The sequence below is a fragment of the Profundibacterium mesophilum KAUST100406-0324 genome (genome assembly GCF_009835145.1).
Classification (GTDB): domain Bacteria; phylum Pseudomonadota; class Alphaproteobacteria; order Rhodobacterales; family Rhodobacteraceae; genus Profundibacterium; species Profundibacterium mesophilum.
Window position 1 is genome coordinate 1 of record NZ_APKE01000022.1, and the last position, 55,380, is coordinate 55,380.

The window sequence follows — 55,380 nt, forward strand, 5'->3', positions numbered from 1 at the left end:
GTGATGGCTTGCTCATGCGGACCGTCTAACCGCATGGATTCACAATGTGAATCCTCGACAATCAGAGTTCTGCAACAACGCCCCGCCGGGCCGACGCGCGCCTGCCCGCTGGCATCGGCGGGCCGGTCCCTACTCCTGATTCAGACCCTGCGCCAGAAGCCGCAGGGTCAGAGGAAGACGATGAAGGATAGGGGGCGCTCACTGCGAGGATTCTCGCTGCGCCCCTTGCCGTTCCACCGGGTGAGTCGCGGGGGCGCACTCTTGCCACCGTTTTTCCACCCATTTTCCACTTCGACTTGTGCTAAAACCCAGAAAATCGGCCCATTTGGGGTGATACAACACCCCACCCGAAGCGCCAGAAGCGCGGGCGACATATCGCCCAAACACTTTGATTTTAAGGGGAAATCCCCTTGAGGGAATTTGGTAGCGGAGGAGGGACTTGAACCCCCGACACGCGGATTATGATTCCGCTGCTCTAACCAACTGAGCTACTCCGCCAGGATGTGGCGCTGGGTAAGTCAGGCCGGGCGGGGCGTCAAGATGAAAAGTCGTCGAATATCGCGCGCCGGCGGCAATGAACGTGCGGACCGCGCGGCCGGGATGTCAGTCATGCGCGCGAAGCACCTGCGCGGGGCGGGCCGCGAGCGGGCGCCATGCGAAGGCCAGACCTGCCAGGAGGGTCAGTGCGACCCCGCCCCCGATTACCGCGAGCGCCGCCCAAGGGGCAAAGACGAAGCGCGTCTCCATCACGTAATGGCTGACCGCCCAGCCGGCCCCTGCCCCCGCCAGGGCCGCCACCACACCGGCCGCAGCGCCGAGGATCGCCCAGCGCAGCGCCAGGCTGGCGAGGATCGCACCGCGCGCCGCGCCGACGGTGCGCAGGATCGCCGCCTCGTAGACCCGCGCGCGGGTGCCCGCCGCCGCTGTGCCAAGAAGCACCACGCCGCCGGTGACGAGCGTGGCGAGCGCACCGTAGGTGATCGCCGCCGCGACCCCGGCCAGCACATCGCCGACCCGCTCGATCGCGTCGCGCACGCTGATCGCGGTGATGTTCGGGAACGCCTCGCCGACGCTGGAGAGAATCCGCGCCTCGGCCTGCGGGTCGGCATAGACGGTCGCGATCGAGGAATGCGGCGCCCCGGCCAGCGCGGAGGGATTCATCACCATGACGAACCCGATCCCCGCATTCGAGAAGTCGACCTCGCGCAGCGATGTGATCCGCGCCTCGATATCGCGCCCGAGGACGTTCACCGTCAGAAGATCACCGAGCCCGATCCCCATCTCCGCGGCCTCCTCGGCGGCAAAGCTGACCTGCGCCTCCGCGCCCGCCTCGCTCTCGTCCCACCACGTTCCGGCGGTGATGCGCGTCCCCTCGGGCGGCTCGGCGGCATAGCTGATCCCCCGGTCCCCGCGCAGCACCCAGTGATCCCCGGCCACCTCGGCCGCCGGCCGCCCGTTGATGTCCGTCAGGATACCGCGCAGCATCGGCGCCGTTTCAACGCGGCTGACGCCGGGCTCGGCCTCCAGCATCGCGCCGAAGGCGGCCGTCTGCGCCGGCTGGATGTCGATCATGAAGTAGCTTGGCGCGACCTTGGGCAATTCGCGTGCGATGGCCCCGCGCAGGTTGGCGTCGATCTGTCCCACCGCGGCGAGCACCGTGAGGCCCAGCCCGAGCGACAGGATGACCGAGCCGGCCTCGCCGCCCGGACCGCCGATTGCGCCAAGGGCGAGGCGCAGCGCCGGACGCCCGCGCACCGCCCCCGAGCGGGAGGCCCGCCGCGCGGCCCGGCGCATGAGCGCGGCAAGCCCCAGAAGCGCGGCGAAGGTCAGCCCGAGACCGAGCGCGGCGTAGAGGGTCAACTGCGCCATTCCCGACAAGGCCGCCGCCAGCCCCACCAGCACCGCGACGAGGCTGGCCACGAGCGCCACATCGCCGATACGCGGCCGGGTGCGGCCCGGCGCGTCCATGCCGCGAAAGAGCGCCGCCGCCCGCAGATCACGCGCCTGCGCCAGTGGCCACAGGGTGAAGATCGCCGCGGCAAGAAGGCCATAGACCGCCGCTGCGACGAGCGGGCCGGGATGCAGCGCGATCACCGCCGGCACGGGAAGGCGCGCCTCGATCAGCGGCGCGAGCAGGAGCGGCACGCCGCCGCCCAGCACCACCCCGATAACCGCGCCCAGAAGGCTCAGCGCCCCGATCTGCATCGCGTAGACAAGGAAGATCACCCGGCCGCTCGCCCCCAATGTCTTGAGAACCGCGATAACTTCGGTCTTTTCCTCCAGATGAGCCCTGACGGCGGCGCCGACCCCCACGCCGCCCACCGCGAGCCCCGCGAGGCCGACGAGCACGAGGAACGCCGAGAGCCGCTCGATGAAACGGGCCGCGCCCGGCGCGCCGTTGCGCCTGTCGCGCCAGCGATAGCCGCCATCCTCGATGAAAGCGGCGGCCTCGGCCTTCGCCGCGTCGAGATCGGCCTGCGGCGGAAGACGCAGGCGATATTCGGTATCGAAGAGCGTTCCGGGCGCGAGCAGGCCGCTCCCCTCGAGCGCGCTGCTGCGCACCATCGTGCGCGGGCCGATCTCGAAGCCGCTGATCGCGTTGTCGGGCTCTGCCTCGATCAGCGCCATCAGCACGAACTCCCTCTCACCCAGCGCGAAGACATCGCCCGGCGCGATCGACAGGCGCGCGGCCAGCTCTGGCGCCATCGCCGCGCCCCTGTGCCGGCCATCGCCATCGAGCGCGGCATCCAGCGACATCGCGGGATCGAGGCGCATCTCGCCATAGAGCGGATAGGCATCGTCCACCCCCTTGATCTCGGTCAGCGCGCGCCTGGCCTGCGGGCCGGTGCCGACCACCGCCATCGACCGGAAATCGACGATCTCGGAAACCGTGCCAAGCTGCGCCAGTCCGCGGCGCTCCCGGGGTGTGGCAAAGCGGTAGGTCAGCTCGATCTCGGCGTCACCACCCAAGAGCGCCGCCCCCTCGCGCGCCAATCCCGCCTCGATGCTCTCGCGCACCGATCCGACGGCGGCGATCGCCGCGATGCCGAGCGCGAGGCAGGCGAGAAAGACGCGAAAACCCGCCAGACCGCCCCGCAGCTCGCGGGCGGCGATGCGGGCGGCGATGCGAAGGGCGCCGCCGCTCATTCGGCGGCCCGCGCCGCATCGCCCTGCGCGATGCGTCCATCCTCGAGCCGCAGCACCCGGTCGCAGCGCGCCGCAAGGTCCGGCGCATGGGTTACCATCACGAGCGTGGCGCCGTGCCGGTCGCGCAGCGTGAAGAGCAGGTCCATGATCGCCGCCCCGCTCGCCGCGTCGAGATTCCCGGTCGGCTCGTCGGCAAGCAGGATCGCCGGGCGCGGCGCCGCGGCGCGGGCCAGCGCGACACGCTGCTGCTCGCCGCCCGAAAGCTGCGCGGGGTAATGTGCGGCGCGGTGCGAAAGCCCCACGGCCTCGAGTTCCTCGGCGGCGCGTGCGAACGCGTCACGCGCCCCGGCCAGTTCGAGCGGGGTTGCGACATTTTCGAGCGCCGTCATCGTCGGGATCAGGTGGAAGGACTGGAACACCACCCCCATATTGGTGCGGCGGAGCCGGGCCAACGCATCCTCGTTCAGCGCCGTCAGGTCATGACCCAGCGCCAGGACCTCGCCGGAGCTTGCACGCTCGAGCCCGCCCATGATCATGAGGAGTGACGATTTGCCCGATCCAGACGGACCCACGAGCCCCAGCGTTTCGCCGCGCGCGACCGACATGTCGATGCCGCGCAGGATCTCCACCGGACCGGCATTGCCCTGCAAGGACAGCCGCACATCGCGCAGGGTGAGTATCGGATCGCTCATGGCCGGGCCTCCTGTCGCCTCTGCCGTTCGATATGGCGCATCCGGGCCGGTGCGCAACCTCGTGCGTGCGGCCGTGGCGGCCGCCGCGCTTCTCGGGGCGCCGGCCATTGCGGCGGCGCAGACGCCGGTGATCGCCGCACTTGGCGACAGCCTGACACAGGGATACGGGCTGGCGCCCGGCGAGGGGCTGGTGCCGCAACTGCGCGAATGGCTCGCCGCGCGGGGCGCCGATGTCGAAATCGTGAATGCCGGCGTCTCCGGCGATACCAGCGCGGGGGGGCTGTCGCGCCTCGACTGGACCCTGACCCCCGAGGTCGGCGGGCTGATCGTGGCGCTTGGCGGCAACGATCTGCTGCGCGGTCTCGACCCGGCCGTCACGCGCGGCAATCTCGACCAGTTGCTCGAGCGTGCCAGCGCGCGCGAAGTGCCGATCCTGCTGGCGGGAATGACGGCGCCGGGGAATTTCGGCGCGCGCTACAAGGCCGATTTCGACGCGATCTACCCCGATCTGGCAGAGCGCCACGGCACGCTCCTTCTCGACGATCTCCTTGCGCCGCTGACCTCGATCGCCGATCGGCGCGAGGCCCTGCGCCGCTACATGCAGCCCGACGGCGTGCATCCCAATGCACAAGGCGTCGCCCGCATCGTGGAAGCGCTCGGCCCCGCGGTGCTCGAGTTGATCGCCCGCATGGAGGCGGCTGGGCAGTCCCCGGAGGCGCAGAAGCCCGGAGAGAACGCCACCGCCGCGCCGCGCTGATCCCACCCCGGGGGACGAGAAGGCCGGCGCATGCGCGCTGGCCTTTCCCGCACGCCTGGGAAATGCTGGCCGCGACAGGCAGGGAGGCCGGCATGGATATCATCGAGGCATTGGCGGATGCGGTCGGGGCGCGGCATGTCCTGACCGGAGCGGATTGCGCGCCCTACGCGTCGGACTGGACCGGCGCCTACCACGCGGAGCCGCTCGCAGTGATACGTCCGGCAAACACCGCCGAGGTCAGCGCCGTGATGCGTATCGCCGCCGCCGCGGGACAGGCGGTCGTGCCGATCGCCGGCAATACCGGCCTGATGGGCGGGGCGATCGCGCCGGGGCAGCTTCTGCTGTCTGTCGAGCGCCTCAACGCGATCCGCGAGATCAAGCCGGGCCCCCGCCTCGCGGTGGTCGAGGCCGGCGTCATCCTCGGCCAGTTGCACGCGGCGGCCGAGGCCGAGGACCTGGTCTTTCCGCTGACCTTCGGCGCGCGCGGATCGGCACGGATCGGCGGCGCGCTCTCGACCAATGCGGGCGGCTCGAACGTCCTGCGCTACGGCAATACGCGCCAATTGTGCCTCGGGATCGAGGTCGTGCTGCCCTCCGGCGAGGTGCTCGATCTGATGAGCGAGCTGCACAAGGACAATTCGGGCTTTGACCTGCGCGACCTCTTCATCGGGGCCGAAGGCACGCTCGGGATCATCACCGCAGCCGTGCTCAAGCTCTCCCCTCGCCCCGCCGCCTATGTCACCGCGATGATCGCCCCGCGCGGTCTCGGCGATGCGCTCGATCTGCTCAACGGCCTGCAGGCCGAGACCGGCGGCGCGGTCGAGGCCTTCGAATACATGCCCGCCCATTACATCGACACGCACCTGGCCCATGTGCCCGGCGCCCGTCCGCCTTTCGAGGCCCGCCACGAGGTCAACATCCTGCTGGAGATCGGCGTCACCGCGCGCAGCGATGCAGAGCCCCTGCCCGATGGGACGGTGCCTGCCATGGCCCGGCTCGAGCAGACGCTGGGCGAGATGATCGAGAGCGGCGCCGTGCTCGATGCCGTCATCGCCCGCTCCGAGGCGCAGCGGCGCGAGATGTGGGCGCGCCGCGAGATGGCCGGGGAGCTGTGCTACACCCGCCGTCCCGCGATCCTGACGGATGTCTCCGTTCCCCTCGACGCGGTCGAGCGCTTCCTCGTCCGTGCGGGGCAGCAGATCGTCGCGCTCGATCCCGATGCCGCGCCCTTCGTCGTCTCGCACTTGGGCGATGGCAACGTCCATTACGCGATCTGGCCGGGACGCGGCGACCCTGACCACCTCGAGGCGCTGATCGAGCGGATCGAGACGGTGGTGCAGGATCTGGGCGGCAGCTTCTCCGCCGAACACGGTATCGGCCTTGGCAAACGCGGCTCGATGGCGCGGCGCAAGAACCCGGTCGCGCTCGGGCTCATGCGCCAGATCAAGGCCGCGATCGATCCGCAGGGCATCATGAATCCCGGCAAGGTCCTGCCCTGATGTTCGCACCGCTCAGGATCATCGCCGGCGATCCGGTGCTGCGTCTCGGCGCGTTCTCGATCATCCTGCTCGGGGTTTTCATCTCCTCGATCGGGCCCTACCAGTCGCTGATCGGGATCGAGGTCTTCGGGCTGAGCGACGGGGCCTACGCGCTCGTCTTCGTCACCGGATCGAGCCTGTCGCTGCTGGTCTCGCTCGCCGTCGGGATCATCACCGATCGCACCGCCCGGCGCCGCCGCGCGGTGGTCTTCGCCGCGAGTGCCGCGATGAGCGGGGCGCTGGTGATGCTGTCCCTGCGCAGCCTGCCGGCCTTCCTGCTGGCGCATATGCTGATCTTTCCGCTCGGCAGCACCCTTTTCGGGCAGATCTTCACCATGACGCGGCTCGCTGCCAGCGTGCATCCCGAAGCCGCGCGGGCGGGGGTGCAGAGCGCGGTGCGGGCGCTTTTCGCCCTGCCCTTCCTGCTGGTCCTGCCGCTCTGGGCGCTGGCCTTCGCCGCCGGCGCGCCGCTCCTGTCGGTCTATGCCGCGAGCGCCGCCGCCGCGGCCGGCATCCTCGCGATCTTCCTGTGGCGCTGGCCCCGCGACGGCACCGCCAACTGGCCCGACATCGCCAGCGGTCTCGCCCCCGGCAAGGCGCTTGGCGAACTGGCCGCGCCCCCGGTGCTCGCGCGTGCGCTGCTCCTGGCGGTCGTGCATGGCGGCATCGCGCTCTACCTGGTGCTGACGGGGCTCATCCTGTCGGGCGTTCCGGGGCGCGATGCCGGCGACGTGGCGCTTTTCGTGGCCCTCGTGGCGGGCTGCGAGATGCCGGTGATGCTGATCGCGCCGCGCCTCTTGCCACGCTTCGGGATCAACGGCGTGATCCTCGGGGCGGTTTGCCTCTACGCCCTCTTCCTCCTGGCCTTTCCGCTCCTGGCGGCCGGCCCGTTTGTCTGGGCGCTGATCGTGCCCGCCGCCTGCGGGGCGGGCGTGATGCTGTCGATGCCGATCCTCTACATCCAGGACATGATGGCGGCCCGGCCCGGCGCCGGCGGCGCGCTCGTCTCGCTGGTGGGTCTTGGCGGCCAGGTCGCGAGCGCCGGGGTCTTTGCGCTTGGCAGCGCCATCGGGGGCTATGGCGCCGCCTCCGCCCTGGGCGCGATGACGGTCGCCTCGGCGGGCGCGCTGCTCTTCTGGATCGACCGGCGGGCGCGGTCCGGGGCGCGGGCGAAGGCCTGAGCCGGGGCGCGCGTCACTTCCAGTCGAAGAAACCCTCGCCCGCCCGCGCCAGCAGCCCCTCGGCCATCACCCGGCCCATCTCGGCGCCGTCCTCGGGCGCGCCCTCGCTGCGATCGGACAGGCATTCGGACCCGTCGGTGCGCAGGATCTCCCCGCGCAGCACCATGCGCCCGTCCGCGACGCTCGCAAGGCCCGCGATCGGGGTCTCGCAGGAGCCGTCGAGCGCGGCGAGAAAGGCCCTCTCGGCCGCCAGCAGCACCCCGGTCGCATCATCATGGATCGCCTCGAGCATCTCGCCCGCGCGCATGTCATCAGCGCGGCGCTCGATCCCGATCGCGCCCTGCGCCACCGCAGGCAGCATCTCGGTATCGGGGATCGCCCGGCGCGGCACCTCGTCGGCCCCGAGCCGGTTGAGCCCGGCCATCGCGAGGAAGGTCGCCTGCGCCACCCCGTCCTCGAGCTTGCGCAGCCGGGTCTGCACGTTGCCGCGGAACTCGACGACCTTGAGATCGGGCCGGCGGTGGAGGAGCTGCGACTTGCGCCGCAGGCTGGACGTTCCCACCACCGTGCCCTCGGGCAACTCGGCAAGGGAGCCGCCGGTCAGCGAGATGAACGCATCACGCGGGTCCTCGCGCGGCAGGTAGGTGTCGAGCACGAGCCCGCCGGGCTGCGCCACCGGCATGTCCTTCATCGAGTGGACGGCGATGTCGATCTCGCCGGCCAGCATCGCCTCCTCGATCTCGCGGGTGAAAAGCCCCTTGCCGCCGATCTCCTTGAGCGGGCGGTCGATGATCCTGTCGCCGGTCGTCTTGATGACGACGATGGTGAAGGCCTCGGAGGGGAGGCGGAAGGCATCGGCGAGGCGCTTGCGCGTCTCCGTCGCCTGCGCGAGGGCCAGGGGCGATCCGCGTGTGCCGATCTTGAGCGGGGCGTCGGGTGTGGGAAGCTCGAATGTCATGCCCATGGCTTACTGCCGCACCCCGAAACCCGCAACGACAATCCGGGTTGACATTGCACCCCCAGACCGGGACCACAGCCGGACGCGCTGAAGAGAGGAACGACTGCACATGGCTCAGAAACTTCTGCTCAGGGCGCTCGCCGGCGAGACGCTGCCGACACCGCCGGCATGGATGATGCGCCAGGCCGGGCGCTACCTGCCGGAATACAAGGCGACGCGGGCGCAGGCGGGCGATTTCCTGTCGCTGTGCTACACGCCAGAGCTTGCCGCCGAGGTGACGTTGCAGCCCCTGCGGCGCTTCGGCTTCGACGCCGCGATCCTCTTCGCCGACATCCTGCTCGTTCCCCAGGCGCTCGGCGCCGATCTGTGGTTCGTCACCGGCGAGGGGCCGCGCCTGTCGACCATCACCGACACGGCCGGGGTGGCGGCGCTGAAACCGGTCGAGGATATCCACGAGACCCTCTCGCCGATCTACGAAACGGTGCGCATCCTGTCGCGCGAGCTGCCGGCCGACGTGGCCCTGATCGGTTTCGCGGGGGCCCCTTGGACAGTCGCGACCTACATGATCGCGGGGCGCGGCACGCCCGACCAGGGACCGGCACACGCGTTCAAGGACGAAAACCGCCCGGCCTTCGAGGCCCTTCTCGACCGCATCACGGATGCGACGATCGAATATCTCAGCGCACAGATCGAGGCCGGCGCCGAGGTGGTCAAGCTTTTCGACAGCTGGGCAGGCTCGCTGAAGGGCGAGGATTTCGACCGCTATTCCCTGGCCCCCGCGGCGCGCATCATCTCGGAGCTCAAGGCACGGCATCCCGGCATCCCGGTCATCGCCTTCCCGCGAGAGGCCAAGGAGCGCTATGTCGGCTTCGCGGCGGCGACGGGCGCCGATTGCGTGGGGCTCGACCAGTCGGTCGATCCGGCCTGGGCGGCCGCCGAGGTGCAAAGCGCAGGATGCGTGCAGGGCAACCTCGCCCCCGGTCACATGGTGACGGGCGGCCAGGCGCTGATCGACGAGGTGCGCCGGATCCGCGATGCGTTCTCGGGCGGGCCGCATGTCTTCAACCTGGGCCACGGGATCACGCCGGATGCCGATCCCGACAATGTCGCGTTGATGCTCGAGACGCTGCGCGAGACGCGCTGAGCGCGACGGATGCAAGAAGCCCCGACCGCTTCCCCCGCGCGGGAACGGCCGGGCCCGCGAACCCGGTCAGACCCACTTGGCCAAGGGTGGCAGGCTCATCAGGACGGCATTGGCGTCATGTCCGGTCTCGAGGCCGAATTTCGTGCCCCTGTCATAGACGAGGTTGTACTCGGCATAGAGGCCGCGATGGACCAGCTGCGCCTCCCGGTCGGCCGGGCTCCAGTCCTGGTGGCGGCGCTTCTGGGCGAGAGGCAGCCATGCGGGCAGGAAAGCCTCGCCGATCGACCGGGTCAGGGCGAAATCGGCCTCCCAATCCCCCGTGCAGTGATCGTCCATGAAGATCCCCCCCACACCGCGGGCGCGGTGGCGATGCGGGATGTAGAAATACTCGTCCGCCCACGCCTTGAGCCTGGGATAGAGCGCGCGGCCATGCGGATCGAGATGCGCCTTCTGCTGCGCATGGAAATGCTCGGTGTCCTCCGGATACTCGATCGCCGGGTTGAGATCGGAGCCGCCGCCGAACCACCAGGCATGCGGCGTCCAGAACATCCGCGTGTTCATGTGCACGGCGGGGGCGTGCGGGTTCTGCATATGCGCGACGAGGCTGATGCCGCTGGCCCAGAAGCGCGGATCCTCCGCCATGCCCGGCAGGCCCTTGCGCGCCGCCATCGCGGCCTGCGCGCGCGCGCCGAGCGTGCCGTGAACGGTGGAGATGTTGACCCCGACCTTCTCGAAGACCCGTCCGCCGCGCATCACGCTCATCAGCCCGCCGCCGGCATCCGATCCGTCCTCGGCATGGCGTCTGGTCGGGGTCAGTTCGAACCGCCCGGCAGGCTCCGCAGTCTCGTGCTCCTGCTCCAGCGCCTCGAACGCGTCCACGATCCGGTCGCGCAGGGTGCGGAACCAGTCGGCCGCGGCGGCCTTGCGATCGGCGAAATCATCGCTCATCGACATCTCCCTTGCCGTTCAATGCGCCGCGCTCTCGACCACGTCGACCAGCGTGCGCCCGCCATCGATGGTCAGGATCTGACCCGTCATGAAGCCGGACCCGTCGGCAGCAAGGAATTGCGCGGTCGCCGCGACCTCGCCGGCGCTCGCGATGCGGGCGAGGGGCGTGTTCTCGATGATCTCCTCGCGCAGGCCCGACTGCTCCTTGATCGCGCCGCGCAGGCTGCCGCTCATCACCGAGCCGCAGGCGATCGCGTTGACGCGGATGCGGTGCGGCGCAAGGGCGACAGCCATGGAACGCGTCGCCTGGTCGAGCGCGGCCGAGCTGACCGAGAAGCCCAGAAGCTCGGGCGAGGTGCGCCGCGCGGCGATCGAGCTGAGATTGATGATGGTGCCCACGGGGCCGCTTTTCTGGCCGTCATTCTCGGCTTGCCGGATCATCCTCTTGGCGACCTGCTGCGACAGGCGCACCGAGGTCATCAGGTTCTGCGAAAGAAGCGTGGTGATCGAATCGTCCTCGGCATCGAGCGGGTCGGACAGGATCATGTGCTGCGTGGCATTGACCAGGATATCGATCCGGTCGAAGGCGTCGATCGTCGCCGAGAGCAGGTTGGCGATGGTCAGCTTCTCGCGCAGATCGCCGCCGAAGGAGCGCACGCTGCCCTCGTCCTCGCCCAGCACACCCAGCTCCTGAGCGAGACGGTCCTCGTCGATATCGGCCATCATGACATTGGCGCCCTGGTCGATGAAATGCCGCGCGATGGCCAATCCCACGCCGGTGGCGGCTCCCGTGACGATGGCGGTCTTTCCGGTGATCGCGAAGGACATGAGCAGGTTCCCCGACAGCGCCTAGCGGCGCGTCCGGCGCGGCTTCTGGGCGTGATACAGCTTGAAAGCCGGCGCGCCGGGCAACTCGGTCACCCGCGCAAAGCTCTCGTTCAGAACGCTTTCATAAGGCAGATGCCGGTTGGCGACCAGCCAGAGCCCCCCGGAGGGCGTCAGGCACGCCGCCGCTGCGGCTATGAAGGCACGCCCGAGACCCGGATCGGCGTCGCGCCCGGTATGGAAGGGCGGGTTCGCCACGACGTGATCGGCGGGACGCGCGGGCCGGAAGCCCCGCGCATCGGCCCAGTGGAAGACGGCACGCGGATCGTCGATGTTGCGGCGCGCGCAATCGAGGCTGAGCGCGTCGGCCTCGACCAGCTCGACCGCGCCGACCTCCTCGCGCTCCAGGACCTTGGACGACAGGTATCCCCAGCCCGCGCCGAGATCGATCACCCGGCCCTTCAGGGTCTGCGGCAGGGCATCGGCCAGAAGCGCCGAGCCGGCATCCACGTCATCCGCGGAAAAGCTTCCCGGCGCGGTCCAGAACCCCGCCGCGTTACGCGACGGCGTCTCGATCCAGTCGCTGAAATCGCCCTCGAGCACCTCGAAGAGCTTGCCATGCGCCTTCGAGATCACCGCGCCGGTCCGCGCCCTCTTGCGGATCTCTCGCAGCAGGCTGTCGGCCCCGTCGGTCTTCTGCCCGTCGATCCAGACCGCGCCCTCGCTGGCGGCGGCGGCGCGGGCGATCCGGTCGCGCGCCTGCGCCTTGGCGCGGGGCAGCACCACCAGCGCGGCGGGGGCGGCGCCTTCGGGGGTGGTGGTCACCGAATGCCCCGCCCGCTCGAGCGCCTCGACATCCGGGCGAAACCCCTGGACCACGCGCTGCGCGCCGCCAAGCGCGCTCAGATCGTCATGACCCCGGGCGCCGAAAACCAGCATCTCGCCGGGCAGGAGGCCGTCAGCGGCCGCGATTGAAAGTCTCGATGAAAGCATGGGGACAGCGCGGAGCGCCTATTCCTTTTCCATAGTGCATTGCAGCGGATGCTGATGGCGGCGGGCGAAATCCATGACCTGCCCCACCTTGGTCTCCGCCACCTCGAAGGAAAAGACGCCGACCACGGCCAGGCCCCTCTTGTGGACCGTGAGCATGATCTCGAATGACTGGGCATGGGTCAGGCCGAAGAACCGCTCGAGCACATGCACCACGAACTCCATGGGCGTGTAGTCGTCATTGAGCAGCATCACCTTGTAGAGCGGCGGGCGCTGGGTCTTGCTCCGGGTCTCCAGAACGACCCCGAGATCCCCGTCGCCCCCATCATCGGGGTTTTTCTTGTCTGACATCGCGAATGGATCGGCAATCAAGCGGCTTCTCCGAGAAAACGGGTGTGGCGGTGGGTGAAGGGACTATATAAGCGCGCCTGCCTCTGAGAAAAGGGGCAATGACCGCCGCCCGCCACCGCGCGGCGCCGCGTGCCCGTCCCCGGCATCCGCGCGCCCCGGACCGGCCAAAGCGCCGGGGCCCTTTTCCCGGACCGGCGAAACCGAACAGAGGACAAGAGCCGCACCATGCCCATGCTGAAGACGATCGGCTTCGATGCCGACGACACGCTCTGGCACAACGAACAGTTCTTCAGATCGACGCAGGACCGCTTCGCCGCCCTGCTTGCCGATCACGCCGAGGAGACCCACCTGCGCGCCGCGCTCCTGGAAGCCGAGCGGCGCAACCTCGGGCGCTACGGATTCGGGATCAAGGGATTCGTCCTGTCGATGATCGAGACGGCGATCGAGGTGACGCAAGACCGGGTCCCGGCGCGCATCATCAGGCAGATCATCGAGGACGGACAGGAGATGCTGGCCCATCCGATCGAGTTGCTGCCCGCCGCGCGCGAGACGGTCGAAACCCTCTCCGCGAGCCACAGGATCGTGCTGATCACCAAGGGCGACCTGCTCGACCAGGAGCGCAAACTCGCGCAATCGGGCCTGGGCGATCTCTTTGACGGGGTCGAGATCGTCTCCGACAAGACCCCCGCCGCCTATGCCCGCATCTTCTCCGACCACGCCACCCCGCCCGGCGCGGCGCTCATGGTTGGCAACTCGATGAAATCGGACGTGATCCCCCCGATCGAGGCGGGCGGCTGGGGCGTTTTCGTGCCGCATGGCATCGCCTGGGCGCTCGAACATGCCGAACCGCCGCAGAATCACCCGCGCTACCATGAGATCGCAAGCCTGGTCGAGTTGCCGGAACTGGTCGGCCGGATCGAGCGCCACCCCCTGCCCTGACCGCGCCGAGCAGGGCCGGCGGCACTTGCTGGCAAGGGCTGTCGTAGCCGCCAGATACATGAACGCCGCCTGCAATCTCTTTGCAACGAGGCTATTTTCCGGAATGTCGCAATGTGCTAACGTTACGTCGTGATGTAGATCGGGCACAAAGATCCGGACATATCCGAGGCAGACAGAGGCAGACAGAGGCAGTGCAATTGTGAAAAACTGGGTTTCGGAGGGCGTCCGTCTGGGCGTGGCATTCCTGTTCCTCGTCCTGATCGGACTGGACGGGATCGAATCGAAGGCGGGAGCGGCACCTTATGCCGCGATGGTCATCGACGCGCGCAGCGGCGAGGTCTTGCATGCGCGCAACGCCGACACCCGCCTGCACCCCGCTTCGCTGACCAAGATGATGACGCTCTATGTCGTCTTCGAAGCAGTCAAGCGCGGCGAGATCTCCCTCGACGACATGGTGACGATCTCGGCAAATGCCGCGAAGGAGCCTCCCTCCAAGCTGGGGCTGCGCTCGGGCCAGCGGATCGCCCTGCGCTACCTGATCCGTGCCGCCGCCGTGAAATCGGCCAATGACGCGGCCACAGCGCTCGGCGAGGCGATCGAAGGCTCCGAAGCGGCCTTCACGCGCCGCATGAACCGCACCGCCAAGGCGCTCGGCATGACGCGCAGCACCTTCCTCAACGCCCACGGGCTGACCGCGACGGGACACCTGTCGACCGCACGGGACATGACCACGCTCGGCCGGCGCCTCTTCTATGACCATCCCGAATACTACAACCTCTTTTCGCGCCGCAGCACCGATGCCGGAGTTCGCCACGTCAACAACACAAACCGCCGCCTTCTTGGCGCCTACAAGGGCGCGGACGGGATCAAGACGGGCTATACCCGCGCCGCCGGTTTCAACCTCGTCGCCTCCGCCGAGCGCGGCAACGAGCGGGTGATCGCGACCGTCTTCGGTGGCCCCTCCTCGGCCGCGCGCAACGCCAAGGTCGCCGAGCTTCTGGACATGGGCTTCAAGCGCGCGCCGAGCCGCGTTGCCGTCGTCGCGCCCCCCGCGCCCAACTACGCCGCCAACCCCTCCGCGGGACCGCTCGTCGTGGCCCGCTCGCTGCGGCCCCGCGGTCGTCCCGCGCCCGCCGCGCCCGTGATCGCGATCGCCGCGGCGCCGGTGCCCGCGCCGCCCCCCGTCCCGGCCGCCGCCGTGCCGCGCACCGCGCGCGAGGCCGTCAGCCGAGCCGACACCGACCTCGCGGCCGTGGCCGCCCCCGCGCCGCGCCCAGAAACCCTTGCCGAGGAAGGGCGCCAGGTCGTCACCCGCGTCTCAACCGCCGGTGGACGGCATTGGGGCATCAATCTCGGCCGCTATCCCTCGCGCCACCAGGCCGAGAGCGTGCTGTTGAAGACGGCCTTGGTGGAACTCGGGACCCTCGACACGGCGCTGCGCAAGGTGGTGGCCACGATCGGGGGATATGACGCGAATTTCGTCGGTCTGAGTGCCGAGACCGCCGATCTCGCCTGCCGCAAGCTGGCCGCGCGCAATGTCGAATGCGCCAAGCTCGGGCCGAGCTGAGCGCCCTGCGGCGTGGCGCGCCCCTGTTGCGAGGGGGCGCGCTCCCCGCAACCGGCCGGCCGCGCGCTCGGGACCGGCCCCTCTTCCAGACCCGCACAGGCCCCTGCCCTAGCCGAACGCGCCATCCATAGCATCCGACCCCTGAAAGCCCCGCCGTAGATATACCGGCGGGGTCTTTGTTTGCGCTCCCGCTCTCGGCGGATCCGGTTCCGACCCGCCCGGCGCGGGTCAGACCGCCTGCCCGGCCCCTTCCGGATCGGCGGAGCGCGCCTCCAGGTCGAAGGCGGCGGCGAGCAGGGCACGGGTATAGGGGGTCTGCGGCGCATCGAAGACCTGCTCGGCGGGGCCGGCCTCGATCACGTCACCGCGCTTCATCACCATCACCTTGTGCGACAGGGCACGCACCACCTTCAGATCGTGGCTGATGAAGATATAGGCCAGCTGGTACTTGGCCTGCAGGTTGCGCAGCAACTCGACGATCTGCACCTGCACGGTCATGTCGAGGGCGCTTGTCGGCTCGTCGAGCACCACGAGGCGCGGGCGCAGGATCATCGCGCGCGCGATGGCGATACGCTGGCGCTGCCCGCCCGAGAATTCGTGCGGATAACGATGCATCGTCGCCGGATCGAGCCCGACCTCGCGCATCATCATCGCCACCTCCTCCCGCCGGCGCCCTGCATCGAGATCGCGGCGGTGGATGGTCAGGCCCTCGGCGATGATCTCCTCGACCGTCATGCGCGGGCTGAGCGAGCCGAAAGGGTCCTGGAACACGATCTGCATGTCGGCGCGCAGGGGGCGCATCTGCCTGCCCGACAATCCCTGCAAGTTCCGCCCGCCGAAATGGATCGGCCCCTCGGAGGAGATCAGGCGCATGATCGCAAGGGCCAGCGTCGTCTTGCCGGACCCCGATTCGCCCACCACCCCCACCGTCTCGCCGGCGCGCACCTCGAGGCTCGCCGCGTTGACCGCCTTCACATGGCCCACCGTCCGCTTGAGCAGTCCGGCCTGGATCGGGAACCAGATGCGCAGCGCCTCGGTTCGCGCCACCGTCTGCGCCTCCTGCGGCACCGGTTGCGGCAGGCCGGTGCTCTCGGCGCCGAGCAGCATCCGGGTGTAGGGATGACGGGGGTTGCCAAAGATCTCGGCCACGGGGCCGGTCTCCACGATCTCGCCATCCTTCATGACGCAGACCCTGTCGGCGAACTTGCGCACGATGGTCAGGTCATGGGTGATGAAGAGCATCGACATGCCGGCCGATTGCTTGAGCGCGTGCAAAAGCTCGAGGATCTGCGCCTGGATCGTGACATCGAGCGCGGTGGTGGGCTCGTCCGCGATGAGCAGTTCGGGTCCGTTGGCAAGCGCCATCGCGATCATGACCCTCTGCCGCTGACCGCCCGAAAGCTGGTGCGGATAGGCGCCGAGGCGCGATTCGGGATCGTTGATCCCGACCTGCTCCAACAGCTCGAGGATGCGCGCTCGCGCGCCCTGCCCGCTCAGGCCCTGGTGCAGTGCGAGACTTTCGGCAAGCTGCTTCTCAATCGTGTGCAGGGGGTTCAGCGAGGTCATCGGCTCCTGGAAGATGAAGCTGATGTCATTGCCGCGCACCCGCCGCAGCTCCCCTTCGGGGGCGCCGATCATCTCGCGCCCCTCGTAGCGGATCGAGCCGCTGCTGCGCGCGCTGTCGGGCAGCAGGTTCACGCTGCTCAGCGCGGTCACGGACTTGCCGGAGCCGCTTTCCCCGACAAGGGCAACCGTCTCGCCCTTTTTCACGTGGAACGTCACCCCGCGCACCGCGTGGCTCTCGGCACCGTCCTGGCGGAACCGCACGTTCAGATCGCGCACATCGAGGATCGTCTCGGCCCCGGCGCCGTGTTCAGCCGCGCTCATGCCCCCGCTCCCGGACCGCCCGAGAAGGTCTTGCGCGGATCGAACGCGTCGCGGATCCCCTCGAAGATGAAGACCAGCAGCGAGAGCATCAGGGCGAAGGTGACGAAGGCCGTGAAGGCAAGCCAGGGCGCCTGCAGGTTCTGCTTGGCCTGCAATGTCAGCTCGCCGAGGCTCGGCGAGGAGGAGGGAAGGCCGAAGCCGAGGAAATCGAGGCTGGCCAGCGTCGAGATCGTGCCGGTGATGATGAAGGGCAGCATCGTGACCGTGGCGACCATCGCGTTGGGCAGCATGTGGCGGAACATGATGGTCCAGCTCGACACGCCGAGCGCCCGCGCCGCGCGCACGTATTCGAAATTGCGCGCGCGCAGGAACTCGGCCCGCACGATGCCGACAAGGGCGGGCCAGCCGAAGAGCACGGTGACGAAGACCAGCAGCCAGAAACTTCGCCCCAGGATCGCGAAGAGGATGATGATGATGTAGAGCGAGGGCGTGGAGATCCAGATCTCGATCACCCTCTGGAAAATGAGGTCGGTCCAGCCGCCGAAAAAGCCCTGCACCGCGCCGGCGATGATGCCGATGATCGAGGTCAGCACCGTCACGATCAGGGTGAAGAGGATCGACAGGCGGAAGCCGTAGATCACCCGCGCCGCCACGTCGCGCGCCGTGTCGTCGGTGCCCAGCAGGTGAGACCCGTCCGGCGCCGACGGGGCCGCGCCGCCGATATCGTTGATCGTGTCGAAGCTGTAGGGGATCGGCGGCCAGAGCAGCCAGCCGGGCTCGACCGGCTCGCCGCCGACAGTGCCGCCCATCGCGTCGGTGATGGTCTGCTCGGGATCGTCGAAGCATTCCTCGCGCCCGCCCGAGCGGATCAGGCATTTCACCTCGATATCGGAATAGACCGCCTCGGTCCTGAAATCACCGCCGAAGGCGGTCTCGGGGTAGAAGTTGAAGATCGGGGTGAAATACTCGCCCCGGTAATTGACGAGGATCGGCTTGTCATTGGCGATGAACTCGGCAAAGAGCGACAACCCGAAAAGCAGCGTGAAGATGATCAGCGACCAGAAGGCGCGCCCGTTGCGCCGGAAGTTGCGCCAGCGCCGCTGGTTGAGCGGCGACAGGCGCGGGCGCCGGCCAGCGGGCGCGACGGGCGGGGGCGCATCATGCCCCGCCGCGGGCAACGGCGCGGGTGCGGCGATGCCCGGCTGTGTCGGCTCCGCCGGATCGTTCGGCAGCTCGCGCGGATCGCTCATCTCAGGCCTCTCGGGATTCGAAATCGATCCGCGGATCGACGAAGACATACATCAGGTCCGACAGGATGCCGACCACGAGGCCGATCAGGCCGAAGAAGAACAGCGTGCCGAAGATCACCGGGTAGTCGCGCGCCACCGCCGCCTCGAAGCCCAGCCGTCCGAGGCCGTCCAGCGAGAAGATCGTCTCGATGATCAGGCTCCCGCCGAAGAAGACACCGATGAAGACCGACGGGAAGCCGGCGATGACGATCAGCATCGCGTTGCGGAAGACATGCCCATAGAGCACGCGGCTCTCCTTGAGCCCCTTGGCGCGTGCGGTGACGACATACTGCTTCTTGATCTCGTCGAGAAAGCTGTTCTTGGTCAGCAGGGTCAGGGTTGCGAAGGCCGAGATGGTCGAGGCGGTGACCGGCAGGGCGATATGCCAGAAATAGTCGCCGATCTTGCCCAGAAGGCTCATGCTCTCCCAGTTGTCGGAGGTCAGGCCGCGCAGGGGGAAAACCTGGAAATACGAGCCGCCCGCGAAGAGCACCAGCAGCAGGATCGCGAAGAGAAAGCCCGGGATCGCGTAGGCCACGATGATCAGGGCGCTCGTCCAGGTGTCGAAGGTCGAGCCGTCGCGCACCGCCTTGCGGATCCCCAGCGGGATCGAGACGAGATAGGCGATCACCGTGGACCACAGCCCCAGCGTGATCGAGACCGGCATCTTCTCGAGCACGAGGTCGATGACGCTGATCGAACGGAAGTAGCTCTCGCCGAAATCGAAGCGCATGTAGTTCCATATCATCGACAGGAACCGCTCGAGCGGGGGCTTGTCGAAACCGAACTCGGCCTCGAGCTGGGCGATGAATTCGGGCGGCAGGCCGCGGCTGCCGACATAGTTGTCGTCCGATCCCGCGCCGAGCGTCTCCGAGCCGCCGCCCGAGATGCCCTCGAACACGTCGCCCTCGCCCTCGAGCTGGGCGATGATCTGCTCGATCGGCCCGCCCGGTACGAACTGGGTGAGCACGAAGTTCACGATCATGATCCCGAGCAGGGTCGGGATGATCAGCAGCAGCCGTCTGAGGATATAGGCACCCATCGGATCAGAGCGCGCCCTTGGCCTTCAGCGCCTCGAAGGCCTCCTGGTCGGCCCACCAGAAATCGAGCTGTCCCAGGGCATAGAGCGGCAGCGGTTCAGGATAGCGCAGGTAGTCGTAATAGGCGACCGTATGGGCATCCTTGAACCATTGCGGCACCCAGAAGCGCAGGTCGCGCATCACCCGGTCGAGCGCCTTGACCGCGACATGCAGCTCGGCGCGGCTCTCGGCGGCCATGACCGCGCCGATCAGCCGGTCGACGGCCGGATCGCTCAGGCCCATCGCGTTGAAGACATCCTCGACCCCTTCGGTGCCGAAATACTGCATCAAGCCCGAGCCCGGCTCGTAGCCGACGGGGAACTGGTCGACGACCATGTCGAACTCGAAGCTGCGGGTCAGGTCGGTATATTGCGCCGGATCGACCCGGTTCAGCTTCGCCTCGATGCCCAGCGCCTGCAGGTTCGACACGAAGGGGTTGTGCACCCGGTCGAAGGTGGGGCTGTCCTCGAGGATCTCGACCCGGAGCGTCTGCCCGTCCTTGCGCCGCTTGCCGTCATCGCCGACGATCCACCCGGCCTCCTCGAGCAGGTTGCTCGCCTTGCGCAGGTTGCCCCGGTCGAGCTGGCGCGCGCCGCTCTCGGGCGCGCCGGCTGGCGGCTCGCTCAGCAGCGCCTCGTCGATCAGGCCCTCTTCGGCGAGCGGCTTGAGCAGGGCCACCTCCTCGGGGCTCGGCGGGCCTTCGGCCTCCAGCTCCGAGTTCTCCCAGAAACTGTCGATCCGATCATAGGTGCCGTAGAAGAGCGTCTCGTTCGACCATTCGAAATTGAACATGAGGCCGATCGCCTCGCGCACGCGCGGGTCCTGAAACTTCTCGCGCCGCAGGTTGAAGACATAGGATTGACCGGTCGCGATGGTTCCGTCGGGCAGCTCGGCAAGCGTCACCGCACCGCTCTCGACGCCCGGGAAGTCATAGGCCGTGGCCCAGTTCTTCGAGCTGTTCTCGTTGCGGAAGGTGTAGGCCCCGGACTTGAACCCTTCGAGCGCGGCACTGCTGTCGCCGAAATACTCGATGCGGATGCGGTCGAAATTGTTGCGCCCCACGTTGATCGGCAGATCGCTTCCCCAGTAGTCGGGATTGCGGCGATAGACGATCTGGCTGTTGATGTCGTAACTGTCCAGAACGTAGGGACCGGAGCCGATCCCCGGCTCGAGACGGCTCTCGTCGAGGCTGGCGCCGCTGCTTTCGTACCAGGCCTTCGACATGACCGGCAGGCCGCCGACCGTCTGCACCCTGTCGCGGATCGGGGTATCGGGCTTGAAGACGTATTTCACGCGCCTGTCATCGAGCACCTCGACGCTCTCGACGTAATTGCCCAGCACGGTGCGGAAGGACAGCAGGCCTTCACTGGCGAAAAGATCATGGGTGAACTTGACATCCTCGGCCGTCAGGGGCGTTCCGTCCGAGAAAGCCGTCCCCTCGCGCAGGGTGAAGATCGCCCAGGCGCGGTCCTGCGGGTATTCCACCGTCTCGCAAAGCAGGCAGTAGAGCGCGCCGATCTCGTCGGCGGTGCCGGTCATCATGTCCTCGTAGCCGATATTGGCCAGCAGGCCCGCGCGGCCCTTGCGCGTGAAGGGGTTGAAGCTGTCGAAGGTGCCCTCCCAGGACATCGAGAACTCGCCCCCCTTCGGCGCATCGGGATTGACGTAGTCGAGATGCGCGAAACCTGGCCCGTATTTCAGCTCGCCGAAGGTCGAGATGCCATGCGAGACGGTCGTCCCGGCAGTGTCCTGCGCGGCATCCGGGGCCGTGTTCCGGCCCGTGTCCTGGGCCGTGTCTTGCGCCGTGCTCCGGGCTGTTTCCTGGGCCGAGGCCGGCGCGACAGGCGCGCGGTCGAAGGCGAGCGGGACGGCCAGAAGGCTCGCTCCGCCGATGGCGGCCTTGCGCAGCGCGGCGCCCAATGCGGTCCGGCGAAGAGGGTATTGGGTCATGACGATCCTCCGGGAATGTCGGCCTGGTCTTGGCGATCACGCTACGGGGGCCGGAGCGGAAGATTCAAGTTGAAACTCCGTGATCATCCCCGCCCGGAAGGGCCATCCCGAACGCAAGATGCCGGCCCGAAGGGGCCGGCACCGTGGAGCGGAAGGGTGCCGGCCACGCGAAGGCGGCCGGCGCGGAAGCCGCGGATCAGCCGCCGACGGTTTGCAGATAGGCGATCAGGTTGGCGCGGTCCTCGACATCGCGCAGGCCCGAGAAGCCCATCTTGGTGCCGGGGGCGTAGCCCTTGGGGTTCTCGAGAAAGCCGTTCAGCTCCTCGACACCCCAGACCTCGGCCACGGCCTTCAGCGCGCCCGAATAGTTGTAGCCCGCGACGCTGCCGACCGCGCGTTCGACCACGCCGTAGAGATGCGGGCCCACGCCGTTGGCCCCGTCCTCGAGCTCGTGGCACGCCTTGCACTTGCCGAAGACCCGCTCGCCGGAGCCGGCATCGGCCGCGGCGAAGACGGTGGCGAAATCGACGGTCTCCTCCTCGGCGCCGCCGGTCTCGGCCTCGGCCACCTCGATGGCATAGCCCTGCACGACTTCGTCGCCATGCCCGCCGCTCTCGGTGGCATAAAGCTCCTCGGCCGCCCAGCTTCCCAACAGGAAGATCAGAAGGGTGCCGCAGAAGCCGCCGATGATCTTGGTCACCGTCATTGTGTCGAACATATCGCGTTCCACCTTGTCTGGATTTTGGCGTTTACCTAGCCGCTTCCACAGGGGGCTTTCAAGGGTTATGATCCGCGACCAAACGCCCCTCGTCCACCGGCGGGGCGGCCAGAGCACACCCGAACACCGCGGAGCCCTGCCATGACCGGACGCATCGCCTTCCAGGGCGAGCTGGGTGCCTATTCGCACCAGGCCTGCCACGACACCCATCCCGGGCTCGAGCCGCTGCCCTGCCGGACCTTCGAGGACGTGATCGAAGCGGTGCGCGGCGGGACGGCGGAGCTGGCCATGCTGCCGGTGGAGAACACCACCTATGGCCGCGTCGCCGACATTCACCGGCTGCTGCCCTCCTCGGGGCTGCATATCGTGGACGAGGCCTTCGTGCGGGTTCACATCAATCTTCTCGCGATCCCCGGAACGCCGCTCGGCAAGATCGAGGTGGCGCTGAGCCATACCGTCCTGCTGGGCCAGTGCCGCGATTTCCTGCGCACGCATGGCATCGATGTCGAGGTGCATGCCGACACGGCGGGCTCGGCGATGGACGTGGCCGAGGCCGGCGATCCCGCGCGCGCCGCCCTCGCCTCGGAGCTGGCGGGGGAGATCTACGGGCTGGATGTGCTGGCGCGCCACATCGAGGATCAGGATACGAACACCACGCGCTTCCTGGTGATGGCGGCGCAGGGCGACCGCAGCCGGCGCGGCGATCACGGCATGATCACCAGCTTCGTCTTCCGTGTGCGCAACATTCCCGCCGCGCTCTACAAAGCGATGGGGGGCTTTGCCACCAACGGCGTCAACATGACCAAGCTCGAGAGCTACATGGTCGGCGGACAGTTCACCGCCACCCAGTTCTATGCCGATATCGAGGGCCACCCGGACGATCCGAGCGTCACCCTGGCGATGGAGGAGCTGGGCTTCTTCACCGACAGCATCACCATCCTCGGCGTCTACCCGGCGGACCCGCGGCGCCACGCGCACTGAGCGCACCGGGTCCCGCACCCGCCCGCCCGGCGCCCACGCGCCGGTTCAGGCGCGCGGATGGGCCTTGTCGTAGACCTCCATCAGCCGCGCGGTATCGACCCCGGTATAGACTTGCGTGGTCGAGAGCGAGCTGTGCCCGAGCAGTTCCTGTATTGCGCGCAGATCCCCCCCCGCATTGAGCAGATGGGTCGCGAAGCTGTGTCGCATCGCGTGCGGGGTGGCGGTGGCCGGAAGACCGAGCTGCCCCCTGGCGCGTTCCATGACCTTGCTGATCTGGCGCGGGTTCAGCGCGCCGCCACGCACCCCCATGAAGAGCGGCCCGGTGCCGGTGACGGGATGCGGGCAGAGCGCGACATAGGCGGCAACCGCATCGCGGGCCGCGGGCAGCACCGGCACCACCCGCTCCTTGCCGCCCTTGCCGATGATGCGCAGGCTGGCACCGAGCGGATGATCGCCGCCCGACAGGCCCAGCGCCTCGGAGATGCGCAGCCCGCACCCGTAGAGCAGCGTGACCACCGCCGCATCGCGCGCCGCTATCCATCCCTCGGCGCCCTGCGCCTCGACCGCGCCGATCATCGCCAGCGCCGCTTCCTCGTCCAGCGGGCGCGGCATGGAGGCGCGGTAGCGCGGGCTGCGGACCGACAGGATGGCGGTCGGATCGAACCCCTCGCGCTCGGCCATCCAGCCGGTGAAGGTCTTCACGGCCGAAAGCGCGCGCGCAAGCGAGCGCGCGCCGACACCCCTGCCCCGCTCATGCGCCATCCAGGCGCGCATGTCCGACAGGGTCAGATCGCCCAGCGCCGCGACGCCCAGGCCGGTGCCGCGATGGCGCTGCATGAATTCGAGAAATCCCAGGACGTCGTGCCGGTAGGCATCGCAGGTATTGCCCGCCCGCCCGCCGATCGCCCCGAGCGCGGTGATCCACCCCTCCAGCGCATCGCGCAGGCCCGGCTGGATCATGACAGCCAGCGCCGCATGCTGCGCTCGAAGACCCCCGCGAAGAAGGCCAGCAGGTCCGTGCCATGCTGCGGCGTGAACTGATGCGGATCCGAGGATCCCAGAACCAGCAGCCCCGGCAGCCGTCCGGTGCCGAAATCGAGCCGCAGGCAGGCCTCCGAGCGGATATCGGGCGCGCGGCTGCCATAGACATCGTAGGAGGTCCCGTCGCTGGCGCGCAGCGTGACCGGGCGCTCCGGCGCATGCGGCCCGCCATCGAGATAGGCCTCGATGAAGCCCGCGCCCGCGACGCTGAGCACGCCGTCGAGACGGCGTACCGCCGGCATCTCGTCGCTCTGGACCGTCTCGAGCACGAGACGCAGCGCATCGACACGCAGGATGTCGGCCACCTCGCCCGTCAGATCGCGCAGGAAGCTCTCGAAATCCACCGGGTCGAGCATCCGCAGGACGGCCCTCTGGATCATGTTCGTCCCGGCGAGGTTCTCGTAGGCGGCGGCGATCACCGAGCGGTGCGTGTCCTCGAGGCGGACAAGGCGTGTCTCGAGCCGTTCCATCGCGATCCCGCGCAGATCGACGACATTGGCCCCTTGCGCCTTGTCACGCGCATCCACGAGGGCACGCATCACGTCCTGGTCGTCGAGGATGACGTCGGGCTCGCGCAAGATGAGCTTGCGCAGATCCTCGGCGATCGGTGCACGCTCGTCCGTGCCGCCCTCCCTACCGGTTGCCCTGTCCTTGTCGAACGCCGACATCGTGATTCACCCTCAGAGGATTTTCTGCCCCGTTTTCGCCCAGTCAGCCATGAACGCGTCGAGCCCCTTGTCGGTCATCACATGCGAGGCCATCGCGCGGATCACCGCCGGCGGCGCGGTGGCGACATCGGCGCCGATCAGGGCCGCGTCCTTCATGTGATTGGCCGAGCGGATCGAGGCGGCGAGGATCTGCGTCTCGAAGGCGTAGTTGTCATAGATCGTGCGGATGTCGCCGATCAACTCCATGCCGTCGAGGTTGAGATCGTCGAGGCGCCCGATGAAGGGCGAGATGAAGGTCGCGCCGGCCTTGGCCGCCAGAAGCGCCTGGTTGGCCGAGAAGCACAGCGTCACGTTGACCATGCGGCCCTCGTCGGTGAGCACCTTGCACGCCTTCAGCCCGTCCCAGGTCAGCGGAACCTTGATGGTGATGTTGTCGGCGATCTTGGCGAGCTCGCGCCCTTCGGCGATCATCCCGTCCGAATCGAGGGCCACCGTCTCGGCGCTGACCGGACCGGCGACCATCTCGCAGATTTCACGGGTCACTTCCTTGATGTCGCGTCCGGACTTCATGATAAGCGACGGGTTGGTCGTGACCCCGTCGATCATGCCCAGGTCATTGAGTTCGCGGATCGCGTCCACATCTGCGGTGTCGACGAAGAATTTCATCCGGAGGGCCTTTCGATTGCCTTGTCACCTTTGCCGCCCTCATAGCGCAGGCGCGGCACGCCCGGAACCCCTGACGGCACGGCCATGAGCGCATCCTGGCATCCAGAGGGCGCGCAGGTCGCGGTGCTGACCACGCAGCCGCTCGGCCGTCCCTTCGATTACCGCGCGCCGGAAGGCGGCTGCGCGCAGGGCGCCTTCGTCGAGGTGCCGCTCGGACCGCGCAAGGTGCTCGGCGTGGTCTGGGGCGCGGGCCGCGGCGAGGTGGATGCTGCGCGGCTGCGCTCGATCATCAGGGTGCTGGACGTGGCGCCGATGCGCGCCGAGATGCGCCAGTTCCTCGAACGCGCCGCCGAATACACCCTCACCCCCCTGCCCGCGATGCTGCGCCTGGCGACGCGCGCGCCCGGCCTCGGCGATCCGCCCTCGATGCGCAAGGTCTACCGGAGGGGCAGCGGCACGCCCGCGCGGATGACCGATGCGCGCCGGCGTGTCATCGAGGCGCTGGAGGAGTTCGGCGGGCTGTCCTTCACCCTCAAGGAGCTGGCCGAGCTGGCGGGCACATCGAGCGGTGTGGTCAAGGGCCTTGCCGAGCACGGCGCGATCATCGAGGAGGACACGCCCCGCGATGCGCCCTATCCCCGGCTCGACCCCTTTCTGCCGGGCGCACGGTTCGAAGGGGCGCAGGCGCAGGGCGCCGAGCGGCTGCGCGCCGCCGTTCGCCGGGAGACATACGGCACGACCCTGCTGCGCGGCGTCACCGGCTCCGGCAAGACCGAGGTCTATCTCGAGGCGGTGGCGCAATGCCTCGAGCGGGGCCGGCAGGCGCTCGTCCTCTTGCCGGAGATCGCGCTGACCTCGGAATTCCTGACCCGCGTGGAGGCGCGGTTCGGCGCACGCCCCGCCGAGTGGCATTCCGGCGTGACGATGACCGAGCGGCGGCGCTGCTGGCGGATGGTCGGCGCCGGCGAGGCGCAGCTGGTCGTGGGGGCGCGCTCGGCGCTCTTTCTGCCCTATCGCGACCTGGGGCTGATCATCGTCGACGAGGAGCATGACACGTCCTACAAGCAGGAGGACGGCGTCCTCTACAACGCCCGCGACATGGCCGTGCTGCGCGCCTCCTTCTGCGGCGCGCACGTGGTTCTCGCCTCCGCCACCCCCAGCCTCGAGAGCTGGGCCAATGCAGAGGCGGGCAAATACGACCGGATCGATCTCGCCGCGCGCTTCGGGGCCTCCGTCCTGCCGAGGATGGACACGATCGACATGCGCGGCGAGCCGATGCCCGGTGCCCAATGGATCTCGCCAAGCCTTGCGGGGGCGGTCGCGGCGCGCCTCGAGGCCGGCGAGCAGACGCTGCTCTTTCTCAACCGGCGGGGCTACGCGCCGGTCACGCTCTGCCGGGCCTGCGGCAACCAGGTCGGCTGCGACAATTGCGACGCGCGGATGGTCGAGCACCGCTTCCAGAAGCGCCTCGTCTGCCATCAATGCGGCGAGTCCCGCCCGGTGCCCGAAGCCTGCCCCCATTGCACGGTCGAAGGCAAGATGACCGCCGTGGGCCCGGGGGTCGAGCGCCTTGCAGAGGAGGCGGCGGACAAGTTTCCCGGCGCGCGCATCGAGGTGCTCTCCTCCGATCTTCACGGCTCCGCACGGGCGTTGAAGGCCCGGATCGAGGCGATCGCGCAGGGCGAGGCCGACATTGTCATCGGCACGCAGCTCGTCGCGAAGGGGCACAATTTTCCCAACCTCACCCTCGTCGGGGTGATCGATGCCGACCTTGGACTACAGGGCTCCGACCTGCGGGCCGCCGAACGCACCTTCCAGCTGATGCGCCAGGTGGCGGGCCGCGCGGGGCGCGCCGAGAAGCCGGGCACGGCGCTGCTGCAGACCTTCCAGCCGGAGCATCCCGTGATCCGCTCGATCCTGGCCGGCGACGAGGAGGGGTTCTGGCGCGCCGAGGCGGCCGAGCGCCGGCAGGCCGGCGTGCCGCCCTATGGCCGCATGGCAGGGATCGTGCTGAGCGGGCCCGACATGGCGGCGCTTTTCGACCTGGGTGCGGCGATGGCCCGCCGCTCGGAGCCCCTCCAGCGGATCGGCGCGCAGGTTTTCGGCCCCGCCCCCGCACCCATCGCGCGCGTGCGCGGCCGTCACCGGGTGCGTCTTCTGGTCAAGGCCGAGAAGGCCGCCCCCCTGCAATCGGCCTTGGCGCTCTGGGCTGCCCAGTTCCGGTTGCCGCCCAACGCGCGGCTGAGCATCGACATCGATCCGCAAAGTTTCCTGTGACCCCGCCACCGCATGGCCGGGGGGGAATCAGACCGGACATTTTCGGGGAAATCGCGGGTGCTCGGGGGAGCGGAGGTTGCCGTCCCCTGCTCGCGCGGCGGGGCCGCGCGCCCGCGCGGGACGGTGGAACCGGCGCTCTTGAGGGCAGGGGCGGGGGCACCGAAAGCCGGGCCGGCCCACGCACCCGGCACCTCGCTCATCGGCAGCCCCCTGCCCCGTGATCAGGGCTTGCCGCGCCGCGGCGGCGCGGTGCCGCCCGCGCCCGGCTTGCCGCCGCGCGGACCGCCGGCCTTGCCCGCATATTTAGCCCCGGGTTTGCCACCCGGTTTACCGCCCGGCTTGCCCGGCGGCACGAAACGCTGCGACGTGTCCGAGGCGGATGCGGCCTTGCGCGGGCCCTTTGGCGCCTCGCCCGCGCCGGGCTTTCCGGGCCGGCCGGCGGGTTTCGCACCCGGCTTACCGAAAGGCTTGCCGCCGGGTTTACCGCCCGGTTTACCGAATGACTTGCCCTCGGGCCGGGCATCAGCGGATTGGCCGGGCTTGCCCTTATACGCTTGCACACCCGCCCTGCCGGCTTCGGACTTGTTGGCCCCGAGCTTGCCGGAGCTGGGCTTGCCCCATGGCCGTTCGGGACGTGGCGCATCCTTGGCGGCCGGGCCGCTCCCCTTGTGCCGCTCCTTGCGCGGCTCGGGCCGATCGGCGGCGGGAACCGGATCGAGTGACGGGGTCCAGCTGTCGGAGCCGGTTTCGGTGCTCTCCTGCCGCGCCGCTGGCCGATTGGCGGGCTCGGCCCGGTCGGCCCGGTCGGCACGCGGGGCGGACGCGGCGGGGCCGGATTGGCCGCGCTCCTCGCGCGCCCCGGGCCGCGGACCCTTGCGCGGCGGGCGGGGCGTATCGCCCGGCGCCTCGCTGCGCCGCAGGGCGATCTTTCCCTCGAGCTTCATCGACGGGCCGACATTCGCGAGAAGCTTGTCCATGGCGCCTTCGGCGATCTCGACGAAGCTTTCGCTGCCCTGGATGCGGATCGCGCCGATATCGTCCTTCGACAGCCCCCCCTCGCGGCAAAGAAGCGGCAGCAGCCAGCGCGGCTCGGCACGCTCGTCGCGCCCGACCGACAGCGCCACCCAGGCGCTCGGCCCGAATGCGGGACGATCGCGCTTTTCAGGCTTGGCATCCGGCGCGGACAGCTCCTCGGGGGCCGAGCGCCCGGCCCTGTAGAGCCGCAGATACGCCGCGGCGATCCGCTCCGGCCCATGCATCTCCAGAAGGCGCGCGCCGAACTCGGCCTCGCTCTGGGCGATCTCCTCGCTCCAGACCGGATCGGAGAGCAGCCGCTCCTCGTCGCGTGCGAGGATATCCTCGGCCGAGGGCGGCACGCCCCATGTCGCGTTGATCTTCGCCCATTTGAGCAGCCGCTCGACCTTCTTGCGGATGCGCGGCGGCACGATCACGGCACTGATCCCCTTGCGCCCGGCGCGTCCCGTCCGGCCCGAGCGGTGCAGCAGCCCTTCGGCGTTGGAGGGCGGCTCGGCATGGATCACCAGCTCGAGATTGGGCAGGTCGATGCCGCGCGCGGCCACGTCGGTCGCCACGCAGACCCGCGCACGGCCGTCGCGCATCGCCTGCAGCGCATGGGTGCGCTCGGACTGGCTCAGCTCGCCGGAGAGCGACACGACCGCGAAGCCGCGGTTGGCAAAGCGCGCCGTGAGCCTTGCGACGGCGGCGCGGGTATTGGCGAAGACGATCGCGTTCTGCGCATCGTGGTAGCGCAGCAGGTTGATGATCGCGTTCTCGGCATCGGGCTGCGCCACGGCCAGCGCCTGGTAGTCGATATCGGCATGCTGTCCGGCGCCGGCACTGACCGACAGGCGCTGCGAATCGGTCTGGAACCTCTCGGCGAGGCGCGCGATCTCGGGCGGCACGGTGGCCGAGAACATCAGCGTGCGCCGCCCCTCGGGCGCTTCGGACAGGATGAATTCCAGGTCCTCGCGAAAGCCCAGGTCGAGCATCTCGTCAGCCTCGTCGAGCACAACCGCGCGGATCTCCGTCAGGTCGATCGAGCCGCGCTGGATGTGATCGCGCAGGCGGCCCGGTGTCGCCACGACCAGATGCGCGCCCCGCTCGAGCGTGCGGCGCTCGTCGCGCATGTCCATGCCCCCCACGCAGGAGACGACCCGCGCGCCGGCCTTGGCATAGAGCCACGAAAGCTCGCGCGTCACCTGGAAGGCCAGCTCGCGCGTCGGCGCGATAATCAGCCCGAGCGGCGCGGCGGCGGGGGGCAGCATGCCGCTCTCATCGAGAATGGTCGGCGCGATGGCAATCCCGAAGCCCACTGTCTTGCCCGATCCGGTCTGCGCGGAAACGAGAAGGTCGGATTGCGCAAGCTCGGGGTCCGTGACCGCCTCCTGCACGGGGGTGAGCGTGTCGTATCCGCGCTCGGCAAGCGCGTCTGAGAGGGTCTGGATCATGGGGGCGTCGTCCTGGGCTTTGGCAAGCGGGCATGGCCGCTGGAGCGGCGCGCGGCAATCAAGCCACGGCTGTTACGCCTTTCATTGCGGGAAGTATAGGACCGATCTGTCGCAGGCCCATGCCGCCGCGCGGTGCCCGAATGCCGCCCCGACCGGGGGAACCCGTTCCAGACTTGCCCGGTTGGGGGCGAAGGAGTGCGACAATGACGAGACTTCACGACCACGCGATCGGCGGCGAGCGGCCGGTCCTGCTCAAGCTTTGCGCGATCATCGCGGCGCTCGGTGCCGCGTCCCTGATCCTGGGCACCCTGGCGGCGCAGGTCGTGGTGCCGGGACATGACTGGATCGCCGACACGATCAGCGACCTTGGCGCGGGCCAATACGAGATCGTCATGGACGTCGCGCTTTACGGCTTTGCCGCAGGGCTCTTCGTCGCCGCCCTCGCCGCGTCCCATTCGCATATGGGCGGCAGCGGCTGGACGGCGGGGCTGTTCTCCCTCGCGATCCTGGGGGCGATCGTCGTCGTGGTCGGCGCGCGCAACGAATACGGCGACGGGGACAAGGAAGGCGTGGTGATCCACAGCTACCTCGTCTACGGCCTGGGCTTCTTCTTTACCGCGACCCCGCTGCTGATGCGCCCGGGCTTTGCGCGGATCATGCCGTGGATGGGCTGGGCGCTGCTGATCCTCGCGATCGGCTGGGTGATCGTCGCACCGATCTTCCTGCTGGTGCCGACCTCCATCGACGGGCTGCTCGAGCGCGTGCTGGGGGTGATTGCCGCCGCAATGCTCTGCACGATGTGCGCGGGGTTCTGGCAGCGCGGCAAGGATGTCGCACGGGCCTGAGTTTCTTGAGGGGCAAACGGGCCTTGGAGGAGCGGAAGCCCAAGGGACCCGCGCGCCCGCGGAGCACACGCCTTTCGCTCGCCAAGACCGGCGCCGCGCGCTAGAGCTTGGCCCATGCGCATCGTTCCCCTCTCGGAGGCGGGCCGCCTGCCGCGCTGGCAACGGCCCGACATTCTCCTCTTTCTCGCCGCCTTCGCGATGCCCATGGCCTTTGCCACCTGGTCGGCGCTGCTCAACAACTTCGTCATCGACGCGGCCGGCTTCACGGGGATCGAGATCGGCTGGCTGCATACCGTTCGCGAGATACCGGGCTTTCTCGCGATCGGGGTGATCGTGCTGATCATGGTCCTGCGCGAACAGGTTCTCGGCCTCCTCTCCCTGGCGCTTCTGGGCGTCGCGACGGCCATGACGGCCTATTTCCCGAGCCTTGGCGGCATCCTGACGATCACCCTGCTCTCCTCGATCGGCTTTCACTACTTCGAGACGGTGAACCAGTCGCTGCAACTGCAATGGATCGACAAGGCGCGCGCGCCGCAGATGCTCGGCTGGATCGTGGCGATCGGCTCGGGCGCCTCGCTCCTGTCCTACGGAGTGATCGTTCTCGCCTGGGAGCGGTTCGATCTCGATTACGCGAGCGTCTACATGGCCTCCGGGGGGATCACGGCCGCCATCGCCCTCTTCTGCCTTCTGGCCTATCCGCAATTCGAGGCGCCGGACCCGCAGCTCAAGACCTTCGTGCTGCGCAAACGCTACTGGCTCTATTACGCGCTTCAGTTCATGTCGGGCGCCCGCCGGCAGATCTTCGTCGTCTTCGCCGCCTTCATGATGGTCGAGCGCTTCGGCTTCGCGGTGGACGAGGTCACGGCGCTCTTCTTGATCAACTTCGTCGCCAACATGCTTCTCGCGCCGCTGATGGGGCGCGCCGTGGGACGGTTCGGCGAGCGGCGCGCGCTGACCTTCGAATATCTCGGCCTCGTCTGCGTCTTCCTCGCCTATGGCGGGATCTACCATTTCGGATGGGGCGTCGGACTGGCAGCCGCCCTCTACGTACTCGATCATATCTTCTTTGCCCTCGCCTTCGCGCTGAAGACCTATTTCCAGAAGATCGCCGATCCGCGCGACATCGCCCCGACCGCCGCCGTCGCCTTCACCATCAACCACATCGCGGCCGTCTTCCTGCCCGCGCTGCTCGGCTACATGTGGGTGCGCGCGCCCGGCGGCGTCTTCGCGCTTGCCGCCGGCATGGCCGCCTTCTCCCTCGCCCTCGCGCTGCTGATCCCGCGCCATCCCGCGCCGGGGCACGAGACGATCCTGCGCGGCAGGCGGCGGGCCAGGGCGGCCTGATCGCGCGGCCGGGCGCCCTGCGGACAGGCGCGCGACCCAAGGCCCCGGACGCTGCGCGCTTGACCCCGCGCCCGCGGAACCCTAGTCGCGGTGTCGATCCCAGACGAGGAATGCGCAATGCCCACCTTCACCGCCCTGACCACCCTTCCCGATGCCGAGAACGCACGGCATCTCGGCGAGGCGATGGAGCGCATGGAACCCGAGCCGACCGGCGTGGGCGTCTTCGAGATGGAGGACGGATCGGGCCTTTGGGAAGTGGGCGGCTATTTCACCGAAAGCCCCGACGAGGCGGCCCTCGCCCTGCTTTCGGCGGCCTTCGGCGCCAGGCCCTTCGCCGTGTCGGAGCTTCCCGAGACCGACTGGGTGGCCAAGGTGCGGCGCGAGCTCTCCCCGATCGTGGCGGGGCGTTTCTTCCTCTACGGAAGTCACGATGCGGACAAGGTTCCCGATGACGCGGTGGCGCTGCTGGTCGATGCGGCGATGGCCTTCGGCACCGGGCATCACGGCACGACGCTCGGTTGCCTGCGGGCCCTCGACCGCCTGATCGAGCAGGGCGTGGCCCCGGCAAAGGTCGCCGATATCGGTTGCGGCACGGCGGTGCTGGCCATGGCCGCGGCCAAGGTCTGGCCCGCGCAGGTGCTGGCCAGCGACATCGACGCGGTCGCGGTGGAGGTGGCCGAGGCGAATGTCGCGCTGAACGGCCTTGAAGGCCAGGTGCAGTGCATCGAGGCCGCCGGTTTCGACGCCCCTTCCCTCGCACAGGCCGCGCCGTTCGACCTGGTCTTCGCCAACATCCTCAAGGGACCGCTGATCGAGCTGGCCCCGGCGATCGCGGCCCATACCGCGCGCGGCGGCCACGTGATCCTGTCGGGCCTGCTCAACCCTCAGGCCGAGGAAGTGGCCGGCGCCTACATCGCCGCCGGCTTCGCCCCCGCGCAAAGCGAGCAGATCGGCGACTGGACGACATTGGTCATGCGGCGGTGACGAGCAGTGACGGAGCGCTGATGCGGATCGCCGGCCAACCGGCTGCGCGTGCATGACACCGCCCTCTTGCCGGAGGCATGCATCGCGGGGCGCGGGCCTTTGCGAGATGCGCCGCACACGCCTCAAATAAACCGCATTGCGGCGGCAGGCTGGCTCTCCTCAAACTGATCGAGATCGGGGAGTGGCAGGATCATGGAATTTTCCCAGCACACCGGCTTTCAGGACCGCTGCCGGGCGATCGCACGGCAAAAGGGCGTGCGGCGCGGGCGTGGCATCGTCCTGTCGCTCGACCGCACGGGGCTGCGCATCGCCCATGGCGCGCGGCCCGAGATGGGCGCGTCGCTCAAGGGCATGTTCCTCGTCTGCGCGGTCATGTTCCTCGGCAAGAGCCTGATGCTCGCCGAACTGGGCGAGATGGCCTATGCCGAGCGCGTCGCCCGGCTTTCCGGCGGCAGCCTGCCCGAGCGGCTCGGCGGCTGGCTCTTCGAGGTCGATCCACTGAGCCGGGAGCTCGCCGCGATCCTGCTGCCCCTCGTCAGGTAGGGCCGCCGCTGGCCCCGCACGGGGCCGCATGGCGCAGGCATCGGGGCCCGGATCGGGCCCGGTATCGGCGCTGGACGGGACCGCGCCTCGGCCCCGCCCGGCGCGCGGTTCAGCGGGCGCGGCCGAGCCGCACGATGTCGCTGCGCGACAGGCCGATATCGTCGAGCTCGCTGTCGCTCAGCTGCCCGAGGCACTTGCGCGTCACGCGCAGATCGTTCCACTCCACGATCGCATCCCACATGCGCAGGACGTTCAGGATTGCACGGGTGCTGGCGGCTTCCCCGGCAATGGCGGGACGGACGGTATGGATCATGGACATGGCGGTGTTCCTGGACAGGGTGGGCGTCGGCCTCGATTGCGATCCGAGGCAGCTATCGATGACGGCGGCGCGCGGCAAGATGCAAAACGGCATGGCAGTCATGCAATGTGTTCATGTCTTGAAAATGCCGCAAGTGGTTGTTCGGAAACCGCAAAAACGACATCCGAAAAGTCGCGAACAGACGGCGTGACGTCGCATTTGCGCCACCTGCGTGAAAACTCCGCGCAAACGCCATTGGCCCGTGTTCGCGCTTCGTGCTACCGCTGTCGCGAATGGCCGGGAAGGGTGTACGCGACATGAGGGTTTTGGGCATCGATCCGGGTCTGCGCACCATGGGATGGGGCGTCATCGACGTGGCCGGCAGCCGGCTGAGCCACGTTGCGAACGGATTGTGCGAATCGCGTGGCACCGACCTGGGCCGCCGGCTGGTCTCGCTCCACGCGCAGCTCACGGACGTGCTCCTGCGCTACTCGCCGGACTGCGCCGCGGTCGAGCAGACATTCGTCAACAAGGACGGCGCGGGCACCTTGAAGCTGGGACAGGCGCGGGGCATCGCCATGCTGGTGCCCGCGCAGGCCGGGCTCGAGGTGGGTGAATATGCGCCCAACTCGGTCAAGAAGACGGTCGTCGGGGTGGGACATGCCGACAAGAAGCAGGTCGAGCACATGGTGAAGATGCAGCTCCCCGGCGTCGTGCTCGCCGGTACCGACGCCTCCGACGCGCTGGCGATCGCGATCTGCCACGCCTTCCACAGCCAGACGGCCCAGCGCTGGGCGGAGATCAGGGCATGATCGGCCGGCTCGCGGGACGGATCGACTACAAGGGCAGCGATCAGGTGATGATCGACGTGAAGGGCGTGGGCTATGTCGTGCATGTCTCCGAGCGGACCCTGAGCGCCCTGCCCCCCGTGGGCGAGGCGGCCGCGCTCTATACCGACCTGCTGGTGCGCGAGGACCTGCTGCAGCTTTACGGCTTCATCACGATGCAGGAGAAGGAATGGCACCGGCTGCTGACCACGGTGCAGGGGATCGGCGCGAAGGCGTCCATGGCGATCCTCGGGGCGCTGGGCCCCGACGGGGTGAGCCGCGCCATCGCGCTGGGCGATGCGACGGCGGTGCGCGCGGCGCCGGGCGTCGGGCCGAAGATCGCGCAGCGGGTGGTCAACGAGCTGCGCGACAAGGCCCCGGCGCTGATGGCGATGGGCGGCATGCAGGGCCATGCGGCCAGCGGCGATCACGGCGCGCTGATCGAGGAGGGCGCCGATGCGCCCGCCGCACCGCGCCGCGCGCCGCCGCCACCGCCCGCCGCCGCCGCGCAGTCGGAAGCGCTTTCCGCCCTTTCCAACCTCGGCTACGGCCCGGCCGAGGCGGCAGGCGCCGTGGCACAGGCCGCCGGCGCGGGCGAGGGCGGCGACACGGCCACGCTGATCCGCGCCGCGCTGAAGCTGCTCGCGCCGAAGGATTGATGCACCGATGACCGGCTCCGACCCCACCCTCAGACCGGACCCCCTGCCGGAGGACGAGGGCAACGCGCTGCGCCCGCAGACGCTCGACGCCTTCATCGGGCAAGCCGAGGCGCGCGCCAATCTCAAGGTCTTCATCGAGAGCGCGCGGATCAGGGGCAAGGCGATGGACCATGCGCTCTTCCACGGGCCGCCGGGCCTCGGCAAGACCACCCTCGCGCAGATCATGGCCCGCGAACTGGGGGTGAACTTCCGCATGACGTCCGGGCCGGTCCTTGCCAAGGCCGGCGATCTTGCCGCGATCCTGACCAATCTCGAGGCGCGCGATGTTCTCTTCATCGACGAGATCCACCGCCTCAACCCGGTCGTCGAGGAAGTGCTCTATCCCGCGATGGAGGATTTCGAGCTCGATCTCGTGATCGGCGAGGGGCCGGCGGCGCGCACCGTGCGCATCGAGCTGCAACCCTTCACGCTGGTGGGGGCGACGACGCGGCTCGGCCTGCTGACCACGCCGCTGCGCGACCGTTTCGGCATTCCCGTCAGGCTCCAGTTCTATACCGAGGACGAGCTGCACGAGATCGTGCGGCGCGGGGCGCGGCTCCTGGGCGTGCCCGCCGAGGATGACGGGGCGCGCGAGATCGCCAAGCGCGCGCGGGGCACGCCGCGCATCGCGGGGCGCCTGTTGCGCCGGGTGGTCGATTTCGCCCTCGTCGAGGGGGACGGGCGGCTGACGCGCGCGCTGGCCGACAGTGCGCTGACGCGGCTCGGGGTCGACCGGCTCGGGCTCGACGGCGCCGACAGGCGCTACATGCGGCTCATCGCCGAAGGGTATTTCGGCGGTCCCGTCGGGATCGAGACCATGTCTGCTGCGCTCAGCGAGAGCCGCGACGCGCTCGAGGAGGTGATCGAGCCCTACCTGCTGCAGCAGGGCCTGATCCAGCGCACGCCGCGCGGGCGGATGCTCGCCCCGCGTGGATGGAGTCACCTGGGGCTGGAGCCGCCGCGCCCGGCCGGGCAGAGCGATCTCTTCGAGGGTTAGGGCACGCCGATCCGGGGATTGCCATCACCGCCCGCCGGCGCTAGCTCCGGCGCATGAGCCCTGATGACATCGCCGCCTGCTTCACCGGTCCCGACGGAACCTACCGCTTCGCGCGCTGGGGCCGCCCCATCGCGCCGGTCATCTTCGGCGTCGAGGAAAGCAGCCTCGCCGTTCTCAAGGGGGCGATCGAGGCGGCGGTCCACCTGGCGGGGCACAAGATGGCCGAGACCGACCCCGAACTCGGCGCCAATCTCATGATCTTCTTCTGCAGCGACTGGGCGGAGCTGACGCAGGTGCCCAATCTCGAGAAGCTCCTGCCGGGGCTCGGCGCACTGGTGCCGCGTCTCGAAGCCTCCGGCGCCGAGCGATACGGTACCTATCGCCGCGACGAGGCCGGCGCGATCAAGGCCAGCTTCTCGGTGCTGCGCATGGGACCTGCATTGCGCGCGGAACCGGCCGAGGACATCGCTCTCTCCGAAGCCGCGCGGGCGCTCCTGACCTGGTCGGAGACCGCGTTTGCCAGGCGTTCGGTGCTGGCACGGCATCCGGGCGGCGCCACGGTGCTCGCGCCGCATGTCGCCGCGCTGATCCGGGCCGCCTACGATCCGGTGATGCCGGTCAGTGCGGACGATCCCTCCCATGCGCTGCGTCTGGCCGCGCGCGTGTCGGCCGCAGGGGACGCGCGGAACGGCGATCTGGCGGTTGGCCCGGATGACGCGCCATGAGCCACAGCTTTTCCCTGCGGGTCTATTACGAGGATACCGACCTCGGCGGGATCGTCTACTACGCCAACTACCTGCGCTTCATAGAGCGGGCCCGCAGCGAATGGGTGCGCAGCCTCGGCATCGACCAAAGGCGCATGAAGGAAGAGCATGGCACCGTCTTCGCGGTGCGCCGCCTTGCCGCCGACTACCTTTCACCGGCCCATTACGACGACATGCTCACCGTGAACACGGCGCTCGTCAACGCCACCGGCGCCCGCCTGACACTCGAGCAGATCGTGCGGCGCGACAGGACTGATCTCTTCACAGCCCAGGTCACCCTCGCCGCGATCGGCCCGGACGGCCGCGCCGCCCGCCTTCCGGCAGAACTCCGCCGATTGCTGGGCTAGCTGCGCGCACCCCCACCGGGCCGGCCCGTATGGCTTGGCATCGGTGGCCCATCTGATGTAGCGTCTGTGCCGAGAAGAGCCCCATAGCGGCCCCACCCCCTTGACAAGAGCAGGATTATGGAAACGGAAACCCTTGCGCTGGCGCAGGAGATCGATTTCTCCATGTGGGCGCTGTTCGCGCGCGCCACACTCATGGTCAAGCTGGTCATGCTGATCCTCATCGTGGCCTCCTTCTGGGCCTGGGCGATCATCGTCCAGAAGCATCTGCTGTTCCGCAAGGCCCGCGCCGAGGCGCGCCAGTTCGATTCGGCCTTCTGGTCCGGCGAGCCGCTGGACGAGCTCTTTCACAAGATCGGACCGGAGCCCTCCGGCCGGTCCGAATCGGTCTTTGTCGCCGGCATGACCGAATGGCAGAGATCGCACCGCGCCGACGGAGCGCTCATTCCGGGCGCGCAGGCCCGCATCGAGCGGTCCATGGACGTGGCGATCGCGCGCGAGGCCGCCGAGCTCGACAAGGGACTGCCCTTTCTCGCGACGGTTGGCGCCACCGCGCCCTTCATCGGCCTCTTCGGCACGGTCTGGGGCATCATGAATGCCTTCGTCGAGATCGCCGAGCAGCAAAATACCAGCCTCGCCGTCGTAGCCCCCGGCATCGCCGAGGCGCTCCTGGCCACCGGGCTCGGCCTGCTCGCCGCGATCCCGGCCGTGATCTTCTACAACAAGCTCAGCGCCGACGAGGAACGCATCGTCAGCGGCTACGAGGCCTTCGCCGACGAGTTCTCCACCATCCTCAGCCGCCAGCTGGACGCCTGATGGGCGCCGGTGTCATCTCCAAGCAGCCGGGCGGGAGCCGCCGCCGGCGGCGCGGGCGCAGCCGCCCGATGTCCGAGATCAACGTCACGCCCTTCGTCGACGTGATGCTGGTGCTGTTGATCGTGTTCATGGTCTCGGCGCCGCTGCTGACCGTCGGCGTGCCCGTGAAGTTGCCGCAGACGGCGGCGCAATCGCTGCCGACCGAGCGCGAGGAGCCGCTGACCGTGACCCTCACCAATGACGGCCGGGTCCTGCTGATGGCGAGCGAGACGCCCTCCGACGACCTGATCGGCCAGCTCAGGGCGATCGCCGCCGAACGCGAAAGCACCAAGGTCTTCCTGCGCGCCGATGGCGACATCCCCTACGAGCGCGTCGTGCAGGTGATGGGCGCGCTGAATGCGGGAGGCTTCGGGAATATCGGCCTCGTGACCGACACGGGCGGCCCGCGTCTCGACGGCCCCGCCGCGACGCCCGATCGATAGGCCGGGCCCATGAGAACGGGCACCACGATTTCGGGCGTCGGGCATGCGGCCCTGATCCTGTTCGTCCTCTTCGGCGATCTGTTCTCCGGGCGGACGCCGCCGCCCCCGCCCGCCGCCGATGTGCAGCTGATCTCCGAAGAGGAGTTCGCCGCCCTGACCCGCCCCGAGGCGGCGCCGGAGGCCAGCGACGTGGCGCCCCCGCCGCCCCCCGAGACCCCGCAAGAGGAAACGCCGCCGCCCCCGCCCTCCGCCGAGCGCCCGCCCGAGCGTGCCGAAGCCCCCGAGGCGCGCGCCCCCGACACCCCCGAGACGGTGCCGGTCCTGCCGGAGCCGTTGGCCGAGGCCGAGGTCAGCGACACGCCCCCCTCCGAGCCCGCGCCGCCCGCCGCGCAACCCGACCTTCCCGCCGCGCCGCAAAGCGTGCCGCGTCCCGCCACCCGCGTGGCGCCCACGCCCGCGCCGCCGCCCCCGCCCGATGCCGAACGCGCGCCCGAGCGCACAGAGACCACCGCTCCCGAGCCCGAGGAGCCGGCCGACCTCTTTGTCGAGGAGGAGCCCCCGGCGGCGCCCGAGGAGGCCGTGCGCGAGATCGTGACCGAGGCCGAGACACCGGCGAGTGCCGAGGACGCGCCCGAGGAGGAGACGCAGGATGCAGGTCTCGGCCGCTCGCCCCGCCCGCGCAGCCGTCCCGAGCGCCGTATCGCCGCGCCCGAGGCCGAGCCTGAGCCCGAGCCCGAGCCGACACCAGAACCGGAGCCGGCGCCAGAACCTGCGGCGCAGACACAGAGGGCCGAGACCCCGCCCGAGCCGGCGGAGCAGACGCCCGACCTGAGCAACGCGGTCGACGATGCGCTTGCCGGGCTGATGGCGGAGGAGGCCGCGCCCGAGACAGGCGCGCCGGCGGGCCCGCCGCTGAGTCGCGGCGAGCGGGACGCCCTGCGGGTCGCCGTGCAGCGGTGCTGGGTCGTCGACGTGGGCTCCGAGGCATCCTCGGTCACCGTGACGATCGGGTTCGAGATGGATCGCGGCGGCCGCGTGGAGCCGGGCTCGCTGGAGCTGGTCGGCTCCAGCGGCGGCTCCGACAGCGCGGTCAAGACCGCCTACGAGGCCGGCCGCCGGGCGATCCTGCGCTGCAACGCCACGCCCTATGACATGCCCGCCGACAAATACGAGCAATGGAAGCAGGTCGAGATCACATTCAATCCAGACGACATGCGCACCAGATGACGCGGCGCCGCGAATATGTCACGCAGTGCCGGCAGGCACCGTGCCGCCGGAACCGAGCCGCACCGAGGAACTTGACCCAGATGACCGCCAACCGCCCCATACCGAAGCTTGCAAGAATGGACCCATCAATGACGTTGCGCTCCGCTTCCATCGCCCTGGCCGCCCTGATCGCCGGCGCGGCCGGCCTCGCAATGCCGCTCGCCGCGACGGCGCAGGATGGCCCCTTGCGCATCGAGATCACCGAGGGCGTGATCGAGCCGCTGCCGATCGCCTTGCCGACCTTCATCCCCGAAGGGGGCGCAGCCGGCGACTATGCCGAGCGCATCACGAACGTGATCGCCGCCGACCTCGAGGGGACCGGGCTTTTCCGGCGCATCTCGCAAAGCGCCTTCATCGCGCCCGTGACCGCCTTCGATGCCAATGTCGATTACGGCAACTGGAAAGCGATCAACGCGCAGGCTCTCGTCACCGGCGCGGTCAGTACCGACGGGGCGGGCAACCTGTCGGTCAAGTTCCGCCTGTTCGATATCTTCTCCGAGGCCCCCTTGGGCGAGGGGCTGCAATTCGGCGGCACGACCGCGAACTGGCGGCGCATGGCACACAAGGTCGCCGATGCCGTCTACAGCCGGATCACCGGCGAGACCGGCTATTTCGACAGTCGCGTCGTCTATGTCGGCGAGACCGGGCCCAAGAACGATCGGCGCAAGCGCCTCGCCGTGATGGATTACGACGGCGCCAACGCCCAGTATCTCACCGATGCCTCCTCCATCGTCCTCGCACCCCGGTTCTCGCCGCAGGGCGAGCGCGTGCTCTATACCAGCTACACGACCGGCTTTCCGCAGATCTACGAGCTGAACGTGGCGACGGGGTCACGCAACCCCCTTCCCGTGCCGGCCGAATCGATGACCTTCGCGCCGCGCTACGCCCCTGACGGGCGCACGGTGATCTTCTCGGCCGCGCAGGGCGGCAATACCGACATCTATCGCCTGCGTCCCGGCGGCCAGCCCGAGCGGCTGACCTCGGCGCCGGGCATCGAGACCGCGCCGAGCTTCTCGCCCGACGGCAGCCAGATCGTCTTCGAAAGCGACCGCTCGGGCAGCCAGCAGCTCTATGTCATGCCCGCGGGCGGCGGCGAGCCGCGCCGGATCAGCTTCGGTCCGGGCCGCTACGGCACGCCCGTGTGGTCGCCGCGCGGCGATCTCATCGCCTTCACCAAGCAGAACGCGGGCCGCTTCCATATCGGCGTCATGCGCACCGATGGCAGCGAGGAGCGCCTGCTGACCGCCTCCTTCCTCGACGAGGGGCCGACCTGGGCGCCGAACGGCCGGGTGATCATGTTCACCCGTGAAAGCGCCGGCGCCGACGGGCAATCGGGTCTCTTTTCGGTCGATATCTCGGGACGCAACCTCAAGCGGGTGCAGACCGAGACGGCCGCCTCCGATCCGGCATGGTCGCCGCTTCTCGACTAACCGCCCCACTTTCAAAATCCCGGCGGGATGCTAGGCTCGCCGCCATGATGGCACGGGGCCGCAGGCCCGCCGCAAAACCGACAGGACACAGGACTATGAAGATTCTCGGCAAGGCCACGCTCCTCTCCGTCATGCTGCTCGCCGCAGCCTGCACCAATGCCGACCGCTTCGGCACCGGCGCCGGCGCAGGCATGGATGGCGGCATGGGCGCCGGCCTGAATGGCGGCTTCGGCGACGGGGTGCCGCTCGGCAATGGCGGCGCCATCACGCAAGGCACGCTCGATCCCGCCTCCCCGGCCTATTTCGAGCAGACCATCGGCGACCGCGTGCTCTTCGAGGTGGACCAGTCCACCGTCTCGCCGAGCGGCCGCGCCACCCTCGACGCGCAGGCGGGCTGGCTCAGCGCCAATCCCTCCTATACCGCGATCATCGAGGGTCATGCCGACGAGCAGGGCACGCGCGAATACAACCTCGCGCTTGGCGCCCGCCGCGCCGCCTCGGCGCGCGACTACCTCGTCTCGCAAGGCGTCTCTTCGGGCCGGCTGCGCACCGTGACCTACGGAAAGGAACGCCCCATCGAGGTCTGCTCGACCGAGCAATGCTATGCCAAGAACCGCCGCGCCGTCACGGTCGTGGCCGCCGGGCTGAGCAGCTGATCGGATGCGCCCCTTCCGATATCTTCCCGCCCTCGCGCTGATCGCGGGCCTCGCCGCCCCCGCCTCAGCGCAGGACAACACCGCCACGCTCGCCGACATCCGTCAGGATCTGTCGGTCCTGACGACCGAGCTGGCAAAGCTGCGGCGCGAGCTGAGCACGACCGGCGGTGTTGGTGTCAACCTCGCCGGCACCTCGGCGCTCTCGCGCATCGACGCGATGGAGGCCGAGTTGCAACGCCTGACGGCGCAGAACGAGCAGCTGGGCTTCCGCATCGAGCAGATCGTGCGCGACGGCAGCAACCGGATCGGGGACATGCAGTTCCGCCTGTGCGAAATCGAGCCGGGCTGCGCGCTTTCCGATCTCGAGGATACCGTGCCCCTGGGCGGCAGCGCATCGGCGGCGCCGGCGGCAGCCCCCGCCTCCCCCATCACCGCCGAACAGCAGGCAGGACAGCTCGCGGTTGGCGAGCAACGCGACTTCGATCGGGCGAAGGAGGCCCTCGACTCCGGTAGCTTTCGCAGCGCCGCGGACCTCTTTGCGACCTTCACCGAGACCTATACGGGCGGGCCTTTGAGCGGAGAGGCGCATTACCTGCGCGGCGAGGCCCTGAGCGGCGCCGAGGACGACGCGGGCGCGGCGCGGTCCTATCTGGAGAGCTTCTCGAGCTACCCCGAGGGGCCGAGCGCGCCGCAGGCCCTGCTGAAGCTCGGGCTCAAGCTCGACGCGCTGGGCCAGCGCACCGATGCCTGCGCCACACTTGCCGAGGTGCCGCTGCGTTTCGCGCAGAGCGACGCCGCGATCGAGGCGCAGACCGCCCTTGCCAGCATGGGATGTCAGTGAGCGGGGCTGAACCCGCTTGCGATCCACCCGCCAGGCTCGATCCGGGCATGTTCGGCCGGTTTGATGCCGAACATGCCGCCGGCAGGCCCATCGGCATCGCCCTGTCGGGCGGCGGTGATAGTACGGCCCTTCTGCACCTGGCAGCTGAGCGCTACGGCGCGGAGGCGCTGAGGGCCGCGACGCTCGATCACGGCTTGCGGCAGGGATCGGCGCAGGAAGCGCGGCTTGCCGCGGCCCGCTGCGCGCGGATCGGCATCGCGCATGAGACCCTCTTCTGGAACGGACGCGCGGCGACGGGCAACCTGCAAGATGCCGCGCGCCGTGCCCGCTACACGGCTCTGGCGCGCTGGGCGCGGGGTGCCGGGATCGCGCTCGTCGCACTCGGCCATACCCGCGACGACAATGCCGAGACGCTGCTGATGGGGTTGTCGCGCGGTGCCGGCCTCGATGGGCTGAGCGGGATGCGGCGGGATTTCACGCGCGATGGCTGCCTTTTCCTGCGACCGCTTCTGGACTGCTCGCGCGCGGGGTTGCGTGCCTTCCTCGTTGAGCGGGGCCTCGGCTGGAGCGAGGATCCGGGCAATACCGATACCCGCTTCGACCGGATCAAGGCGCGCCGGGCACTGGAGGCGATGGCGCCGCTGGGCATCGACGCGGCGACGCTTGCGCGCAGTATCGCCAATCTGCGCGGCAGCCGCCTTGCCATCGACGAGCGGATCGCCGCCTGGAGCCGCGATCATGTCATCGCGGATCGGGGAGATCTGCTGATCGACGCGCCCGCCCTAGGACGGCTGCCCGACGATCTCGTCAGGCGGCTTCTGGGTGCCGGGCTGCGCTGGATCTCGGGGCGCGATTACCCGCCGCGGGCGGCCGCGCTGCTCGATGCGGCGGGCGCGCTCCTCGCGGCGGAGAACCGGGAGGCACCGCCCGGCCGGCGAAGCCTGCATGGCTGCCTGTTGCAGGTGGCGCGCGGCCGGTTGCGCCTGTCGCGTGAGCCTGCCGCCGCCCTTCGCGCGCCCGCCCGGCCGGCGGGGACGGTCTGGGACGGGCGCTGGATCATCGAAGGCGCCGCCCCCGCCGGCGCCATGACGCGCGCCCTGGGCGAGGCAGGCCTTGCCGATTGCCCCGCCTGGCGCGAAACGGGCCTGCCGCGCGGCAGCCTGCTCGCCTCTCCGTCGCTGTGGCAGGGCGACAGGCTGCTTGCCGCCCCCCTCGCGCGGCCCGATTCGCAGCGTCGTGCCGTCATGGCGGGAAACCGCGACGATTTTACCGCGACCCTGCTCTCGCATTGAACGTGCCCACCTGATAGCTATCTATCGTGCAACCGGTCATCTTCGGCCGGACGAAATTCATGGGAGAATGCCGTGGGCAACGCGCGCAACATAGCCTTCTGGGTCGTTCTGTTCCTGCTGATACTGGCGCTGTTCAACCTGTTCTCTGGCGGACCGACCAGCATGTCGTCGCGGTCGATCAGCTATTCGGAGTTCATCGCGGCGGTCGATGACGGGGACGTCACCTCGGTCACGCTGGACGGCGAGCGGGTCCTGTTCAGGGGCACGGACGGAAACGATTACGTGACCATCCGCCCCGATGGCGCGGATCTCACCGAGCGGCTCATTGAAAACGACGTGACCGTCAAGGCCGAGCCGCAGGAGCAGTCGGGCTTTACCACCATCCTGATGACCTTCTTGCCGTTCATCATCCTGATCGGCGTCTGGATCTACTTCATGAACCGGATGCAGGGCGGCGGCAAAGGCGGGGCGATGGGCTTTGGCAAGTCCAAGGCCAAGCTGCTGACCGAGAAACACGGCCGCGTGACCTTCGACGACGTGGCTGGCATCGACGAGGCCAAGGACGACCTCGAGGAAATCGTCGAATTCCTGCGCAACCCCCAGAAGTTCTCGCGTCTGGGCGGCAAGATCCCCAAGGGCGCGCTTCTCGTGGGTCCTCCGGGCACCGGCAAGACGCTGCTGGCGCGCGCGGTCGCCGGCGAGGCGGGCGTTCCCTTCTTCACCATCTCCGGCTCCGATTTCGTCGAGATGTTCGTGGGCGTCGGCGCCAGCCGCGTGCGCGACATGTTCGAGCAGGCCAAGAAGAACGCGCCCTGCATCGTCTTCATCGACGAGATCGACGCGGTCGGCCGCTCGCGCGGTGTCGGCTACGGGGGCGGCAATGACGAGCGCGAGCAGACGCTGAACCAGCTTCTGGTCGAGATGGACGGCTTCGAGGCGAACGAGGGCATCATCATCGTCGCGGCGACCAACCGCCCCGACGTGCTCGATCCCGCCCTTCTGCGTCCGGGCCGCTTCGACCGCCAGGTGCAGGTCCCGAACCCCGACATCAAGGGCCGCGAGAAGATCCTCGGCGTGCATGCGCGCAAGGTGCCGCTCGGACCCAATGTCGACCTGCGCATCATCGCCCGCGGCACGCCCGGCTTCTCCGGTGCCGACCTCGCCAACCTGGTGAACGAGGCTGCGCTGATGGCGGCGCGCGTCGGCCGGCGTTTCGTGACGATGGACGATTTCGAGAACGCCAAGGACAAGGTCATGATGGGCGCCGAGCGCCGTTCGATGGTCATGACCGAGGACGAGAAGAAGCTCACCGCCTATCACGAGGCGGGCCATGCGATCGTCGGCCTGAACGTTCCCGAGCATGATCCGATCCACAAGGCGACGATCATTCCGCGCGGCCGTGCGCTCGGCCTCGTCCTGTCGCTGCCCGAACGCGATCAGCTGAGCGTCAGCCTGAAGAAATACACCTCCAAGATCGCCATGGCGATGGGCGGCCGCGTGGCCGAGGAGTTGATCTTCGGCAAGGAGAACGTCACCTCCGGCGCCGCCTCCGACATCCAGCAGGTCAGCAAGATCGCGCGGGCCATGGTGACGCAATTCGGCTTTGCCGAGGAACTTGGCTATGTCGATTACGCCAATGAGCAGCAATCCTATCTGGGCAGCTATGGCGGCGGCGCGAGCCATTCCGCCGATACCCAGAAGCTGATCGACGACAAGGTGAAGGAGATCGTTGATACCGGCTACGAGACCGCGAAGCGCATCCTCACCGAGAAGCGCGACGACCTCGAGCGGCTGGCGCAAGGGCTGTTGGAATACGAGACGCTGACCGGCCCCGAGATCATGAAGGTGATCAACGGCGAGACACTGACCCGGGGCGATGACGACGACACCCCCGACCAGGGTGACACGCCCTCCGTGACCGCGATACCGAAGACCAAGCCGAAGCCGAAAACCGACGGCGGTCTCGATCCCGAACCGGAGCCCAGCACCTGACACCTGCTGCCACCGCACAAACGAAAGGCCCGCCGCGTGATCCCGCGGCGGGCCTTTTTCCTGTCCGGGCGCCTATCCCTCTACCCGTCTGCTGGCACCGTCAGGCGGTCAGGCCCACCGGCTCCGGCAATCCGTTCTGCCGGCAGCAGGCGGTCAGCGTGTTGGCCAGAAGGCAGGCGATGGTCATCGGTCCCACCCCGCCGGGAACCGGGGTGATGGCCCCGGCCACCGCGCTGCAGCTCTCGAAATCGGCGTCACCGACGAGGCGCGTGCCGCCATCGGGCTTGGCGATCCGGTTGATCCCGACATCGATCAGGGTCGCGCCGGGCTTCAGCCAGTCGCCCCGCACCATGCCGGGCCGCCCGACCGCCGCCACGACGATATCGGCGCGGCGCAGGACCGCAGGCAGCTCGCGCGTGCGCGAATGGGCGACGGTCACGGTGCAGCTGTCGCCGAGCAGGAGCTGCGCCATCGGTTTGCCCACGATGTTCGAGCGGCCCAGGACGACCGCCTCCAGCCCCGACAGATCGCCGTGATGGGCGCGCAGCATCATCAGGCAGCCAAGCGGCGTGCAGGGAACCATCGCCTTCTGTCCCGTCCCCAGGAGCCCGACATTCGAGATGTGGAAGCCGTCCACGTCCTTGGCCGGATTGATCCGCGCCATGACCTTGTCGGCATCCACATGGCCCGGCAGGGGCAGCTGCACCAGGATGCCGTGCACCGCCGGATCGCCGTTGAGCCGGTCCACGAGCTCCAGAAGGGCCGCCTCGCTCACCGTCTCGTCGAGACGGTGCTCGAAGCTGCGCATGCCAGCCTCGCCGGTCTGCTTGCCCTTGGCCCTGACATAGACCTGGCTTGCCGGATCCTCTCCCACCAGGACGACCGCGAGTCCTGGCACGATCCCCTGCCCCTCGGTCAGTTTCGTGACCTGCGCCGCGACACGCGCGCGCAGCTCGGCGGCGAAGGCCTTTCCGTCAATGATCGTGGCCGTCATCTGTATCCCTTGCTCTTTTCTCGGTCACCGCGAGCCCGTCAGAACAGGCCCTCGATCTGGCCCGCCTCGTTGAGGCGGATCGCTTCGGCCGCCGGGCTGCGGGGCAGGCCCGGCATGGTCATGATCTCGCCGCAGATCGCGACGACGAAGCCGGCCCCGGCGGAAAGGCGCACCTCGCGCACCGGCACACTGTGCCCGGTCGGCGCGCCGCGCAGCGCCGGATCGGTGCTGAACGAATATTGCGTCTTGGCCATGCAGACCGGCAAGTTCCCATAGCCCTGCGCCTCCCAGGCATGCAACTGGTCGCGGATCTTCTTGTCGGCGATCACCGCATCGGCGCGGTAGATGCGTTTGGCGATCGTCTCCATCTTTTCGAAGAGGCCCATCTCGTCGGGATAGAGGGGCGCGAAATTGGCATCATCGTGATCGGCGATCTCGGCCACGCGCCGGGCAAGCGCCTCGGTGCCCTTGCCGCCCTCGGCCCAGTGCCGGCACAGGATCGCCTCCGAGCCCTGCCCCCTGACGAACTCATCGACGGCCGCGATCTCGGCCTCGGTATCACCGTGGAAATGGTTGATGGCGACCACCACCGGCACGCCGAAACTCTTCACGTTCTCGATGTGACGGCCAAGATTGGCGCATCCCTTGCCCACCGCCTCGACATTCTCGGCACCAAGATCGGCCTTGGCCACGCCGCCGTTCATCTTCATCGCGCGCACGGTCGCGACGAGTACGACGCAGGAGGGCGCGATGCCGGCCTTGCGGCACTTGATGTTCATGAACTTCTCGGCGCCCAGATCGGCTCCGAAGCCCGCTTCCGTGACCACGTAATCGGCCAGCTTGAGCGCCGTCGTCGTCGCGATCACGGAGTTGCAGCCATGGGCAATGTTGGCGAAGGGGCCGCCATGCACGAAGGCGGGATTGTTCTCGAGCGTCTGCACGAGGTTGGGCTGCATCGCATCCTTCAGCAGCACCGTCATCGCCCCGTCGGCCTTGATGTCGCGCGCGTGGATCGGGGCGCGGTCACGGGTATAGGCGACGATGATGTCGCCGAGACGCTTTTGCAGGTCCTTGAGCGAGCGCGCGAGGCACAGGCAGGCCATCACCTCGGAGGCGACGGTGATGTCGAAGCCCGCCTCGGTCGGGAAGCCGTTCGCCACACCGCCGAGAGAGGCGGTGATCTGCCGCAAGGCACGGTCGTTCATGTCCATGACCCGGCGCCAGACGATGCGCCGCGTGTCGATCCCGAGCGCGTTGCCCCAGTAGATATGGTTGTCGATCATCGCGCTCAGCAGGTTATGCGCGCTGGTGATCGCGTGGAAGTCGCCGGTGAAATGGAGGTTCATCTCCTCCATCGGCACGACCTGCGCATAGCCGCCGCCGGCCGCCCCGCCCTTCATCCCGAAACACGGCCCGAGGGACGCCTCGCGGATGCAGATCGCGGCCTTCTTGCCGATCGCGTTGAGCCCGTCGCCAAGGCCCACGGTCGTCGTGGTCTTGCCCTCCCCCGCGGGGGTCGGATTGATCGCGGTCACGAGGATCAGCTTGCCGTCGGGGCGGTCTTGAACGCTGTCGATGAACCGCTGCGACAGCTTGGCCTTGTCATGCCCGTAGGGCAGCAGGTCCGCCGCGTCGATCCCGAGCTTGGCGCCGATCTCCTGGATCGGACGTTTGCTGGCTTCGCGGGCGATCTCGATATCGGTCTTGAAACTCATCTCGTCAGCGTCCTCCTGCGCGTTGTCTGCTTCTGACGATACCCATCGGAACTGGCAAGGGCGGCGCGTTTTGCGACCATCCCACCGGTGCTTGCGGCCCGGAGCCGCGCGCGTTTCCCGATATGCGCCCGGTGCGGTGCCGAAAGGATTCGTCGTAGCCACTGCAAAATGAGGGAACCACGAGAGGGTCGGCGAAGTTACGCTCATAACAACATGGAGTGGATACGATGCTCAAAGCGACCCTTGCAATTCACGGTGGTTTCGTTCTCGGCCTTCTTCTGGCGGCATCGACGCTCCTGTGATCGCGAACTCTCCCATCCTTTCGCGTATCGGTGCCGGCTGAACGGCCGGCACCCCGCGCCGCACTGCCCCCGATCACTGGCATCTGCCATGGGACGGCGAGTGTCAGGGCGCGACCGGCACCATGGTGCCCAGAAGCAAGGCGACCTGCCGCCGCTCCCCCGCATTCCAGGCATAAACCGAGGCACTGACCACGATCAGCCTACGTCCCGCCTTCACCACCCTGCCATCCGCCGTCAGATGCGTTCCGAGCGCCGGCGCCAGCAGGTGGATCTTCATCTCCGACGTCATCACCTCCCGGTCCTCGGGAAGCCCGGTCAGGGCTGCGTATCCGGCGGCCGAATCCCCGATCGAGAATGCCAGGCCCGCGTGACCGGCGCCGTGCTGCTGTGCCGTCTGCGCGCGCAGCGGCGCCTCAATGACCGCATGTCCGGGCTCCAGCACGGTCAGCTCGGCCCCCAGCGTATGCATCATGCCCTGCGCCGAGAAACTCGCGCGGATGCGCTGTTCGGCGGCGGGAGCGAGGCTCACGAGGCGCGCCGCGCGGCGGTGCGCGCGGGACGCGGCACCATGCAGGGCGCGGGACCGGTCAGCACCGCGAAGGCCTGCGACGGAAAGAGCGCGCGCAGCGGCGCCGCGCACCAGTCGAGTCCGCCCGTATAGGTTCCGTAGGCAGGCAGGATCATCCGCACCGCGTCAAAGAGGAAACAGGGCCGCGACACCCGCCCCCGGTGCAGCGAAAGCTGCGCCTTGGGATGATAATGCCCAGAGACCTCTCCGGGCGCGGCGCCATCCTCGGCGATATGGCGCAGCAGCAGCCTGCCCAGCGCGACCTGGGACGCGGCCGCGCCGCCGAACCGGTGGGGGGCGGGATCGTGGTTGCCGCTGATCCAGACCCACTCGCGCCCCTGCTGGAATGCCGTGATGCGCGCATGGGCGTCGGGGCCAAGCGCCTCCGCGGCGGCATCGTCGTCGAAACTGTCGCCAAGACAGATGACGCATGAGGGCCCCGTGCGGGCGATGTCCTTGCCGAGCCGCTCGAGCGTTTCGGCGCACTCGTAGGGCGGAAGCATCGCGCCGCCGCGCCGCGCCATGCGCTCGGACTTGCCAAGATGCAGGTCGGACACCACGAGCGTCCCATGGGCGGGAAACCACGCCCCGCCCGAGCCGAGCGCCACGCAGCGCTCACCACAGAAATCGATCACGCATTCGGTCATGTGTTCCGGGGTGCCACCTCGCGCGGCGCGGCGCAAGCCTTTCCGCGCCCCGTCAGTTCGAGGAGAGCTGCTTGAGGATGGGGCAGTCCGGCCGGTCATCCCCTGCACAGGCCTCGACGAGGTTCGACAGGGTCGCGCGCATTTCCTGCAGGTCGGCGATCTTGGTGTCGATCATCGCCAGGTGGCCGTTCGAGATGCGCTTGACGTCGGCGCTGGCGCGGCCCTTGTCCTCCCAGAGCGCAAGCAGCGCCCGGCAGTCCTCGATGGTGAAGCCGAGGGCGCGTGCCCGTCCCAGGAAGGCCAGCTTGTGCAGCTCGACCGGCCGGAAGACGCGGTAGCCGTTGGAATCGCGCAGCGGCTTGATGAAGCCGATATCCTCGTAATAGCGGATCGTCTTGGCCGGCAGGCCGCAGCGGGCGGATACGTCGCCGATATTCATATCATGCGTCCTTTCGAATTGGCTATTGGGCTGGGGTCGCGACGGACCGGGAAGGCCGGAGCTCCCCGGTGCCCGCCTTCTCCCCGCCGGGCGCCGCGATCCAGCGCAGGCGCAGCGCGTTGCTGAGCACGAAGACGCTCGAAAGCGCCATCGCCCCCGCGGCGAGGATCGGCGACAGGAGCGTGCCCGTCAGGGGATAGAGCGCGCCGGCGGCGACCGGGATCAGGGCCGTGTTGTAGACGAAGGCCCAGAAAAGGTTCTGGCGGATGTTCCGGATAGTCCGCCGGCTCACCTCGAAGGCCCGCGCGACACCGGCAAGATCGCCCGACATCAGCACCACGTCCGCCGTCTCGATCGCGACATCCGTGCCGGTGCCCACCGCGATGCCGATATCGGCGGCCGCAAGCGCGGGGGCGTCGTTGATCCCGTCACCGACGAAGGCGAGCCGGCCGCCGGAGGCACCGGCGCGCAGCGCCTCGATCGCGGCGACCTTGCCGTCGGGCATCACCTCGGCGACGATCTCGTCGATTCCAAGCTCCGCGCCGACCGCGCGGGCGGTCCTAGCATTGTCGCCGGTGATCATCGCCACCGTCAGGCCCTGCGCCTGCAGCGTCTCGACCATGCGTGCCGCGCTCGGCTTGACCGGGTCGGCGACACCGATGAGCGCCACGGCACGGCCATCCTGCGCCGCGTAGAGCGGCGTGCGGCCCTGATCGCCCAGCGCGTCGCCGCGCGCGGCCAGTCCCGACAGGTCGATACCCTCGCGCGCCATCAGCCTGTCGGCGCCGATCACGATCCGCCGGCCCTCGACGGTGGCGCTGACCCCGAGCCCGGTGATCGCGGTGAAATCCTCGACCGCCGGCATCGGCAAATCGCGCATTTTCGCGGCGCGCAGGACGGCCTCCGCGATCGGGTGTTCGGAATGGGCCTCGACCGCCGCGATGCGAGCAAGCAGCGCATCGCGCGCCGTCTCGTCCAGATCTTCGGCGGTCGCGAACTCCGTGAGCTCGGGCCGTCCCATGGTCAGGGTGCCGGTCTTGTCGAAGGCGACCACGCGCGCCTCCTGCAGGCTTTGCAGCGCATCGCCCTTGCGAAAGAGCACGCCAAGCTCGGCGGCGCGGCCCGATCCAACCATCACCGACGTCGGCGTCGCCAGACCCATCGCGCAAGGGCAGGCCACGATCAGAACGGACACGCCCGAGACGAGCGCGAGGGCAAGCGCCGGCTCGGGTCCGACGAGCAGCCATGCCGAAACGCTCAGAACCGCCGTAGCAAGCACCACCGGCACGAACCAGCGTACGATCCGGTCGACCATCCCCTGGATCGGCAGCTTGGCGCCCTGCGCCTGCTGGACCATCCGCACGATGCCGGACAGAAGCGTGTCCGCCCCCACGGCGGTGGCCCGAAGATCGAGACTGCCGGCGCCGTTGACGGTGCCGCCGACGACGGCCGCGCCTTCGGTCTTGTCGATGGGCACCGGCTCGCCGGTGATCATGCTCTCATCGACGAAGGAGCGCCCCGAGATAACCACGCCGTCCACCGCGATCCGCTCGCCGGGGCGCACGCGCACCGTGTCGCCCACCGCGATATCGCGGATCGCGACCTCCTCGAGCCTGTCGCCGCGCAGGACCATTGCGGTTTGCGGCTGCAGGCCGACAAGCGCCCGGATGGCCGCGCCGGTGCGCCCCTTGGCCCGTGCCTCGAGCAGGCGCCCCAGAAGGATCAGGGTCACGATCACGCCCGCCGCCTCGAAATAGACGCCGCGCGTACCCTCCGGCAGCCATGCCGGCGCGAAGAGGGCGACCGTGGAATAGCCCCAGGCCGCGAGCGTGCCAAGCGCCACGAGAGAGTTCATGTTGGGCGCCGCGCGCAGCAGGGCGGGAATGCCGAGCGTCACGAAGCGCCGTCCCGGCCAGACCATCACCAGCGTCACGAGGACGAACTGGATCAGCCAGCTGTTGCGCATCCCGAGCGTTCCCATGATCCACTCATGCATGCCCGGTACGAAATGGCTGCCCATCTCCAGCACGAAGACCGGTGCGGTCAGCAGTGCGGCGAGCAGTGTCGCCCGGCGCAGCGCATCCACCTCCTCGTCGCGGCGACGTGCGCGCAGATCCCCGCCCGCCTCCGCCCCGGGGCCATCTGCCGACACGCGCACGGCGCCGTAGCCGGCGGCACCCGCGGCGGCGATGATCCCGTCCTCGGTGGCAGCCCCTTCGAGCCAGGTGACATGGAGCGTCTCGTCGGCGAGGTTCACATCGGCGGAAACGATGCCGGGGAGCCCGGCGACCGCCCGCTCCACCCGTCCGGTGCAGGAGGCGCAGGACATCCCGGAGACGTCGAAGCGTGCCTCGCGCGTCACCGCGGGATAGCCCGCCACGCGCAGCGCCTCGGCGATAGCGGAGGCATCGACATCGGCCGGATGCACCTGCGCCGTCTCGGCGGCCAGGTTGACATGCGCCTCGCGAACGCCCTCGACGCCGGACAGGGCCCGTTCCGCACGTCCGACACAGGACGCGCAGGAGAGTCCCTCCAGCGAGAAGTTCAGATCCTGTGCCATGGATTCCTCCGCAGACATTGTTACCGATGGTGGATATGGGGTCTCCCCCCACTGGAAGGTCAAGCACCAGCACCGAAATTATTAAGTCGGCATCGCGCCGGATCACTTAGCCAGGGCGGTCCGCGGACGGCGATCGCGCGGCGGGGGGCTTGAAGATGCGCGCGGGCCCCGCACATCAAGAACAGACCGAATGAAAGGAGGTCCAGGATGACACGTTACCAGATTCCCGGCATGAGCTGCGGACATTGCAAGGCCGCCGTCGAGCGCGCCGTCGCATCCGTCGATCCCACCGCCGAGGTGAGCGTCGATCTGCGGGAACGCCATGCCGACGTGGCCAGCGATGCCGCGCCTGCGCGAATGATCGAGGCGTTCAAATCCGAGGGCTACGAAGCGGTCGTCGCCCCCTGAACCGCGGCGCCTTCCACGGGGCGGCAGGCTACCGGGCCGCCTCGCCTTGCGTGCGGGCGGCCTGCACCTGCTGGATACGGTCCGGCCAGGTCGACCTGATATAGGCGAGGACGTCGCGGATCTCGGCATCCTCGAGCACGCCGGAGAAGCCCGGCATCCCGCTGGCAAAGCCGGTGACACCCCGCGCCTCCAGTGCCGCCGCCCCGCCAAGCGCCACGTAATCGAACAGCATCCCGTCGCCATGATGCCATGTATGGCCCGTCTCGTCATGCGGCGGGGCCGGCAGGATGCCATCCGGGCCGGGCCTTTGCCAATCCGCCTGCCCCTCGAGCGCGGCGCCGTGGCAGGCCGCGCAGGTCTCGACATAGATCGCCGCGCCCGCCGCGATGTCGCGCCGCGGCGCCTCCGCCATGGCAGGCACCGAGAGCACCCAGACGAGCGCACCAAGGGCGGCCGCCGCCAGGACGGCCACTGAGAGCATCATCCGCATCAAGTGACCTCGATCCACTGGACCATGCCCGATGCCGCGTGGCCGAGCATGTGGCAATGGATCAGCCACTTGCCGGGATTGCGTGCCTCGAAGACGATCTCGCCGGTCTCCTGCCCGGCCACCAGGAGCGTGTCGCGCATCGGGCCCAACGCGCCGCCCGACAGCACTTCGCGGAAATGCATCCCGTGCAGGTGCATCGCGTGCGGAAAGACGGTTTGGTTCTCCATCCGGATGCGCAGGGTCTCGCCGCGCGCGGCCGAGGCGAAGGGCGTCTTCGGCAAGCCCGCCGCCCCGCCCAGCGCCCAGAACTGCCCGGCCCCGACAAGATCACGGAACTGCGTCTCGGCACCCTCGTACATGGCACTGCCCAGACGGCCCATCGCCCCGCCTTCGATCGGCATGTCGAGTGCGCGGACCGATGCCAGGTCGGGCAATTCCTGCCCCGGGTTCGGCGGCAGCGGAGCGGGCGCGGGACGCCGGCTCAGGGCCGCGCGCCCGGTGACCGGGAAGCTGACCTGCGCCGCGGCGGCGTCGCGGTCAAAGCGCACGAGATAGGCCTCCTCGCCCTCCTCCGCGACGACATCCACCAGAAGGTCCGCCCGCTGTCCCGGACCCAGGACGAAATCCTCGCCCACGGCCTCCGGCGATGCGAGCGGCATTCCGTCGAGGGCGACGATCCAGCCCTCCAGCCCCTTGAGGGCCAGAGGGAAGATCCGGGCATTGGCGGCATTGATCAGCCGCAGCCGCAGCCGCGCGTTCTGCTCGACCGGCAGCGCC

52 protein-coding genes and 1 tRNA gene (1 of these 53 only partly in view) are annotated in these 55,380 nt (G+C 69.0%); 27 read left to right on the forward strand and 26 right to left on the reverse strand.

The features are described 5' to 3' along the window. Positions 1-421 precede the first annotated feature (421 nt). The 3 genes from PMES_RS08880 to PMES_RS08890 form a co-directional block, all read right to left on the reverse strand. A tRNA-Met gene (locus PMES_RS08880) sits at positions 422-498 on the reverse strand. Positions 499-603: 105 nt separating this feature from the next. Beyond that, positions 604-3,147, reverse strand: coding sequence for an ABC transporter permease (locus PMES_RS08885; RefSeq protein WP_159965361.1), 2,544 nt, complete (start codon positions 3,145-3,147; stop codon positions 604-606). Then, on the reverse strand, positions 3,144-3,839 hold the full coding sequence (locus PMES_RS08890) for an ABC transporter ATP-binding protein (protein ID WP_159965362.1): 696 nt from the start codon (positions 3,837-3,839) through the stop codon (positions 3,144-3,146). Before PMES_RS08890 ends, PMES_RS08885 begins: the two co-directional genes overlap by 4 nt. Between PMES_RS08890 and PMES_RS08895 the strand changes: the two genes are divergently transcribed. The 3 genes from PMES_RS08895 to PMES_RS08905 all read left to right on the forward strand — a co-directional run bounded on the left by PMES_RS08895 (position 3,838) and on the right by PMES_RS08905 (position 7,315). Continuing rightward, a complete protein-coding gene (locus PMES_RS08895; RefSeq protein WP_159965363.1) occupies positions 3,838-4,596 on the forward strand; it encodes an arylesterase in 759 nt (252 codons plus the stop codon). The genes PMES_RS08890 and PMES_RS08895 overlap by 2 nt on opposite strands. Before the next feature lie 92 nt (positions 4,597-4,688). Further along, complete coding sequence (locus PMES_RS08900) at positions 4,689-6,095, forward strand: FAD-binding oxidoreductase (protein ID WP_159965364.1); 1,407 nt, start codon at positions 4,689-4,691, stop codon at positions 6,093-6,095. Further along, positions 6,095-7,315 (forward strand): MFS transporter, encoded by a 1,221-nt coding sequence (locus PMES_RS08905; RefSeq protein ID WP_236549754.1) that lies wholly within the window; start codon positions 6,095-6,097, stop codon positions 7,313-7,315. Before PMES_RS08900 ends, PMES_RS08905 begins: the two co-directional genes overlap by 1 nt. A 13-nt stretch (positions 7,316-7,328) precedes the next feature. Here PMES_RS08905 and hemC read toward each other — a convergent pair whose 3' ends face one another. After that, complete coding sequence (hemC, locus tag PMES_RS08910; protein ID WP_159965365.1) at positions 7,329-8,273, reverse strand: hydroxymethylbilane synthase; 945 nt, start codon at positions 8,271-8,273, stop codon at positions 7,329-7,331. A 109-nt stretch (positions 8,274-8,382) separates the two neighbouring features. Here hemC and hemE point away from each other — a divergent pair, with 109 nt between their 5' ends. Further along, positions 8,383-9,417: a uroporphyrinogen decarboxylase gene (gene hemE, locus PMES_RS08915; RefSeq protein WP_159965366.1), complete on the forward strand. Its 1,035-nt coding sequence runs from the start codon at positions 8,383-8,385 to the stop codon at positions 9,415-9,417. A 66-nt stretch (positions 9,418-9,483) separates the two neighbouring features. On the opposite strand, the gene hemF is transcribed toward hemE, so the two are convergent. Genes hemF through clpS form a run of 4 tightly spaced genes read right to left on the reverse strand, consistent with a single transcriptional unit; the run spans position 9,484 to position 12,531 of the window. Continuing rightward, on the reverse strand, positions 9,484-10,365 hold the full coding sequence (gene hemF, locus PMES_RS08920; RefSeq protein WP_159965367.1) for an oxygen-dependent coproporphyrinogen oxidase: 882 nt from the start codon (positions 10,363-10,365) through the stop codon (positions 9,484-9,486). An 18-nt stretch (positions 10,366-10,383) separates the two neighbouring features. Then, positions 10,384-11,193, reverse strand: a complete 810-nt coding sequence (locus PMES_RS08925; RefSeq protein WP_159965368.1) for an SDR family NAD(P)-dependent oxidoreductase — start codon at positions 11,191-11,193, stop codon at positions 10,384-10,386. Between the two features lie 21 nt (positions 11,194-11,214). After that, entirely contained in the window at positions 11,215-12,183 is a 969-nt protein-coding gene (locus tag PMES_RS08930; protein ID WP_159965369.1) for a class I SAM-dependent methyltransferase, read from the reverse strand. 18 nt (positions 12,184-12,201) lie between these two features. Next, the gene (gene clpS / locus PMES_RS08935; protein ID WP_159965370.1) at positions 12,202-12,531 is read right to left on the reverse strand and encodes an ATP-dependent Clp protease adapter ClpS; all 330 of its coding nucleotides are present in this window, start codon (positions 12,529-12,531) and stop codon (positions 12,202-12,204) included. Between the two features lie 225 nt (positions 12,532-12,756). Here clpS and PMES_RS08940 point away from each other — a divergent pair, with 225 nt between their 5' ends. Together PMES_RS08940 and PMES_RS08945 are read left to right on the forward strand one after the other, a co-directional pair. After that, on the forward strand, positions 12,757-13,470 hold the full coding sequence (locus tag PMES_RS08940) for an HAD family hydrolase (RefSeq protein ID WP_159965371.1): 714 nt from the start codon (positions 12,757-12,759) through the stop codon (positions 13,468-13,470). 199 nt (positions 13,471-13,669) lie between these two features. Then, positions 13,670-15,037 carry a D-alanyl-D-alanine carboxypeptidase family protein gene (locus PMES_RS08945; protein WP_438943234.1) on the forward strand — a complete coding sequence of 456 codons (1,368 nt, stop codon included), beginning with the start codon at positions 13,670-13,672 and terminating at the stop codon, positions 15,035-15,037. A 228-nt stretch (positions 15,038-15,265) separates the two neighbouring features. Here the strand turns inward: PMES_RS08945 and PMES_RS08950 are convergent, their stop codons facing one another. From PMES_RS08950 to PMES_RS08970, 5 genes are all read right to left on the reverse strand, one after another. Next, a complete protein-coding gene (locus PMES_RS08950) occupies positions 15,266-16,924 on the reverse strand; it encodes an ABC transporter ATP-binding protein (protein ID WP_159965372.1) in 1,659 nt (552 codons plus the stop codon). Next, entirely contained in the window at positions 16,921-18,174 is a 1,254-nt protein-coding gene (locus tag PMES_RS08955) for an ABC transporter permease (protein WP_159965373.1), read from the reverse strand. The genes PMES_RS08950 and PMES_RS08955 overlap by 4 nt, the downstream gene beginning before the upstream one ends. A gap of 1 nt (position 18,175) precedes the next feature. Then, a complete protein-coding gene (locus tag PMES_RS08960) occupies positions 18,176-19,255 on the reverse strand; it encodes a microcin C ABC transporter permease YejB (RefSeq protein ID WP_159965374.1) in 1,080 nt (359 codons plus the stop codon). A gap of 4 nt (positions 19,256-19,259) precedes the next feature. Continuing rightward, on the reverse strand, positions 19,260-21,242 hold the full coding sequence (locus tag PMES_RS08965; RefSeq protein ID WP_159965375.1) for an extracellular solute-binding protein: 1,983 nt from the start codon (positions 21,240-21,242) through the stop codon (positions 19,260-19,262). 196 nt (positions 21,243-21,438) lie between these two features. Further along, positions 21,439-21,960, reverse strand: coding sequence for a c-type cytochrome (locus PMES_RS08970; RefSeq protein ID WP_159965376.1), 522 nt, complete (start codon positions 21,958-21,960; stop codon positions 21,439-21,441). A gap of 141 nt (positions 21,961-22,101) precedes the next feature. On the opposite strand from PMES_RS08970, the gene PMES_RS08975 reads away from it, so the two are divergent. Beyond that, complete coding sequence (locus PMES_RS08975; RefSeq protein WP_159965377.1) at positions 22,102-22,941, forward strand: prephenate dehydratase; 840 nt, start codon at positions 22,102-22,104, stop codon at positions 22,939-22,941. A 45-nt stretch (positions 22,942-22,986) separates the two neighbouring features. Here PMES_RS08975 and PMES_RS08980 read toward each other — a convergent pair whose 3' ends face one another. The 3 genes from PMES_RS08980 to fsa are packed head-to-tail and all read right to left on the reverse strand — an operon-like array spanning position 22,987 to position 25,316. Next, positions 22,987-23,901 carry a tyrosine recombinase XerC gene (locus tag PMES_RS08980; RefSeq protein WP_159965378.1) on the reverse strand — a complete coding sequence of 305 codons (915 nt, stop codon included), beginning with the start codon at positions 23,899-23,901 and terminating at the stop codon, positions 22,987-22,989. Next, on the reverse strand, positions 23,898-24,650 hold the full coding sequence (locus tag PMES_RS08985; protein WP_159965379.1) for a DUF484 family protein: 753 nt from the start codon (positions 24,648-24,650) through the stop codon (positions 23,898-23,900). The genes PMES_RS08980 and PMES_RS08985 overlap by 4 nt, the downstream gene beginning before the upstream one ends. Positions 24,651-24,662: 12 nt before the next feature. Further along, on the reverse strand, positions 24,663-25,316 hold the full coding sequence (fsa, locus tag PMES_RS08990; protein WP_159965380.1) for a fructose-6-phosphate aldolase: 654 nt from the start codon (positions 25,314-25,316) through the stop codon (positions 24,663-24,665). 84 nt (positions 25,317-25,400) lie between these two features. Between fsa and PMES_RS08995 the strand changes: the two genes are divergently transcribed. Continuing rightward, positions 25,401-27,593 carry a primosomal protein N' gene (locus tag PMES_RS08995; RefSeq protein ID WP_159965381.1) on the forward strand — a complete coding sequence of 731 codons (2,193 nt, stop codon included), beginning with the start codon at positions 25,401-25,403 and terminating at the stop codon, positions 27,591-27,593. A 221-nt stretch (positions 27,594-27,814) separates the two neighbouring features. Here the strand turns inward: PMES_RS08995 and PMES_RS09000 are convergent, their stop codons facing one another. Continuing rightward, positions 27,815-30,061 (reverse strand): DEAD/DEAH box helicase, encoded by a 2,247-nt coding sequence (locus PMES_RS09000; protein ID WP_159965382.1) that lies wholly within the window; start codon positions 30,059-30,061, stop codon positions 27,815-27,817. 203 nt (positions 30,062-30,264) lie between these two features. Here PMES_RS09000 and PMES_RS09005 point away from each other — a divergent pair, with 203 nt between their 5' ends. The 4 genes from PMES_RS09005 (at position 30,265) to PMES_RS09020 (ending at position 33,777) form a co-directional block, all read left to right on the forward strand. After that, positions 30,265-30,906 carry a DUF998 domain-containing protein gene (locus tag PMES_RS09005; RefSeq protein WP_159965383.1) on the forward strand — a complete coding sequence of 214 codons (642 nt, stop codon included), beginning with the start codon at positions 30,265-30,267 and terminating at the stop codon, positions 30,904-30,906. A 114-nt stretch (positions 30,907-31,020) separates the two neighbouring features. After that, a complete protein-coding gene (locus PMES_RS09010) occupies positions 31,021-32,250 on the forward strand; it encodes an MFS transporter (RefSeq protein ID WP_159965384.1) in 1,230 nt (409 codons plus the stop codon). 117 nt (positions 32,251-32,367) lie between these two features. Beyond that, a complete protein-coding gene (locus tag PMES_RS09015; RefSeq protein WP_159965385.1) occupies positions 32,368-33,234 on the forward strand; it encodes a 50S ribosomal protein L11 methyltransferase in 867 nt (288 codons plus the stop codon). A gap of 192 nt (positions 33,235-33,426) precedes the next feature. Continuing rightward, a complete protein-coding gene (locus PMES_RS09020) occupies positions 33,427-33,777 on the forward strand; it encodes a hypothetical protein (RefSeq protein ID WP_159965386.1) in 351 nt (116 codons plus the stop codon). A 109-nt stretch (positions 33,778-33,886) separates the two neighbouring features. On the opposite strand, the gene PMES_RS09025 is transcribed toward PMES_RS09020, so the two are convergent. Continuing rightward, on the reverse strand, positions 33,887-34,096 hold the full coding sequence (locus tag PMES_RS09025) for a DUF1127 domain-containing protein (RefSeq protein WP_159965387.1): 210 nt from the start codon (positions 34,094-34,096) through the stop codon (positions 33,887-33,889). Between PMES_RS09025 and PMES_RS09030 the strand changes: the two genes are divergently transcribed. The 14 genes from PMES_RS09030 (at position 34,095) to ftsH (ending at position 46,480) form a co-directional block, all read left to right on the forward strand. After that, positions 34,095-34,286: a hypothetical protein gene (locus PMES_RS09030; protein ID WP_159965388.1), complete on the forward strand. Its 192-nt coding sequence runs from the start codon at positions 34,095-34,097 to the stop codon at positions 34,284-34,286. The genes PMES_RS09025 and PMES_RS09030 overlap by 2 nt on opposite strands. Before the next feature lie 106 nt (positions 34,287-34,392). Beyond that, positions 34,393-34,887, forward strand: coding sequence for a crossover junction endodeoxyribonuclease RuvC (gene ruvC, locus PMES_RS09035; RefSeq protein ID WP_159965389.1), 495 nt, complete (start codon positions 34,393-34,395; stop codon positions 34,885-34,887). Next, a complete protein-coding gene (ruvA, locus tag PMES_RS09040) occupies positions 34,884-35,561 on the forward strand; it encodes a Holliday junction branch migration protein RuvA (protein WP_159965390.1) in 678 nt (225 codons plus the stop codon). Before ruvC ends, ruvA begins: the two co-directional genes overlap by 4 nt. A gap of 7 nt (positions 35,562-35,568) precedes the next feature. Continuing rightward, on the forward strand, positions 35,569-36,597 hold the full coding sequence (ruvB, locus tag PMES_RS09045; protein ID WP_159965391.1) for a Holliday junction branch migration DNA helicase RuvB: 1,029 nt from the start codon (positions 35,569-35,571) through the stop codon (positions 36,595-36,597). Between the two features lie 53 nt (positions 36,598-36,650). After that, positions 36,651-37,322, forward strand: a complete 672-nt coding sequence (locus PMES_RS09050) for a hypothetical protein (RefSeq protein WP_159965392.1) — start codon at positions 36,651-36,653, stop codon at positions 37,320-37,322. Continuing rightward, on the forward strand, positions 37,319-37,708 hold the full coding sequence (gene ybgC, locus PMES_RS09055) for a tol-pal system-associated acyl-CoA thioesterase (protein WP_159965393.1): 390 nt from the start codon (positions 37,319-37,321) through the stop codon (positions 37,706-37,708). The genes PMES_RS09050 and ybgC overlap by 4 nt, the downstream gene beginning before the upstream one ends. A gap of 117 nt (positions 37,709-37,825) precedes the next feature. Beyond that, positions 37,826-38,521 (forward strand): protein TolQ, encoded by a 696-nt coding sequence (tolQ, locus tag PMES_RS09060; RefSeq protein WP_159965394.1) that lies wholly within the window; start codon positions 37,826-37,828, stop codon positions 38,519-38,521. Beyond that, a complete protein-coding gene (tolR, locus tag PMES_RS09065) occupies positions 38,521-39,003 on the forward strand; it encodes a protein TolR (protein ID WP_159965395.1) in 483 nt (160 codons plus the stop codon). Before tolQ ends, tolR begins: the two co-directional genes overlap by 1 nt. 9 nt (positions 39,004-39,012) lie before the next feature. After that, positions 39,013-40,230 carry a cell envelope integrity protein TolA gene (tolA, locus tag PMES_RS09070; protein ID WP_159965396.1) on the forward strand — a complete coding sequence of 406 codons (1,218 nt, stop codon included), beginning with the start codon at positions 39,013-39,015 and terminating at the stop codon, positions 40,228-40,230. Positions 40,231-40,358: 128 nt separating this feature from the next. Further along, the gene (tolB, locus tag PMES_RS09075; RefSeq protein ID WP_159965397.1) at positions 40,359-41,699 is read left to right on the forward strand and encodes a Tol-Pal system beta propeller repeat protein TolB; all 1,341 of its coding nucleotides are present in this window, start codon (positions 40,359-40,361) and stop codon (positions 41,697-41,699) included. 95 nt (positions 41,700-41,794) lie between these two features. After that, on the forward strand, positions 41,795-42,355 hold the full coding sequence (gene pal / locus PMES_RS09080) for a peptidoglycan-associated lipoprotein Pal (RefSeq protein WP_159965398.1): 561 nt from the start codon (positions 41,795-41,797) through the stop codon (positions 42,353-42,355). Between the two features lie 4 nt (positions 42,356-42,359). Continuing rightward, positions 42,360-43,196, forward strand: a complete 837-nt coding sequence (gene ybgF / locus PMES_RS09085) for a tol-pal system protein YbgF (RefSeq protein WP_159965399.1) — start codon at positions 42,360-42,362, stop codon at positions 43,194-43,196. A 47-nt stretch (positions 43,197-43,243) separates the two neighbouring features. Further along, a complete protein-coding gene (tilS, locus tag PMES_RS09090) occupies positions 43,244-44,488 on the forward strand; it encodes a tRNA lysidine(34) synthetase TilS (protein WP_159965400.1) in 1,245 nt (414 codons plus the stop codon). A 72-nt stretch (positions 44,489-44,560) separates the two neighbouring features. Beyond that, positions 44,561-46,480: an ATP-dependent zinc metalloprotease FtsH gene (ftsH, locus tag PMES_RS09095; protein WP_159965401.1), complete on the forward strand. Its 1,920-nt coding sequence runs from the start codon at positions 44,561-44,563 to the stop codon at positions 46,478-46,480. A 100-nt stretch (positions 46,481-46,580) separates the two neighbouring features. On the opposite strand, the gene folD is transcribed toward ftsH, so the two are convergent. The 6 genes from folD to PMES_RS09125 all read right to left on the reverse strand — a co-directional run bounded on the left by folD (position 46,581) and on the right by PMES_RS09125 (position 53,705). Beyond that, positions 46,581-47,474 carry a bifunctional methylenetetrahydrofolate dehydrogenase/methenyltetrahydrofolate cyclohydrolase FolD gene (gene folD, locus PMES_RS09100; RefSeq protein WP_159965402.1) on the reverse strand — a complete coding sequence of 298 codons (894 nt, stop codon included), beginning with the start codon at positions 47,472-47,474 and terminating at the stop codon, positions 46,581-46,583. Positions 47,475-47,512: 38 nt separating this feature from the next. Beyond that, positions 47,513-49,189, reverse strand: coding sequence for a formate--tetrahydrofolate ligase (locus PMES_RS09105; RefSeq protein ID WP_159965403.1), 1,677 nt, complete (start codon positions 49,187-49,189; stop codon positions 47,513-47,515). A 405-nt stretch (positions 49,190-49,594) separates the two neighbouring features. Then, complete coding sequence (locus tag PMES_RS09110; protein WP_159965514.1) at positions 49,595-49,963, reverse strand: PaaI family thioesterase; 369 nt, start codon at positions 49,961-49,963, stop codon at positions 49,595-49,597. Between the two features lie 53 nt (positions 49,964-50,016). Then, the gene (pdeM, locus tag PMES_RS09115) at positions 50,017-50,706 is read right to left on the reverse strand and encodes a ligase-associated DNA damage response endonuclease PdeM (RefSeq protein ID WP_159965404.1); all 690 of its coding nucleotides are present in this window, start codon (positions 50,704-50,706) and stop codon (positions 50,017-50,019) included. Between the two features lie 52 nt (positions 50,707-50,758). Continuing rightward, positions 50,759-51,145 carry a Cu(I)-responsive transcriptional regulator gene (gene cueR / locus PMES_RS09120; protein WP_159965405.1) on the reverse strand — a complete coding sequence of 129 codons (387 nt, stop codon included), beginning with the start codon at positions 51,143-51,145 and terminating at the stop codon, positions 50,759-50,761. Positions 51,146-51,167: 22 nt separating this feature from the next. Continuing rightward, positions 51,168-53,705: a heavy metal translocating P-type ATPase gene (locus tag PMES_RS09125; protein WP_159965406.1), complete on the reverse strand. Its 2,538-nt coding sequence runs from the start codon at positions 53,703-53,705 to the stop codon at positions 51,168-51,170. A gap of 207 nt (positions 53,706-53,912) precedes the next feature. Here PMES_RS09125 and PMES_RS09130 point away from each other — a divergent pair, with 207 nt between their 5' ends. Then, positions 53,913-54,113 carry a heavy-metal-associated domain-containing protein gene (locus PMES_RS09130; protein WP_159965407.1) on the forward strand — a complete coding sequence of 67 codons (201 nt, stop codon included), beginning with the start codon at positions 53,913-53,915 and terminating at the stop codon, positions 54,111-54,113. A gap of 28 nt (positions 54,114-54,141) precedes the next feature. On the opposite strand, the gene PMES_RS09135 is transcribed toward PMES_RS09130, so the two are convergent. Both PMES_RS09135 and PMES_RS09140 read right to left on the reverse strand, forming a co-directional pair. Next, entirely contained in the window at positions 54,142-54,603 is a 462-nt protein-coding gene (locus tag PMES_RS09135; RefSeq protein WP_159965408.1) for a c-type cytochrome, read from the reverse strand. Beyond that, on the reverse strand, positions 54,603-55,380 hold the 3' portion of the coding sequence (locus PMES_RS09140) for a multicopper oxidase family protein (RefSeq protein ID WP_159965409.1). The gene runs 611 nt beyond the window's last position; only the last 778 of its 1,389 coding nucleotides appear in the window; its start codon lies off the right edge, out of view; the stop codon is at positions 54,603-54,605. Before PMES_RS09140 ends, PMES_RS09135 begins: the two co-directional genes overlap by 1 nt.

What these genes read in the sequence shown, in the direction of transcription:
- PMES_RS08905 (WP_236549754.1), top strand. Translation starts at nt 6,095, where the DNA reads ATGTTCGCACCGCTCAGGATCATCGCCGGCGATCCGGTGCTGCGTCTC.
- fsa (WP_159965380.1), bottom strand. Translation starts at nt 25,316, where the DNA reads ATGAAATTCTTCGTCGACACCGCAGATGTGGACGCGATCCGCGAACTC.
- hemF (WP_159965367.1), bottom strand. Translation starts at nt 10,365, where the DNA reads ATGAGCGATGATTTCGCCGATCGCAAGGCCGCCGCGGCCGACTGGTTC.
- PMES_RS08940 (WP_159965371.1), top strand. Translation starts at nt 12,757, where the DNA reads ATGCCCATGCTGAAGACGATCGGCTTCGATGCCGACGACACGCTCTGG.
- PMES_RS09030 (WP_159965388.1), top strand. Translation starts at nt 34,095, where the DNA reads ATGGCGGTGTTCCTGGACAGGGTGGGCGTCGGCCTCGATTGCGATCCG.
- ruvA (WP_159965390.1), top strand. Translation starts at nt 34,884, where the DNA reads ATGATCGGCCGGCTCGCGGGACGGATCGACTACAAGGGCAGCGATCAG.
- PMES_RS09135 (WP_159965408.1), bottom strand. Translation starts at nt 54,603, where the DNA reads ATGCGGATGATGCTCTCAGTGGCCGTCCTGGCGGCGGCCGCCCTTGGT.
- PMES_RS09005 (WP_159965383.1), top strand. Translation starts at nt 30,265, where the DNA reads ATGACGAGACTTCACGACCACGCGATCGGCGGCGAGCGGCCGGTCCTG.
- PMES_RS09020 (WP_159965386.1), top strand. Translation starts at nt 33,427, where the DNA reads ATGGAATTTTCCCAGCACACCGGCTTTCAGGACCGCTGCCGGGCGATC.
- PMES_RS09130 (WP_159965407.1), top strand. Translation starts at nt 53,913, where the DNA reads ATGACACGTTACCAGATTCCCGGCATGAGCTGCGGACATTGCAAGGCC.
- tolB (WP_159965397.1), top strand. Translation starts at nt 40,359, where the DNA reads ATGACGTTGCGCTCCGCTTCCATCGCCCTGGCCGCCCTGATCGCCGGC.
- PMES_RS09000 (WP_159965382.1), bottom strand. Translation starts at nt 30,061, where the DNA reads ATGATCCAGACCCTCTCAGACGCGCTTGCCGAGCGCGGATACGACACG.
- PMES_RS08960 (WP_159965374.1), bottom strand. Translation starts at nt 19,255, where the DNA reads ATGGGTGCCTATATCCTCAGACGGCTGCTGCTGATCATCCCGACCCTG.
- pal (WP_159965398.1), top strand. Translation starts at nt 41,795, where the DNA reads ATGAAGATTCTCGGCAAGGCCACGCTCCTCTCCGTCATGCTGCTCGCC.
- tolR (WP_159965395.1), top strand. Translation starts at nt 38,521, where the DNA reads ATGGGCGCCGGTGTCATCTCCAAGCAGCCGGGCGGGAGCCGCCGCCGG.
- ruvC (WP_159965389.1), top strand. Translation starts at nt 34,393, where the DNA reads ATGAGGGTTTTGGGCATCGATCCGGGTCTGCGCACCATGGGATGGGGC.
- cueR (WP_159965405.1), bottom strand. Translation starts at nt 51,145, where the DNA reads ATGAATATCGGCGACGTATCCGCCCGCTGCGGCCTGCCGGCCAAGACG.
- PMES_RS09110 (WP_159965514.1), bottom strand. Translation starts at nt 49,963, where the DNA reads ATGATGCATACGCTGGGGGCCGAGCTGACCGTGCTGGAGCCCGGACAT.
- PMES_RS08970 (WP_159965376.1), bottom strand. Translation starts at nt 21,960, where the DNA reads ATGTTCGACACAATGACGGTGACCAAGATCATCGGCGGCTTCTGCGGC.
- PMES_RS09015 (WP_159965385.1), top strand. Translation starts at nt 32,368, where the DNA reads ATGCCCACCTTCACCGCCCTGACCACCCTTCCCGATGCCGAGAACGCA.
- PMES_RS08955 (WP_159965373.1), bottom strand. Translation starts at nt 18,174, where the DNA reads ATGAGCGATCCGCGCGAGCTGCCGAACGATCCGGCGGAGCCGACACAG.
- PMES_RS08900 (WP_159965364.1), top strand. Translation starts at nt 4,689, where the DNA reads ATGGATATCATCGAGGCATTGGCGGATGCGGTCGGGGCGCGGCATGTC.
- hemE (WP_159965366.1), top strand. Translation starts at nt 8,383, where the DNA reads ATGGCTCAGAAACTTCTGCTCAGGGCGCTCGCCGGCGAGACGCTGCCG.
- PMES_RS09125 (WP_159965406.1), bottom strand. Translation starts at nt 53,705, where the DNA reads ATGGCACAGGATCTGAACTTCTCGCTGGAGGGACTCTCCTGCGCGTCC.
- tolA (WP_159965396.1), top strand. Translation starts at nt 39,013, where the DNA reads ATGAGAACGGGCACCACGATTTCGGGCGTCGGGCATGCGGCCCTGATC.
- PMES_RS08885 (WP_159965361.1), bottom strand. Translation starts at nt 3,147, where the DNA reads ATGAGCGGCGGCGCCCTTCGCATCGCCGCCCGCATCGCCGCCCGCGAG.
- ybgF (WP_159965399.1), top strand. Translation starts at nt 42,360, where the DNA reads ATGCGCCCCTTCCGATATCTTCCCGCCCTCGCGCTGATCGCGGGCCTC.
- PMES_RS08895 (WP_159965363.1), top strand. Translation starts at nt 3,838, where the DNA reads ATGGCCGGGCCTCCTGTCGCCTCTGCCGTTCGATATGGCGCATCCGGG.
- PMES_RS08925 (WP_159965368.1), bottom strand. Translation starts at nt 11,193, where the DNA reads ATGTCCTTCGCGATCACCGGAAAGACCGCCATCGTCACGGGAGCCGCC.
- pdeM (WP_159965404.1), bottom strand. Translation starts at nt 50,706, where the DNA reads ATGACCGAATGCGTGATCGATTTCTGTGGTGAGCGCTGCGTGGCGCTC.
- tilS (WP_159965400.1), top strand. Translation starts at nt 43,244, where the DNA reads ATGTTCGGCCGGTTTGATGCCGAACATGCCGCCGGCAGGCCCATCGGC.
- folD (WP_159965402.1), bottom strand. Translation starts at nt 47,474, where the DNA reads ATGACGGCCACGATCATTGACGGAAAGGCCTTCGCCGCCGAGCTGCGC.
- tolQ (WP_159965394.1), top strand. Translation starts at nt 37,826, where the DNA reads ATGGAAACGGAAACCCTTGCGCTGGCGCAGGAGATCGATTTCTCCATG.
- clpS (WP_159965370.1), bottom strand. Translation starts at nt 12,531, where the DNA reads ATGTCAGACAAGAAAAACCCCGATGATGGGGGCGACGGGGATCTCGGG.
- PMES_RS08930 (WP_159965369.1), bottom strand. Translation starts at nt 12,183, where the DNA reads ATGCTTTCATCGAGACTTTCAATCGCGGCCGCTGACGGCCTCCTGCCC.
- PMES_RS09105 (WP_159965403.1), bottom strand. Translation starts at nt 49,189, where the DNA reads ATGAGTTTCAAGACCGATATCGAGATCGCCCGCGAAGCCAGCAAACGT.
- PMES_RS08985 (WP_159965379.1), bottom strand. Translation starts at nt 24,650, where the DNA reads ATGTCGGCGTTCGACAAGGACAGGGCAACCGGTAGGGAGGGCGGCACG.
- hemC (WP_159965365.1), bottom strand. Translation starts at nt 8,273, where the DNA reads ATGACATTCGAGCTTCCCACACCCGACGCCCCGCTCAAGATCGGCACA.
- PMES_RS08995 (WP_159965381.1), top strand. Translation starts at nt 25,401, where the DNA reads ATGAGCGCATCCTGGCATCCAGAGGGCGCGCAGGTCGCGGTGCTGACC.
- PMES_RS08975 (WP_159965377.1), top strand. Translation starts at nt 22,102, where the DNA reads ATGACCGGACGCATCGCCTTCCAGGGCGAGCTGGGTGCCTATTCGCAC.
- PMES_RS08965 (WP_159965375.1), bottom strand. Translation starts at nt 21,242, where the DNA reads ATGACCCAATACCCTCTTCGCCGGACCGCATTGGGCGCCGCGCTGCGC.
- PMES_RS09025 (WP_159965387.1), bottom strand. Translation starts at nt 34,096, where the DNA reads ATGTCCATGATCCATACCGTCCGTCCCGCCATTGCCGGGGAAGCCGCC.
- PMES_RS08980 (WP_159965378.1), bottom strand. Translation starts at nt 23,901, where the DNA reads ATGATCCAGCCGGGCCTGCGCGATGCGCTGGAGGGGTGGATCACCGCG.
- PMES_RS09050 (WP_159965392.1), top strand. Translation starts at nt 36,651, where the DNA reads ATGAGCCCTGATGACATCGCCGCCTGCTTCACCGGTCCCGACGGAACC.
- PMES_RS09010 (WP_159965384.1), top strand. Translation starts at nt 31,021, where the DNA reads ATGCGCATCGTTCCCCTCTCGGAGGCGGGCCGCCTGCCGCGCTGGCAA.
- PMES_RS08890 (WP_159965362.1), bottom strand. Translation starts at nt 3,839, where the DNA reads ATGAGCGATCCGATACTCACCCTGCGCGATGTGCGGCTGTCCTTGCAG.
- ruvB (WP_159965391.1), top strand. Translation starts at nt 35,569, where the DNA reads ATGACCGGCTCCGACCCCACCCTCAGACCGGACCCCCTGCCGGAGGAC.
- ybgC (WP_159965393.1), top strand. Translation starts at nt 37,319, where the DNA reads ATGAGCCACAGCTTTTCCCTGCGGGTCTATTACGAGGATACCGACCTC.
- PMES_RS08950 (WP_159965372.1), bottom strand. Translation starts at nt 16,924, where the DNA reads ATGAGCGCGGCTGAACACGGCGCCGGGGCCGAGACGATCCTCGATGTG.